Here is a 55,835-nt window from a genome sequence, read left to right as displayed (position 1 = left end):
CCGCAGTCCCCCGAGATCATGAACATCATCGTCCCGGACATGCTGCAGAATGCCCTGACCGGAGCGATGACCGTCGACCAGGCGGCGGACGACGCGGCCAAGAAGGTAAAGGACCTGATGGGCGGCGGACTCTAACCGGAGCCTGAGCTGCGATCACACCGGCCGCGCCGAGAGTGCGGCCGGTTCGTTCCGAAGAATAAGGGCAGGCGAAAGTGACGATCGTGACCGGCAAGGCCGAGGCTCGCCGAAGATTGCAACCCGGTAGGTCGGACGTGCTGCGGAAGATCTGGGAGCACCGCGCGGATTACGCGTATGTGCTCCCTGCGATCGCCGTGATGCTGATCGTCATCGCCTATCCGATATACTACACGATCGAGTTGTCGTTCTTCAACACGCCGCCTGGCCTGCAGCTCCGCGACAAGACCTTCATCGGCCTCGACAACTACAAGGCCATTCTCACCAGTCAGGTGTTCTGGAAGGTCACCTGGAACACTCTCGTCTGGACGCTGGGATCCACTTTCATCTCCTTTGTCCTGGGTTTTGCCGCAGCGCTGGCACTCCATCGCGAGTTCGTCGGCCGCGGTGTCCTGCGCGCTATCCTGATCATTCCCTGGGTCATCAGCGCGGTCGCCGCCTCCTACATCTGGAAGTGGATCTACCATTCGGACTTTGGGATCATCGGCGCGGTGCTGGTCGGCCTCGGACTGGCCGACCAGCCGCCGAATTTCATCGACAGCGTCAGCACGGTGCTGCCGTCCCTGATCGTCGTCAATATCTGGCGCGAGTTTCCGTTTGCCATGATCATGATGATGGCCGGCCTGCAGACGGTCCCCGACCAGTTGCTGCGCGCCGCGAAAGTCGACGGGGCCAATGCATGGCAGCGCTTCTGGCACGTCACTTTCCCACACCTGAGAAACGTCTCGACGGTCACGATCCTGCTGCTGGCGGTGGCCAACTTCAATTCCTTCATCATCCCCTGGATCATGACCGGCGGCGGGCCGTCGAACGCATCGCATATCTGGATCACCCACATTTATGAGCTCGCCTTCGGCCGGCAGCGCTGGGGAGTGGCAGCGGCCTATTCGGTGCTTCTGTTCCTCACCCTGATGACGCTCGGCTACTTCTACGTCCGTGCGCTGAGCGGCAACGAGCGGAAAGAAGGGAGCGCATGAGCACGATTGCCGAGACAGCCTCTCGAGGCCGGACCCGTCGCCGCATGCGCGTCGACGGATGGCGCTGGGGCGGGCGCATCTTCCTGGTGTTCATGCTGCTTTACACCGCGCTGCCGATGATCTGGATGCTGCTCACCTCGATCAAGTCCGGCTTCGCGGCGATGCAATTCCCGCCGCAATGGTGGCCTGACGAGCCTACCCTTGCCAGCTACCAGAAGCTGCTCGATCCGCAGAACAGCGTCGGCCAGGACTTCCTCCGCTTCTTCTGGAACAGTCTTTTCGTCTCCACCGCCACGACGATCCTTTCGGTGGTCGTGGCCGTCCCTGCGGCCTACGCGTTTTCGCGCTTCACCTTCCCGGGCCGGAACTTCCTGTTCTTCGCCGTGTTGCTGCGCAACATGTTCCCGGCGGTGATCTTTCTCGTGCCGCTCTTCATCCTGATGCGCGCGCTCGGGCTGGTGAACACGCATGGCTCGCTTATCCTCACCTACCTCACCTTCGGCCTGCCGCTGGCGATCTGGTTGCTCAAGGGTTTTTACGACAACATCCCGGTGCAGCTCGAGCAGGCGGCGCGCATCGACGGAGCGACGCGGTTCCAGGCCTTCATTCTGATCGTCATGCCGCTCTCGACGCCGGGGATCATCGCCACCGCGATCTATTCCTTCATCGGCGCCTGGAACGAGTACATCTATGCCTACACCTTCCTCTCCAAGAACGAACAATTGACTCTACCGGTCGGCATCCAGCGCTTCTTCTCGGAAAATACGACGGACTTTCCGGGCCTGATGGCGGCCAGCTTCATGATGAGCGTGCCCGTCGTGGTGCTGTTCCTCGTCCTGCAACGATATTTCGTACGCGCCCTTACAGAAGGCGCGGTCAAACACTAGGAGTTGCTGCCGATGGCCCACGTGGTCCTCAAAGATCTCGTCAAGACCTATGGCGGCTTCAAAGCCGTCAACGACGTTTCGCTGACGGTCAATGACGGCGAATTCGTTGCGCTGGTCGGCCCTTCAGGCTGCGGCAAGACAACCACGCTCAATCTCGTCGCCGGTCTGACCTCGATCACATCGGGCGACATCGTCATCGGCGACCGGGTGGTCAACGACCTCGACCCTAAGGACCGGGACATCGCAATGGTGTTCCAGAACTACGCGCTCTATCCGCAAAAGTCGGTCTATATGAATCTCGCGTTCCCGCTGCAGATGCGCAAACTGCCCAAGGACGAGATCGACAAGAAGGTCAGGGAAGCGGCGCGCGTGCTCGACATGACGCAGCTGCTCGAGCGCAAGCCGCGCGAACTTTCGGGCGGGCAACAGCAGCGCGTGGCCTTGGGCCGCGCCCTCGTTCGAGATCCGGCGGTATTCCTGATGGACGAGCCGCTCTCCAATCTCGACGCAAAGCTGCGCGTTCAGATGCGGTCCGAAATCAAACGGTTCCATCAGGACCTGAAGGCGACGATCATCTATGTGACGCACGACCAGCTCGAGGCCGTGACCATGGCGGACAGAATGGCTGTGATGAATGGCGGCTTCCTGCAGCAATACGATTCGCCGGCGCAAGTTTTCGCCCATCCCGTGAACATGTTCGTCGCAAGCTTCGTAGGCAGTCCGGCGATGAGCCTCATCCCGCTGGAGGCATCGACGGCAAACGGCGACACCGCTCTGACGAGCGCGGAAGGCTGGAGCCTCAAGCTGTCGCAACTCAACGCGCGCAAAGTCCAGGGAGCGACCACCAAGAAGGTCGTGCTCGGTGCGCGGCATTCGACGATCAAGCTGCACAAGAGCGCCGTCCCCGGCGCCATTCCGGCCAAAGCCTATACGGTGGAACCAACCGGAGACGTCACCTTCGTGCAAGCGTTCCTCTCAGGCGCCATCGTCAACATCAGCGTGTCCCCCAACATCGCCGTCACACCTGACGAGCAGATCTGGCTCGAGTTCGACCAGGAGCGCATGCACCTGTTCGACGGCGAAACGGAAATGGCCCTCAAGGCAAACTGACTGGGCAAACTGAGACTGGGCCAACTGAGACGAGGATTCGTATGGAACGTGGCGTGAATGACTACGAAACTTAAGATCACCGCGATCAAGCCCTACCCGGTGTGGGTGGGAACTCGTAACCAGATGCTCGTCAAGGCAGAGACCGACCAGGGCATCTTCGGCTGGGGCGAGAGCGGCTTGAGCGGCCGCGAGAGAGCCGTGGCCGGCGCGATCGAGCACTACCGCGAGTTTCTCATCGGCCGCGACCCGATGCAAATCGGCCGCATTTGGCAGGAGCTTTATCGCAGCCAGTACTTCGAAGGCGGGCGCGTTCTGCAGGCGGCGATTTCCGCCATCGACATCGCCCTCCACGATATCAAGGGCAAGGCGCTGGGGGTGCCGGTCTACGAGCTGCTGGGCGGCAAGCAGCGCGACCGCATCCCCACCTTCGCCTCGACCGGCGACGAGGCCGAGGGCGATGCGGCCATCGAACGGGCCCGTGAACTGCGCGCTCAGGGATGGCGGGCGATCCGCTTCTTCCCCTCAGGGCAAAACAGCAAGGACATATTCGAGCCGCGCGAGTCGATCGGCCCTACCGCGAGCATGCTGAACAAGGCGCGCGAGGCGCTGGGCGACGACGTCGTCCTCGGCATCGACTATCATCATCGGCTGTCGGTGGCCGAGGCGGCGAGCTTCTGCAACAAGCTCGGCCGCGGCGTGCTCGATTTCCTCGAGGAGCCGATACGCGACGAGACGCCGGAGGCCTACGAATCCCTGCGCAGGATGACCGACATCCCCTTTGCCATCGGCGAGGAATTTGCCAGCAAATGGCAGTTCCTGCCCTACATCGAGCGCGGCATTCACCAGTTCAACCGGCTCGACGTCTGCAATGTCGGCGGGCTCACCGAGGCGATGAAGGTCGCCGGCTGGAGCGAGGCGCATTATGTGGACCTGATGCCGCACAATCCGCTTGGTCCGGTGTGCACGGCCGCGACCGTGCATCTCGCCGCCGCGGTGGCCAACTTCGCGTGGCTTGAAACCAGGGCGCCCGAAAGAAAGCTGGGCTTCGACAATTCCGACTTCTTCCCCGTGCAGCCGCGGCTCGACGGGACCGATTATCCGGTCGGCGATTTGCCGGGGCTCGGCGTCGAGGTCAACGAAGAGGCGATCCAGGCGGAGAGTTTCCGTTTCTGGGAGGCGCCTCACCTCAGGCGCCGCGACGGTTCTGTTACCAACTGGTAGTTCCCATTCCAATCGGAGTCCATCATGACGCATACTCCAGACATCACGCGGCCGCCCAGAGACCTGATCGATGCGCTAAGGGAGATCGGCGCCGCGACGGTTGCCGGCACGCTTGGCCACATGGGCTTCCGCAATCCGCACATGGTCGGTCCGGTGGCGCAGAACCACGGGAAGTCGATCGTCGGCCCGGCGCTGACGCTGCAGTTCATGCCGCAGCGGCCGGATCTCTTCACCGAGGGAGAATATGCCGATCCGGAGACGCAACTGCACCGGCACGTGCTCTATCACGCGCAGGAGGGCGATGTGGTCGTGGTCGACGCTCGCGGCGACATGAGCTCCGGCGTCTTCGGCGATATGATGTCGACCTATTTCAAGGGCAGAGGCGGCGCGGGCATCGTCATCGACGGATGCATGCGCGACCGGCCCAATGTCGAAAAGCTCGACCTGCCCCTGTGGCTGCGCGGCTGGACGCCCAACTACCATGTGCAAACCAGCATCTATCCGAACGCCGTCAACGTGCCGATTGCCTGCGGCGGGGTCACGGTGATCCCCGGCGACATCATCGTTGCCGATGACGACGGTGTGGTGGTGCTTCCCGTCGCTATGGCCCCGAAGGTCATCGAAGAATCGCAGAAGCACCACGATTGGGAGGAGTTCTCGCGAGAGAAGCTCATGCAGGGCGCGCCGTTGCAGCGCTACTATCCGCTGCATGACGATGCCCGCGGGGAGTACGAGGAGTGGCGCAAGACGAACCGCTTGGAGAACCCGCGTTAGCGCGTGGATTACCCTGCCGCGGACGGCAGGCCTTCTGGCGGTATCGCCGGGGAGTCGGATTGCGCCGTTTGAGCTAACCTTTCGCAAAGCCCACGCATCCTGGTCATCTGTTCCATTCGACCTTCAGCCCGCCGCAAAGTCATTTGCCGCAACTAAAAAAAGCGGCAGCGCCCCCTAACGAAGGCCGCCAGCCATTTTCACGCTCTCCGGCAAGTTTCGCAACCATAGCATGGCGGCCGCTCCGAGAACTGGCCCCGGAACCAGCAGCAGAAAGGCCCAGCGCCAGCCGCCGATGAAGTCGGCAAAGCGAGGCGTCAGCCAGATCGCGAGCACCGTCAGCGCGAATCCCAGTCCAAGTTGCACCGACAGCGCGGTGCCGACGAATCGGCGGTCGCCGAGTTCCGTGACCGCGGCGGAGAACTGCGCCGAATCGCCGATCACCGAAATGCCCCAGATGATGGCGACCACGATGAAGAGCCAGAGCGGCCCGGTGAACAGGAAGCCCATCAGCAGCGCGCAGCTTCCCGAGACGATCATCATGCCGGCGGTGGTCGCCGTTCGGCCGATGCGGTCCGACAGATAGCCGCCCAACAGGCAGCCAAGGATGCCGGAGGCGACGACGAAGAAGGTCGAGAGCGAGGCAGCCGCGGCCGATCCGATCGCCTGCGCCTCGAACGCCGCGCGCGTATAGGCAAGCAGCCAGGCCCACATGGCATAGAGCTCCCACATGTGCCCGAGATAACCGAGATTGGCCAGCAGCAGCGGCCGCTCGCGAAACACCTGGCCGATGCGCGAAGGCTCGAACACCGCCTTGCCGAAGGGATAGGGCCCTTCCCTGGCGAACAAAAGAAACAGCAGCGCGCCGATGGCCGTCGCCACGCTGGCGGCGGCAACTACCGGCCGCCAGTCGAGCGCGGTCAAAACGGCGCGGAAGAGATGCGGCAGCGCCGAACCGACCGTCAGCGCACCGATGACCGCGCCGAGCGCCAGTCCCCTGTCGCGCGTGAACCAGGTGGCGACCAGCTTCAACGCCGGCGGATAGACACCGGCGAGCGCCACGCCGGTGACTATGCGCGCGACGATCACGCCGCCCGGCCCGGGATGCAACAGCAGGGTCGCATTGGCGAGCGCCGCGACCAGCGCCGCCGCCGCCATCAGACGGCTGAGCCGAACCAGGTCGGGAAGATTGACCAGGCTCGCCGCCAGCGCGCCTACCACGAACCCGACCTGAACGCCGTTGGTCAGCCAGGCCTCGGCGCCGGGACCGAGCGCGAGCTCCTGCTTCAGTTCAGGCAGAATCGCGGTCGCCGAGAACCATGTGGTCAGCGACAGGACGACCGCCAGGCAAAGCAGCGACAGCACGCGCCAGCGTTCGCCGCCGGCGGCCATGCCAGCCTGGTTGCCATCCACCGCGCTCATGCGCCCTGCAACGGCACGGTGAACACCGTCGCGGTGCCGGTGAGACAAAGCTCGCCCTGGCCATTGCGCAAGCTGGTCTCGATCTTGCAGATCGGCTTGTCGGGGCGCACTTCCTTGACCTCCACCCGCCCGGTGATCTCCTCATCAACGCCGACCGCCTTGACGAACTTCCAGGCGACTTCGAGAAACACCGTCCCTGGCCCAGGCAAATCCTCCGCGACCAGCGCATTGAGAATACCAGAAGTGACGCCGCCCTGGACGATCAGCTTGCCGAACACCGATTTCTCTGCCAGCGCGCGGTCATAGTGCAGTGGATTGCGGTCGCCGGTGATGTCGGTGAAGGCCTCGATGTCGCTCATCCTCGTGCGCCGTGTGCGCTCCGCGAAGGCGCCGACCTGCGGGCGGCCCTTCACCACCCCCACCCAACCGTCTTTCGTCTCGCTGCTCATGCGCAGCGCTACCAGATCACGCGTGAGGAACAGGACCGGTTCGCGCTCCGCTCGCAGGAGAAAGCTGACGCAGTTCGGGAAGGTTCGACGATGAGATCGTCCCTGTCTCTATCAAGACCAGGCAAGGCGATGTCGTGGTCGACCGCGACGAGCATCCAAATCCCTCCACCACCATGGAGGGACTTGGCCGGCTGCCCGGATCACTTCGTAATTTGCGGCCTTCATTGCCTCGCTCACTATGACTTTTGCCGTTTTTTGTACGGCGAAGGAACCAACTGCGGGCCTGCTGGTTCGGAAGGCATCCAGCGGTGCCTTGCCATGCCTGGAACGCGGAGGCAGCCGGCCAGGACGATGGAGGCCGGCTGATGAGACTGCCGCAGGCGCTTGCGGTCTCATCGCCTTGACCAGTTGAGGAAGCATATGCATGACCTGTCCCGCGAACGCCGTCGAATGGTCGATGTCCATCTCAGCCGCCGCGGCATCCATGACCGGGAGATCCTGGCAGCGATGGGGGAGGTTCCGCGCGAAGCTTTCGTAGACCCTGGTTTCGAAGAATTCGCCTATGAGGATGGGCCGCTGCCGATTGCCGAGGGCCAGACGATATCGCAGCCCTATATCGTCGCCTTCATGCTTGAGATGGCTAAGATCGGCCCCGGCGATCAGGTTCTCGAGGTCGGCACAGGCTCCGGCTACGCAGCCGCCGTGATCAGCCGCATCGTCGATCATGTCTATACGATCGAGCGACACTCGGGCCTCGCCGAGACCGCGAGACGCCGCTTCGAGAAGCTCGGCTATCGCAACATCGAGGTCAGGACGGGCGACGGCACCAAGGGCTGGCCCGAAGCGGCGCCCTTCGATGCCATCATCGTCGCGGCGAGCGGACCGGGCGCGCCGCTTGCACTGCAGCAGCAGTTGGACGTCGGCGGCAGGCTGATCATTCCGGTCGGGGAGGATCCTGAAGAGCAGCGCCTGCTCAGGGTCACCCGCACAGGCGCGTCGACTTATAGCGAAGAAGATTTCGGTGGGGTGCGCTTTGTCCCCTTGATCGGCGAAGAAGGCTGGCGGGAGGACAACCGGATTCCCACCGGCCGTGCCCCGTCGCATTTGCCGACGCGGAGCCTACCGCAGATGGTCGCCGCGGCGGCCGAACCGCTTCCGGATTTCGATGATCCGGCCTTTGCGGGAGCCTTCGACCGCTTTGCGGAGCGGCGGCTCGTGCTGCTCGGCGAGGCCAGCCACGGCACGTCCGAATTCTACCGGGCGCGAGCTGCGATCACCAGGAGGCTGATCGAGAAACATGGCTTCACGATCGTTGCGGTTGAAGCCGACTGGCCCGATACCGCGGCGATCGATCGCTATGTGCGTCACCGCAGACATTCGCCCACGGCCGTCCGGCCGTTCCAGCGGTTCCCGACCTGGATGTGGCGCAACACCGAAGTCGCGGCGTTCGTGGACTGGCTGCGCAACCATAACCAGAGGATCAGAACATCGAAGCGTCAGGTCGGCTTCTACGGCCTCGACATCTACAACATGAGCGGTTCCATTGCCGCGGTCCTCGACTATCTGGATCGCGTCGACCCTGAAGCGGCGGCGATAGCCCGACAGCGCTATGGCTGCCTGACCCCGTGGCAGAAAGAGCCTTCGACCTATGGTCGCGCGGCGCTCACCAGCGGCTACAGGGAATGCGAGGAAGCGGTCCTCAAGCAATGCCAGGACATGCTGGCGAGGCAGATCGAGCATGCCGGCGAGGACGGCGCCGAGCTTTTCGACGCCGCGCAGAACGCGCGGCTTATCGCTTCCGCCGAACACTACTACCGCATCATGTACTATGGTGGATCGCAATCCTGGAACCTGCGCGACACGCACATGTTCGAGACGCTGCAACATATTCTCGAAGCGCGCGGCCCAAGCGCGAGAGCTGTGGTGTGGGCGCACAATTCCCATGTCGGCGACGCGCGCTACACCGATATGGGAATCTCGCGCGACGAGGTGAATATCGGTCAGCTCTGCCGTCAGCGGTTCGGCGATGAGGTCGCCCTCATCGGCTTCGGGACGCACACTGGCACAGTGGCCGCCGCCAGGGATTGGGACGGCGACATGGAAGTCATGTCCGTGCTGCCTTCCCGCGAAGACAGCTATGAACGACTTTGCCACGACGCCGGCGTCGCTCGTTTCCTGCTCGATCCTGGAAGCGATACAGTCCTTCGCGACCGGCTGATCGAACGTCGCCTCGAGCGCTTCATCGGCGTGATCTATCGGCCGGAAACGGAACTGCACAGCCACTATGCCGATGCCTCCCTCGCCCGGCAGTTCGATGCCTTCGTCTGGTTCGACGAAACCACCGCCGTGACACCGCTCGGGCCGGAGCATGCGGTGGGCGGCGTCCCGGACACCTATCCGTTCGGCGTCTAGGCTTCGGCGTCTGGACTATGGGACCAGACGCATATTGGCCGGGTATTTTCTCGCAGGCGTTCATGACTTCCCGACACGCGCAATCAGCATAGGCGCCACCGTATGATGACACCCGCTTGCTCGGCGGAACTACCGGCCGCCTGAGCGGTTCCTCAAGGGAACACAAGCGTTGGAGAACGAGATGGACCCGCGCAACAAGCAACGATCGGCAAAACAGGGCGAAACCGAGGCTCCGGCCATTGAGCAGCAGGACTGGGACGCCCTTGAGGGCAACAAGGTGCTCCCGGACAGCGTGGTCGTGGAAAACGGCGTTCCGGATACCCAGGAGACGGAGGGAACTCTTCCCGAGGAAGATGATGACAACCCCTACGAGGAAAGCGACGAGGCTTTGCCCGATGATGAGGAGGAGCGCGCGCTTGCACGCAATCCCTCCAAGGAAGGAAGCCGGTTCGACGAAGTTTAGGGAACCGTGCGTAGCGTCGACAAGGCGCGCCTCAGACTTCGAGCAGCGCGTAGGGTCGGCCGGTTGGCTTCGCGACATGCATGGCAACGTTGTAGACCTTGGCGCCGCCCGGCGTACAGCCTTCATAGGTGCCGCGATGGGCATGCCCGTGCACCACCGCGCTCACCTTGAGGCGGTCGATCATTTCGCCCAGCCGCGAGGAAACGGGAAGATTTCCGGCGGCTCACCGAGGACCGTTTCCAGGATCGGTGCATAATGGAGAACCACCAAGGTGCGTTTAGCGCGGACTTGCCGCATTGCGTTCTCGAGCCGTGATCTCGGCACTGGTGGTGCTCGCCATTGCGCAGATGGGCGTGCATCTCGTCTTCTTCCTGCACCTGACAACCGGGCCCGACAGCACCAACAATGTGCTCGCGCTCGCCTTCGGCGTGCTGATCGTCGCGCTCGTCGTGATCGGCTCGGTCTGGATCATGACGCATCTCGGTCAGAACATGGCTCCGATGAGCGCCCACCAGGCCGAGATGATGAGCCCGACAGGTCCTGCCTACCGTTACGGGCAAAGCATGTCGTGAGATCGTTCGGAGCGAACATTTCGCTCGCAAGACCGTTTAGGGGTATGGCCAGCGCGCAAACCTCGTCATCAAACACTCGATCGCAGTCAGGATGCGTGACGGTGTTCGGCGGTTCCGGCTTTCTTGGGCGACGAATCGTCAAGCACCTCTTGAACCACGGGCTTGTCGTGCGCTCGGCCTCCCGCCATCCTGAACGCGCGGGACGGAAGCAGGCTCATCAAGAGCTCTTTAGCGCGGTCAAAGCCGACATCCTCGACCGAGGCCAAATTACTGCGGCCGTTTCAGATGCGAGCACGGTCGTCAACGCGGTCAGCCTCTATTCCGAACACGGAGGCGTTACTTTCGAACGCGTCCATGTCGAGGCTGCTTCCCAATTGGCGGACGCGGCGCGCCGAGCCGGCGCCGAACGATACATCCAGATATCCGGCATCGGTTCCGACTCACGCTCGCGGTCCAGTTACATCAAGGCGCGGGGGCAAGGCGAAGAGGCCGTCGACGTCGGATTTCCGGGCGCGACCATCGTCCGCCCGGCGGTGATGATCGGACGGGACGACGCCTTTTTGACGACGATCACGAGATTGTTGCGGGTCCTTCCTGCATACCCGCTGTTCGGCAATGGCGACACCCGTCTCCAGCCGGCATCCGTTGAAGACGTCGCGGAGGCCGTTGCGCGCATCGCGTCCGCAGGTGCCGACGCCCATGCCCGTCTGTTCGAGTTCGGTGGGCCGCGTGTCTACACCTATCGAGACCTGGTGCTGGAAGTTGCTCGGCTGCTTGGCATCAGGACGCGATTGGTGCCCGTTCCGTTTGTCTTTTGGCACATGCTCGCCACCGTCGGCGAGTTCGTCCCCGGTGTGCCGCTGACACGCAACCAGGTCGAGCTCATGCAGATCGACAATGTTGCGGACACTCACCTGCCGGGATTCCGCGATCTCGGGATAGAGCCTCATGACATCGACCAGGTGTTGCGATCGGCCTGAGAGAAGCCGTGATGAGAACTGATTTCCAAAGGAGAATGACCATGGCTAGATGCGACCAGTGCGGCAACGACTATGACAAGTCCTTTCAGCTACATCTGGGAGGAGAAACCTACACATTCGACAGCTTCGAATGCGCGATCCAGAAGCTCGCACCTATCTGTCCCCATTGCCAAGTCCGCATCATTGGGCATGGCGTCGAGCAAGGCGACATCATCTACTGTTGCGTTCACTGCGCGGAGCAGGAAGGCGCTGATGCGCTTACCGATCGTGCTCCTTGAGCGGTCGGCGACGCACTTTCCTGGAATTACTCTAGCAGTTCTGCAACGACATTGGGCAAGCGACGGCATTTTGCCTCGCGCCCAATAAATGAGCCATGACTGAGATGCATGGCCAGTCCAGATTTGTCACTGACAGCGCTAAAGGGCTCAGTCTGGAATTGCCGCCAGATCGACTTCGTGCCAGCGGCGGCACAGGGCTGATGCACGGCGCGTTGCTGGGCTGGGCAGCCTCAGGCGAGCCCAAACCGCTCGACGGCGCGCATGATGCCGCGCAGTTCGGCAAGGCCCTTCAGCCGGCCGATCAGCGAGTAGCCCGGATTGATCCTGGTCTTGCCGATGTCGTCGGCGAGCAGATGTCCGTGATCCGGCCGCATCGGAATGCGCCAGTCGGCGCGGCCTTCGGCGCGACGGCGCGCCTCCTCCCGCATCAGGGCGAGGATGACATGCGCCATGTCGGTGCCGCCCTCGAGATGCTCGGCCTCATGGAAGGAGCCGTCCTCCTCGATGGTGACGTTGCGCAGATGGACAAAATGAATGCGGCGGGCGAATTCCTTGACCATGGCGACGATGTCGTTGTCGGCGCGGGTGCCGTAGGAGCCGGTGCAGAAGGTCAGCCCGTTCGCCGGACTGTCGACGGCGTTAAGGATGAAGCGCGCATCCTCGGCTGTCGAAACGATGCGCGGCAGGCCGTAGAGCGAGAAGGGCGGATCGTCGGGATGGATGCACATGCGCACCCCTTCCTGTTCGGCCACCGGAATGATCTCGCGCAGGAACCAGGCGAGGTTGTCGCGCAATTCCTTTGGCCCGATCGAATCGTATTCGCTCAATGCCGCGCGAAAACTGTCGCGGTTGTAGCTGCGCTCGGTGGCGGGCAGGCCGGCGATGAGGTTGCGCTCGATCCTGTCGATCTTCTCCTCGCTGAGCTCCTTCAGCCGCGCTTGCGCTTCGGCGATGCGGGCAGGCGTGTAACCGGCCTCGGCATTCCGGCGCTTCAGCACGAACAGGTCGTAGGCCGCGAAATCGATCGCGTCGAAACGCAACGCGTAACCGGTGGTCGGAAGGCGATACGCCAGATCCGTGCGGGTCCAGTCGACCACAGGCATGAAATTGTAGCAGATCGTGGCGATGCCGGCCTTGGCCAGCGCGCGGATCGTGTCCTTGTAGAAGCCGACATAGCGGAGCCGTTCCGGCGAACCGATCTTGATCGAGTTATGGACGGGAATGCTCTCGACGACCGACCAGGTCAGCCCCGCCGCCTCGATGATCCGCTTGCGTTCCAGGATGTTTTCCAGCGGCCAGGCGCGTCCGTCATAGATGTCGTGCAGGGCCGAGACGACGCCGGTCGCGCCCGCCTGCTTGACGTGATCGAGTGTCACCGGATCGTCCGGACCATACCAGCGCCAGCACTGTTCCATTGCCGCCTTCCTTTGTGTGAGAGGTCGGCAACTTATTGTTGGACCACAACGAGAGTCAAATTAAAAATTTGAACATCGTAGCAGCCATCGCTCTCTCGGACGTCCGTGAATTTGCCATTGCAGACCCTAAAACCGGTTGTTTTCGTCAAATCTTACGATATTGTGGTCCAACAATTAGGAGAGCCCTCTTTGGAAAACGCACAGGTCGCGCGCGACAATGCCGTCGCCCGCCGCGCCGGCGGCAGCTCCGCGGTCGACGCCGCTGCCGGGCGGATCCTCGACCTCATCCGCGCGCGGCAGCTGAATGTCGGCGACGTGCTGCCGACGGAGCGCGAGCTCAGCGAGATCACCGGCGCCAGCCGCAACACCGTGCGCGAGGCATTGCGCACCATCCGCACCTATGGGCTGATCGAACCAAAGCCCCGCGTCGGCGCGGTGCTCGCCGACGGGCAGAGCATCGCCATCCAGAATTTCTTCGCCGCCCACATGGATGTCTCGCGCTCGTCCTTCGCCGACATCCAGGGTTTTAGGCGCATCATCGAAGTCGGCATCGGCGACCACATCGTGCTCAACGCCACGAACGAACAGATCGAAGCGCTCGACGAGATCAATGCCCGGATCGTCGACAGCCGCTCGATCGAGGAAGCCGCCGAGAACGATTTCAATTTTCACATGGCGCTGATCGGGCTGGCCGACAATCGCATGCTGACGGACATGTATTCCTTCCTTTCCCCCGTGATCCTGAGGATCATGACCATCGGCAAGGAAATGCGTCCGGTGCTGGCCGACACCCGCGCCGCACATGGCGAGATCATCGCCGCGCTGCGCGCACGCGACAGGCTGGCTTACGCCTACCTGATGAGCCGCCATCTCGATTTCGCCCTGCGATTCCTGCCGGAAGAGCCGGCTTCCGACAAATGACTGAAGGAGTTCCCGCAATGAAGGATTTTGACGGCAAGGTCGCCCTGGTGACGGGGACGACCGGAATCGGTCTTGCAACCGCCAGGCGCCTCGCGGCGGGAGGTGCTGCGATCATCGCCTGCGGCATCGACCGCTCGGCCAATGCGGCGATGAGGGCGGAACTGGAACGCGCCGAAGCCGGCGCGCTGGTCGTCGAAACCGACGTCTCCGTTTCCGACCAGGTCCGCGACGCCGTCGCGGCCGGCGTCGAGCGCTTCGGCGGTCTCGATGTGATCGTCAATTCGGCGGCCGTCCATCCCTACGGAACCGCAACGACAACCGACTGGGAGACCTGGAACAGGGCGATGACGGTCAATGTCGGCTCGATCTACCTGACGGCGCATTTCGGCATCCCCGAAATGATCCGCCGCGGCGGCGGCGCCATCGTCAACGTCGCCTCGGTACAGGGTTTCGCCTGCCAGCAGAACGTTGCCGCCTATGCCACGACCAAGGGCGCCATCCACACGCTGACGCGTTCGCTGGCGCTCGACTATGCGGCGGCCGGCATCCGGGTCAATTCCGTCAGCCCGGGCTCGATCCGCACACCGATCCTGGAGAAGGCCGCGCGCGGCGAAAACGGCAGCGATGCCGATGTCGAGGAAGCCTACAGGCGCTTCGGCGCGGCCCATCCGCTCGGTCGCATAGGCGAACCGGAGGAAGTGGCGGAACTCATCGCCTTTCTGTGCTCCTCCAAGGCGAGCTTTTGCACCGGCGCGGATTACAAAATAGACGGCGGCCTGACCGCCGGCATCGGCGTGAAGTAGCCATGAAGATCGGTCTTGGCCTCTATCGGGAGTCGCTGACACCCGATAATTTCCGCTTCGCCCGTCAGGCAGGCGCCACGCACATCGTTGCCCACCTCACCAATTATTTTCGCGGGCGCGATCCTTCGCTGTCCGCCGGCAGCGAGAAGGCTGGGGCGATTGCTCCACCGATGAGCTGTGGGACTATGAAGACTTCGCCGGCCTGGTGAAGACCGTGCGCGACAACGGGCTGAAAATCGCCGCGATCGAGAATTTCTCGCCGCGCTTCTGGTCCGATATTTTGCTCGACGGCCCCGACAAGGCGAAGCAGATCGAAGGATTGAAGCGGCTTATCCGCGATGCCGGGCGCGCCGGTATTCCGTGCATAGGCTACAACTTCTCCATTGCCGGCGTCTGGGGCTGGTCGCGCGGACCCTTCGCGCGCGGCGAGGCCATGTCGGTGGGGCTTGACCTTGCGGCGTTCGATCCCGACCTGCCACTGCCCGACGGCGTCGTCTGGAACATGCGTTACCGCGCCGGCCGGCCTGACGCCGAACCGGTGACGGTGAGCAGCGATGAGCTTTGGCAGCGGCTCGGCGCCTTCCTGCGGGAAGTCGTTCCGGTGGCCGAGGAAGCCGGCGTGGTGCTCGCCGCGCACCCCGACGATCCGCCGGCCGAAGCGCTGCGGGGTACCGCACGACTCGTCAACCGGCCGGAGAAATACGACCGGTTGATGGACATCGTCGATTCGCCGTCCAATGGGCTGGAGCTCTGCCTCGGCTCACTGCAGGAGATGCCGGACACCGACGAGATTTACGGGCATGTCCGGCGCTTCGCCCGACGAAAGCGGATCGGCTACATCCATTTCCGCAACGTGCGCGGCAACGTGCTGAACTATCACGAGACCTTTGTCGACGACGGCGACATCGACATGGCCGAGGTCGTCCGCATCCTGCGCGACGAAAACTATGATGGCGTCATCATCCCCGACCATACCCCGGAAATGTCCTGCGACGCGCCCTGGCATGCGGGCAAGGCCTTCGCGCTCGGCTATATGCGCGCGCTGGTACAGAACGCCGCGGCGCTGGGACCTTCCCGTACCGATCAATCCACCAACATCCGGATCGAAGCCCGATGACGAGATCGACACGTCTCTATGCCGACGATGCCGAAATGTACCGCCTGTTCGAGAAGGAGCTCTTCGTCGCGGTGGTCGGTGACGTGATGGACACGCTTGGGCTGCAGCATCAGTTCCTCCCGCCCGTGTTCAAGCCCGTCGATGAGAACACGCGCTTGCTTGGCCGAGCCATGCCGGAGCTCGAAACCGACATCTTTCCGTCTGATGAGACGACACGCAATCCGCTGATGACCAAGCCGTTCGGACTGATGTTCGAGGCGCTCGACGACCTGAAGCCCGGCGAAATCTACGTCGCCAGCGGCGCCTCGCCCCGCTCAAGGCGCTGGGCTTCCCCTGCTTCTGCACCGGCTACTACGCGCAGGATCAGGGCGTGCGCGGCAAGGTCATAGACTATCGCTGCGCGCTCGAGATCGGCGGCGTGCGCATAGAGCCGGGAACGCTGCTGTTCGGCGACAAGGAAGGTGTCCTCGTTATCCCCCGGCAAGCCGAGGAAGAGGTGGTGTGGCTCGCCCTTGAAAAGGTTCGCGGAGAAAAGCTCGTCGCCAAGGCGATCCGCGAGGGGATGAGCGCGGTGGACGCTTACAAGACCTTCGGCATCATGTGACGGGCGGCCTGAGGCGCGTCGCTGCACAGCCGCGATGGGCGCCATTGGCATGCCAACGTGCCCGCGACCAGATCGCAATTCGTCCGGACGAATTGCAACTTCGAACCGCCAAAAAACAAGCTGTGATTGCAGCCAGAATAATTAAATTAATTTATATTTCAGTTCAATTTTTACATATTAACTAACTATTAATATATCGCTTAACTTTTTGATTTTTTTACTTATGGTGCCCATGAAGGGGGTAGCTTGAAGATCGGAGAATGGGGCGATTTCTCCTATGCGAAAAGTTTTAGGGAATTCAAAAAAGGATTTTGAAGAAGACGGCGCTACGACCGGCGGATCGGATCCGCTCTATCCCAGCCAACATTTGACGCCCGCGAATCATGAGACCTCTCATTTCCCCCGGTTGCAGCATCAGACTTCCACCGGGCACACCAGCGTGAACGCCGTAACGAAGCTGGAGGCAGCGCCTTCCCGGCAGGACCTGCTCGCATTGCCGACGGTGCAGCTAGGCGGGCTGCCCGTCACCGTGATCGACCGGCAGGGCGCCGCCCGGCTGATGATCGCAGCGGCGCGGCAACACCGTCACGGCAGCCGCCCGTATTATTTCACCTCCGCCAACGGCGAGGTCATCGCCCAGGCGCGTGCGAAATCGGAAATAGCCGCCCTCTTCCGCCAAGCCGACCAGATCTTCGCCGACGGCCAGCCGCTTGTTCTTGCCTCGCGCCTTTTGTGCCGCACGCCGCTGCCGGAACGGGTGGCGACCACCGATCTGTTCCACGACGTCGCAAAGCTCGCCGAGAACGAGGCCGCGACCTTCTACCTGCTGGGCTCGACGGAGGCCGGGAACGCCAAGGCCGTGGCCGCGATCAAGGCCAATTACCCGCGCCTGCGCATCGTCGGCCACAGCCACGGCTATCTATCCGGCCAGGCGCTCGAGAAGAAGCTCGATGAAATCAACGCGCTGGCGCCGGACATATTGTGGCTGGGCCTCGGTGTTCCGCGCGAGCAGATTTTTGTCCGCGATTTTGCGTCGCGGCTGTCGAATGTCGGCGTGATCAAGACGTCCGGAGGCTTGTTCGATCATATCGCCGGCAAGGTCCGGCGCGCGCCGCTCTGGGTCCAAAAGGCCGGTTTCGAATGGCTTTGGCGCATGCTGATGGAGCCGCGCCGGCTTTTCTGGCGCTACTTCACCACCAATCCCCGCGCTCTCTATGCCCTCCTGAGGTATTCGCAATGACAGCCGAGCACTCGCTTCGTCCGCTGCCGGAGGGAACCGACACGGAGATTGCCATCGTCGGCGGCGGGCTCTCCGGGACGCTTGCCGCAACGCTCCTCGGGCGGTCGGGCTACCGTGTCACGCTGATCGACCGCCACCCCGTTTTTCCGCGCGAGTTCCGCGTCGAGAAGATTGCCGGCGACCAGATCGAGAAACTGCGCCGGATCGGTCTCCTGGACAGCCTTTCGGCGGCGGCGGCGGCCTTCGACGAGATCGTCAACGTGCGCAAGGGGCGCGTGCTCGACCGCACGCGTGCCCGCCACTACGGCATTTTCTACGACGACCTCGTCGCCGCGATGCGGGCCGAACTGCCCAAGACCGTACGCTTCGTCGCCGGCCGGGTGAGCGCCGTGGAGGCTGGGCCCGAGCGGCAGCGCGTGTCGATCATCGGCCAGCCGGACGTGACGGCTCGCCTGCTTGTGCTCGCCACGGGCATGGGCGACATCCTGCGACGCGACGTCGGCATCGAGCGCCGCTTCGTCCACCAGCGGCAATCGCTGACTTTCGGCTTCAATGTCCGGCCGGCGGGCGCAAGCGCCTTCAAGCATCCGGCGCTAACCTACTACGGCGAACGCATCTCCGACGGGATCGACTACCTGAACTTCTTCCCGGCCGGGGGCGTCACCCGCGCCAATCTCTTTGTTTTCCGGGAGCACACCGACCCGTGGGTCAAAGCGCTGCGCGACCGCCCTCGCGAGACGCTTGTCGAAACGCTTCCCGGTCTGCTCAACACATTCGGCGATTTCGAAGTCATCGACCGCGTCTCGAGCTGGCTCACCGACATCACCGTCGCCGAGAATTGCAAGCGCGACGGCGTCGTCCTGATCGGAGATGCCTATCAGACCTCCTGTCCGGCCGCCGGAACAGGGGTCAGCCGGCTGCTCACCGACGTCGAACGCCTGTGCATGGTGCACGTGCCGCAATGGATGGCATCGCCCGGCATGATGGCGGCAAAGATCGCCACTTTCTACGATGATCCCATGAAGCAGGCGATGGACGAGCGGGGGCTCGAGATGGCGAATTTCCGTCGCAGCCTGACCATCGACACCGACCTGCGCTGGCGCGCGCGCCGGCAGGTTCACTTCAGCCGCCGCCGCATCCTGCACGAGATCGACAAGGTGAGCCCGAGCTTTGCCGCCAGGCTGCGCGGTCTCAAACGGCCGCAAATCGAAGCCGTCACCTGATCGCGGACCGTCGGCTGATGCATGTCGCCAAAAACTGCGCAGCGGTTTTGGGAAAACGACATGCATCAAACCGAAGGCTTAAAGCGCGTCGCCTGAATCCGTTTCAACGCGACGCGCTTTAGCGCATTTCGTTCGATGCCAGACTCCGGCGTAAAGATGCGCGGCCCAGGACGTAAGGCGTTTCAAACCCGACGCATCGATCAGGACGACTCGGCGGCCTCGTCGGAGGCGGGCGGCACCATCACGGGAGACGGCTTGCCCTTCTTGACATGCGCGGCTTCCAGGATACGCCGCGCCAGCGCCTTGGCTGCCGGCAATTTCTCCACCGTCAGATGCGCCGCATAGCCGAGCGGACTGCCCGCACGGTAGATTTGCCACATCGGTGAAGGCCGGCCGCCGAAGATGCGCTTGTAGGGCTCGTCGCCAATGGTGAAATCGAGGTGGTGGTCGCCGCGCTCGATACAGTCGCGGGCGATCTGCTCGAACATCAGGCTGCCGATCGACTGCTTCCTGTAGCCGGCCTCGTCGAAGCCGCCGAGAATGACCAGGAGCGAGCCGCGGTGCTCGAGCCCGAGCGCGCCGGCGATCGGCCGGCCGTTCATCCAGAATGCGTAGGTGCGCGCGAAGCCGCCGGATCCTTCATTGGCGACGGCCAGATAGAAATCGAAATAGGAAGGCATCTGCAAAAGGTCGGCGGGACCGTTGCTGCCGTCGAATCGCTTGCCGCGATAGAGCTTGAGGGCATCGAATGTCGTGCGGATGGCGGCAGCGCCGCCGACGCATTCGAAGCGCGCCTCCCCCATGCGGTTGAGCTGCCGGGACTTCTTGTCGAGCTCCTTGCGGTAGGACTGGTCCAGCCGATGCTCGCGCCAGCCGGCGAATGTCGGCTCCAGCTTGCTGGTGTAGGCGCTCATGCCCATGCTGTCGCGCTTGTCGATGCCAAGCAGGCGTTCCATCGCCAGCGAGCGGTCCGCCAGCTTGCCGATGCGCAAGAGATCGTAGGGCCGCAGATACTTGCGGATCGCGGCGACCGCGCGGCTGTCGGCGAGGATGCGGGAGAAGGTCTCCTCGTCGGCGACCGGCGACACATAGTCGGAAACCCGCATATCCGCGAATTCCACGACCTTCAGCAGGGTGTAGCGGCGCCGCACCAGCGGCAGGACCATCGCAAGCTTTCCGCTTGCCCGCACGCGCACGACGACGATCAGCGGCGTGGCGGCGCCTTGCCGTACGAGCCTCTCATACAGTTGCGCGAGCCATATGGGATGCTGGAAAGCGGTCGCCGCCGAACTGGCGAAGAGCTCGGCGTATTCCGTCGAACGGAAATCGAACGCATCCTCGGCAGTGACTTCAAACATGTGATCCGAACCGGCGGGACAGCGGCCTATCGACGACGTCTTGCGTTTCAGGTCAAGATCGATCGCCGGGATTGTTGGAATCTTGGTATATGCATAAAATGCTAATGTTGCGTTGCACAGCGGCCGGGCGCATGGCGCCCCGGTCGGCTCGGGACCGCAAGTCGAGAATTTTCGCCGTGAAAGTCGAAGTCGAAGTTGGACTTCGCGCGTAACCCCGATGTAAGCATTTTGGGTTAGTCTTTCTTCCCTCATTATCGGAACTATGAAAACCCGAGTAGAAAATAGACGCGGGCGGCAAGACATGCTGGCGATCGAGGTTATCGTTCCACAATCGGCGCCCCGCCGCTGGCAGCAGGTCGCCATAGAGCGGCTGGAGGCGGACGGCCACGATGTCGCGGTGGCGCATCGGCCCGGACCGGCAAGCTGGCCGGCCGCGGCAAAAGCCGCCTTCCAGTTCGAGCAACGTCTTTTCCGCCGATCCGGACCCCTTCTCGGCTCGGCGGCGCAGGCAATCCAGGCCCGATCCGGCAATCGCCCCGCAGCGCTGAGGCTCGACCTTGCCGGCGATGCGGCCCCATCGGATGTCCCGACAATCGGCCTTCGGTTCGACGGATCCAGCGCCGATCTCTCGGCGGCAATTGCCGTCGCGGCCGGTCGGCTGCCGGTGATCGAGGCCGTCCTCGACAAGAAGACGGTGGTGGGCCAGGCGCTACCGATGGTGGACAAGCGCGAATCCACCGCACTCGGCACCGAGGACGTATTCGCCCGGGCTATCACCCTGGTTCAATCGGTCGCTCGCGCGTTTGCTGCGGATCGGTTACCGCTGGAGCCGATCGCTGAAACCCATGCTCGCGGTCGGCGAGGCCGGTTCACATCGGCATATCTCGGCGCCGCGCTGCCGCGGCTGGGCCGGGAAGCACTCCGGCGCGCACGCTTCCGTCATGCGCATTGGCGCGTCGGCTACCGTTTTGGCGATGCGCCGGGCGTCGCCGATACGGGCAAGCTCGGAACCGGTTGGTCTGTATTGTCGGACATGGGCGACCATTTCTATGCTGACCCCTTCCCCTTTTGGTGGCAGGATCAGCCATTCGTCTTCGTCGAGGATTATCCGCATGCCACCGGCAAGGCGGTCATCTCCGTTGTTGCGTTCGACGCGAACGGTGTCCCCGGTGCGCCTCGTGTCGTGTTGGAGGAAGAGCACCACCTCTCCTACCCGCAGGTGTTCGAGCGCGACGGCGTGATCTGGATGCTTCCGGAGGCGAGCGCCAGCGGCAAGCTCACGCTCTACCGCGCCGCGGGCTTCCCGGATGGTTGGGTTGCCGAGACCGCTTTGGTCGAAGGCGAGATTTCCGACGCTACCTTATTCGAGCATGAAGGCCTGCTTTGGCTGTTCGCCACGGATCGGGACGGCCACGGAAGCACTTCCGACACGCTGGTGGTTTTCTCCGCCCCCGCGCTTGCCGGTCCATGGCGGCCACATCCCGCGAACCCGATCCTGATCGACCATCGCATGGCTCGCCCCGGCGGCGCCTTCGTCCGCGACCGCGACGGCCGCGTCCTGCTTCCGGTCCAGGACGGAACGCTGGGCTATGGCGGCGGGCTTGGCCTGTCCGAATTGCTGGAACTCAACCAGCAGACGGTGCGGCTCTCGGCGCCGCGGCCGATCGATGCGGCCGGCGACTGGCCCTATCCGAAGATCCACACGCTCAACCGGGCGGGCCGCCTGGAGGTGATCGACGGGATCGCCGCCGTGCGGAAGCGATCAGGCAAGAAGTAGCGCCTCGTATCCGGCGCACATCCTGGCCGGCGAATATTTGTCGCGGAGTCGCCGCCCAGCTGCCGCGAGCCTGGCCTTGAATTCCGGCCGAGCGAAAAGATCGGCAAGTCCCGTAGCCATGCCGGCGGCGTCGGCCTCGACGAACAGCGCGGCGGGTTCGCCGTCCTCCGCGGTCAGCACCTCGCGCATGACTTCAAGATTGCTCGCAACGACCGGCAGGCCGGAAATGGCCGCTTCGACGCAGGCAAGGCCGAAGGTCTCCGTCATCGACGGAAACGCATAGGCATCGCCGGCCGCAAGGAATTCGAAGATGCGCGCCGGAGGAACCTCGCCGACGAGATGCAGGCGGTCCGCCACGCCTCGGCTTTCGGCGAAGGCGACGAGCGCCTCGCGCTCCGGCCCGGCGCCGGCGAGCGCGACATGGACGTCAGGCAGTCGGTCGAGCGCGCCGACAAGGGCGATCTGGTTCTTCATGGGCGTCAGCCGGCCGGATGAGACGGCCAGCCACACGTCCTGCGGCAGGCCGAAGGCGGCGCGCGCCGCTGCCTTGTCGAACTCCTCGCCCGGTACGGGAACGCCATGATCGATGCGGCGCATACGCCGCCGGTAGGATCGCGGGTAACGATCGAACTGCGCTTCAGTCCAGCCGGAATTGACGACATTCGCCTGGTAAAGGCCGACCATGCCCATCAGCTTGTCGATCTGGGAGAGAAGTCCCATGACGCCCTTGCTATGCGGGGCGCCGCTCTGGTTTGCGACGATATGCCTGACACCGGCCAGCCGGGCGCCGATCGTGCCGAAGATATTGCCGTAGTGCTGGTAGGTGATGACGGCGTCGGGGCGCGCCTTACGCAGGTATCGCGCTAGGCCGATGGTCGCCCGGATCTGTCCCGGCAATCCGCGCGGGCGTTCCGTCAGGACAAAATCCGCATTGGGGTCGCGGTCATAGGCATCGGTCTTGCGATACATGAAGACGGTGCGCACGTCATGGCCGCGGGCCCGCAATCCCTCGCCCACCATGTCGGAGATGCGTTGCGCTCCCGCCGCCTCCGCCTGGGTCTGCACCTGGACGATTTTCACGTGCGTCCTCTCATGAGCAGGTGAGGCACGAGACCAATCCTGTCCAGGGACAAGCCGAGGATCGACGGGTTGATACCGATCCTGCGCCGGGCGATCGACACCCCGAACGCCGTCCAGGCGATCACGGTTCCGGCGATGCTGAGTGCGGCGCCTATGGGCCCGAGGTAGTAGGTCGCTACCGCCGTCACGCAAAGCCCGGCGACGTTGACGACGACGAGCACCTTGAACAGCGCATGCTGGAGACCGGTCAACTGCATGAGGACTTCGATCGGGCCGCAGGCGGTGCCGAACGTCGCCCCTATGCCGAAGATGACGAGCGTCGCCCTCATGGTCGGCGTCGCATAGGCCGGATTGAAGATAGACAGGATGAAGCTGCCGAATATCCAGAACGTCGCCAGAACGCATAGCGCAATAGCCGAACCGCCAAGCGCGGCGAGACTGGTGATGCGCTGAACATGAGCCCTGTCGCCGCTGTAGAAGGCGGCCGATATCTGCGGCGCCAGCGCCTGGTTCAGGCCGTTGAGCGCAAGCGTCACGAAACGCGTGGTCCGGTCCGCAACGAAGATCGCGCCGGCCGCCTCCGGCCCCAGGATCATCGCCACGAGGAGCGTGCTGACCTGGCCGAGAGCGGGCGGCAGCGAGGTGACGCCCCACAGGCCGAGCGTGACGGTCTGGAATTCCTGCTTTTGCCCTTCCGTGAGAGGGCCGCGGTCGGCCCGCATCGTGTCGCGCGCAAGGATGATTGTTTGCGGGACGACCGAGAGGATGAGCAGCAGCGCCGTCAGGTACGTCGCGGTGACCGCGTCCATCTTCACATGCATGAAATGCAGCGCCACAACGGCGGCGATCGTCGCCGCGCGCCAGATGATGTCCCGCGGCAACAGGCCCGATATCAGCGCGTTCTTGGCCCGGAAAGCGCCGGAGGTGAACTCCGACCAGCCGAGTGAGAAGGACAGCACCGCAGCCGCCACGCACAGCGGCAGCCATTCGGGCGTTCCCCTGCCGATGAAGGGCAGGAAGCCCACCACGATGATGAGCAGGCTGGTGCCGATAAGCCCGGCCAGCGCAACCAGAATGGCGCGTGCCATCAGCCCGTGAGCCGAGGCGAGGTCGCCCAATCCGGCATATTGGGGCCAGAACCGGAGCACGGTGCTCTGCTGGCCCACCGAAGCAAAGAAGGAAACCAGGCTCGCGCCGGCATAGGTCGCGCTGTAAAGGCCGAACTCCCGTTCGTCCGTCACCATCGCCACGGCCACGAACATGAGGAAGGACAGGCCTGCGCTTGTGAGCTTGATGATGCCGGCCACGGCGCCGCTCTTGGCGAGCGCGGTAATCGACATGCGCATGTCGGTCGCCGGGCTGGCCGCTGCCCCCTGGGCGGCCTCGCGCTCCCCTGTCTTGTCCTTCAACGTCGCCTCCTGAGACGATCGGCGATGGGCCTACCCCGCACCTACGACGACGCTCAAAACCCAGTCTTGCATAAGCAAAATGCCGCAATCGCGCCAGCACGAACGCTTCGCATGGTTACCGGCATCGCCCACACCAAAAGCATCCTCACGCCGCCACCCTTAACGGATGGCTAACGATAATCCTTAATAATGTGGCGACGCGTGAGGTCGTGAGATCGCGGCTCTGCATGAGGACAATATGAAGCCAGCCAGCATCGACGAGCGCACTCTCCCGCCGCTGTTCGACATAGGTGCCGTCTGGGCCATCCTTTGGGCGCGTCGCCTGATGGTGCTTGCCATCGCCGGCGCGACATTGCTGCTGGCACTCTCCTATCTTGCAGTGACGAAGCCGAGCTATACGGCGACCGCCTCGATACTGATCGACCCCCGCGATACGCGCGCGACCAATTTCAACAACGTGCTTCCCGGGATCGGCTCCGACAGCGCGGCCATCGCCAGTCAGGTCTTCGTCATCCAGTCGCCCGACCTGCTAGGTTCCGTCTTCAAAAGCCAGAAGCTCGACAGCGATCCGGAGTTTGCCGGCGTCGGCCTGATGTCGCGTCTGTTGTCGGTATTCGGAGCCGGCGCGACCTCCCGGCAGGATGCTGCTTTCAAGCGCTTTCAGAGCAAGGTATCGGTGGAGCGCGAAGGGCTTACCTACGTCATCAATGTCAGCTTCACCTCGCCGTCGCCGGACAAGGCCGCGCGCATCGCCAATGCCATCGTCGACCAGTACCGGGCGGGTCTCGTGGGGGAACGCGAGACCGCCAACAGCGACGTGAACACGCTCCTTACGGACAGGATCTCCGGCCTGCAGAAGGACGTCAGCGACGCCGAGCGTGCGGTCGAGGATTTCAAGACGAAGCACAATATCGTGAACTCGACGGATGGCGGCACGTTGCAGTCGCAGCTCGATCAGCTCACGGCGCAGCTGATAGCCGCCCAGGGCGATGCCGATCAGGCCAAGGACCGCTACAACCAGGCGCTGGCGGCGGGCAACTCGCCGGCCGGGCTCGCCAAGCTCGCGGACATTCTGACCTCCACCTCCGCCATAAAATTGCGCGACGATTACAACCAGCGCGCCGCCGAGCTTGCCAGCCTGCAGACCATGTACGGACCGCGTCACCCGGCCATTGGGCGCCTGCAGTCCGAACTGGAGCGGATGACGCGGCTGATGGCCGCCGAAGCCGATCGGATCAGGCAGCAGCTCAAGGCCAGCTACGATCTTGCCGTGCAGAATGTCGGGAAGCTGCAGGACAAGCTTGAAGCGCTGCGCCAACAGTCCACCAACTCGAACATCGCGCAGGTGCAGCTACGGCAACTGGAATCCAAGGCCCAGGCCGCGCGCGCCGTGCTCGACGACTACCTCAAGCGCGCGCAGGAAACCTCCCAGATGCAGGGCGTGCAGACCTCCGAGGCGCGCAAGATCGGCGTGGCCTCGCCGCCGGTGCAGCCGACATGGCCGAAGCCGGTCCTGCTTCTCTTGGTGAGCGCCGTTCTGGGGCTTCTCGCCGGATGCGGCCTCGCGCTCGCGCTTGGTCCGATCCCGCAGCCGGAAGAGGATCCGCAGGCGCCGAAGGATGCCGCGCCGAAGCCGGTCGCGCACCGCAAGGACAGCGCGCCTGTCAGCCCTAAGCCATTGCCGATGCCAGCCAATTTCGGCGAATACCGTCTGCCTGGCGTTGCCGGCGGGTCCGCCTATGCCAACATCAAGGCGATCAGGAAGCAGCTGTTCCAGACCGGAAACGAAACGCTTTCGCTCGACGTCCTGAAGATCATGCGGCAGATGGTCCTGCACTTGAACGACCACGGCAAACCCTTTGTCATCCTCGTGTCGTCGATCCGCAGCAGCTTCGAGGCAAGGATTGCGGGCGCGATGCTGGGCATCGGCATTCAACGGGCCGATCAAAATGTGCTGATGGTGGAAATCGGCGATCATCTGTCCAGCTCGACGACGGACGGAGCCGGAGTGTTCATCGATGGCGCGACCGGCCTGCGGACGGTCGTTTGCAGCTCCGTGACGGAGAAAAGTCCTGGCGTTGCGGATCGCAACACCTTCCGCGGCATTCTGGCCGAGGCCGGAAGCGCATTCGATTTCGTGCTCGTGACCGTGCCTTCGTTCAACGAGGACGGCTGGAACCCTGCACTCTTCGCCAAAGCCGATCTTGCACTTCTGGCGCTCAGCCCGTCCGAGCAGCCTTCCGAGGCCGCCAAGCTCATCGCGCAAAAATTCGGCGCCGGCCAGATCGGCCGCAGCGCCACTCTTGTCGTTGCGCCGGACGGCGCGCGGCCGGCCGGAGCGATCGACGGTCCACACGCGGCCGGCGAACGGCGCTCCGCCGCCCGGGGATAAGCGTGGAGGCGGTGCATCGATGACATCACCGCCCAAGATGTCACGGCGACATGCGCTGGCGCTCGCCGCCGGAGCCCTTTTCGCCACCTCCCCCCTGCCGAGGTCCGCCGCGCTGGCGACGAGCGGCGCCCGCGTTCCGTCGCGCGGCTTCAACCTTCCCGGATGGCTCGATCGTGACGATGGGCCTGCTCCCGGCGCGGCCACGCTTGAGAAGCTGCGCCAGGCGGGGTTCGAAACGATCCGGCTGCCGGTGAACGCCGACCTCGTCTCCAGCGGCGACCCGGCAACGCTTCGCCGCATTCAGAACGGGATCAGGGACCTTGTCGGTTTGGGCTTTTCGGTCCTGCTCGACATGCACCCCTCGGGCAAGCTGGTGGCGGCGTTCCGGAGCGATCCCGGTGCTGCGGGCGGGCAGGTGCTCCGGGCCTGGACGGCGCTGCGTGTCGTCGTCGCCGATTTGCCGGCGGATTGGGTCTATCCGGAGCTCCTGAACGAGCCGCCCATGGCACGGACCAACTGGCTGGCGCTGCGCGAACAGATCGCCGCGACGCTGCGAGCGAGTTGTCCGCTCCACACGCTGGTCTGGGGACCGGCGCGGTTTCAGGGCATCTGGGAAATCGCCGACACGCCGCCGCTCGCCGACGACAACCAGATTGCCGCGGTTCACTATTACGCGCCCATGGCGTTCACCCATCAATGCGAGAACTGGGATGCCTCGCCGCTCGCCCGCATCGCAAACCTGCCCTTTCCCGCGGTCAAGGAAACGGCGCAGGTGAACCAGCTGCTCTCCAAACTGCGTGCGGCCGGCGACGAAGAGGCCGCCAACCTCGTCGAGGACGAACTGTCGACGCCCTGGACGGAGGCGCGGATCGCTGCGGATTTTGCCGATGTGGCGCGCTGGTCCGCTACCCACGGCTGCCCGGTCATGCTGAACGAATTCGGCGTGCTCAATTTCTGCGTGGACGCCGAAAGCCGCGCGTCCTGGGTGCGCGCCGTGCGCAAGGCGGCGGAAGCCAATCAGGTTGCATGGACCTATTGGGAACTCGATCAGGGTTTCGGCTTCATCAGGAGCAGGCAGAGTGTCGAAGGCTTCGACCGCTCGATGATTGCCGCGCTCCTTGGCAGTTGAGCGGGAAACGGATGTGGACGACATGCGCCATAAACGCTGGCTGGAGCAAGCAATGACCGCAACGGGCCAGAAATGAGCACGACGCAGGCCTATTCGCCCGTCGGACCGGACATGCCTAGCAGGGCCACGTCGGAAGCCCTTCTGCATGTCGGCACGGCTCTGCTTGTCGTTGCGCTCGCCGTCTCCTCCTTTGCCGTCTGGACTCCGTTCGGGATCGCCGCGACCTTCGTGCTGACGCTGATCATCGCGAACGCGATGCCTTCGGGCGTTCCCGTGCTGATCATCTGCGCCTTCCTCTACCAGAACCTAGTGGTCGCCTGGTTCACCCCTTACATTCCCGACAACGACACATTCGACACGCTGCGCGGCACGAACTTCATCATCCTGATGACCGCGTTCGGCATTTTCCTTGCCGCCTCGTTTCAGCACCGCGTGCGCGCGCTGATCGAATTGCGGCCATGGCTGCTGCTGAGCATGGTTCTGTGCGGCACGGTTTGTTTCTATTTCGCCCTCGGTGTCGTGCATGGCGGCCCCAAGGACGCGGTCGTCTATTTCCGCAACACGATCACGCCGCTCGCCTGCTTTCACATCGCAGTCCTCTCCGCCAGCCTTTATCCCGTCGATCTGCGCAAAAGCATGCTCTGGCTCGGCGCCGGCGCGATCGTCTATGGCTATGCGGAGCTGACCTTCACGATGGATTTCCTCGGCCTCTTCCATGGCGACCAATATGTCGAGCGCAGCATATCGCGGCAGGTCGAGACCGGCGTGTGGGAGAAGGCGCTCCAGGAAACGGGTTTCGTTTATCGCGGCATCGAGGACGTGATGACCACGACCTTCTTCAACACGCCGCTGTTCAACGACATCTTGCCGAGCGTCTTCCGCATCGGCGGCCCGAACTTCCATCCGATCAGCTATGCTTACGCCTTGAGCATCATATCGGCCTGGCTTCTCTTCAGAGGGCGATGGTTGCTGCCTCTCGCGGCCTTGCCGCTGCTGCTCGTCATCGGCTCCAAGGGCGCCACCTTCATGCTCTTCGTGGCGATCGCCGTGCGGCTGATCTACAGCCCCTCCCGCGCCGGTCTGGCGCTCATGGCCGCGATCGCCTTGGCCGTGGTCTGGACGACGGCGGCGATCGCCTACGGCGCCACGCATGGCGACTACCATGTCCTCGGCCTGATTGCCGGCATGCGCGACTTTCTGGCCGACCCGCTCGGGCAAGGACTGGGTCTCGGCGGCAATCTGTCGAGCACCAGCATCAATCTCAACTGGCAAAGCGCTCAGGCCGAGGGTGCCGCCTCCGTCCCGGTCGAAAGCGCGGTCGGCGTCATGCTTTACCAGATGGGCGTGGGCAGCCTCGTCTTCTTCGGCTTCCTGGCGGCGCTGGCGGTGGCATTGCGGCGGCAGCTCATCGAAACCGGCGACCCGGATTTCCTGTTCGGCTTTGTCGGCATCGTCACCATCTCGGCCAACGCCGTGCTGCAGGAGGAAGCGTTCTACTCCCCGCTCGCCCTCGCCTTCTGCCTGCTGCTCGTCGGGATCTCGCTCGGAACACGCTGGCGCATGGCCGCAGCGGCACGAGCTGGTTCGCCCAGCTGATTCAGCCGGCTGCGCGATGTCGTTCAGGAGCCGAACAGCACCATCTCGGTAAACGTCAGGTCTCCCGGCGAAGGTTGTTTCGGACCCTTGAAATACTTGATCCCCTTCTTCGGAAAATACCTGCCCGACAGACCGGGAACAGGCCCCATGGCGTCGACGAGGCAAAGCAGCTTCCCACGCCGCAGGAGAAAGCGCCCCAGGGCCCCGGCGCAGCGGACAAGGTCCGCGTGCGAACGGCAGTAGACAATTTGGCAGCACGGCATGAGGCCATGCAAGATCCGGCGCGGCTTGAGCACAACGGGCAGCGCTGCGCCATCGCAAATGCAGATCAGCGAGAGGCAGCCAAGCGCGGCATGCTCGAGCAGTATGTATCTTTCATTGTCGGTGAGCTCAGCCATTTCGGCGAGGTCCGCATGGGCTTCCAGCACGCGGTCCGACGGCGGCACGGAATTGAAAGCCGGAAGGAAGGCGACCTGTCCGCCGGAAAACAGCCGAAAACCGAATGCTTTGTTGAGCTTCACCGTCCCGGGTGACGGGGAAATATTGGTGTAGACCACGTCCTTGCGCATGATGACCGTCGCGATCATCCTGCTGGCATAGGGCCGGAACTCCGCGTCCACGGACCAGCTCGACAGATTGCAGCGGATTTCGTCGCCCTCCAGGCTCCTGTGCCTGGCATAGAGCGTGAGCACGGCACCGACGATCCGGCCTGACTTCTCGAGGACAAAACCATAGCGCGGGAAATCTGCGACCGCGGGCCGCTGCGACAGACGCGTCAGCGCCTCTATCCAATAGCCTCGGCTGCGTTCCGGAAAGCCCCTGTGCAGGCAATCCGCCACGCCTTCCCAATCTCCCTCGTCGAAGGGTCGGCAGCCGACACCGGGAGGAAATGCACCGAGAACCGCCATGGTCGACTCAAGAAAAAGGGCACCAAAAATGGTCGAGGTCGGTATTATCCTGACGATCGATTACTAACGAATTACGCTGCCGGCGAAGCCAATTTTATTGGCCATATCTCACGACGCCGTGCCGCGCTCCTCCGCCACAACTGAGCCTCCAAATTCTACAACTCCAAAGATAGTTAATGGTTGTAGGATCGACTAATAATCATTTGTTTTCGCGTGAATCCGGTGGAGAGCCAATGCAGGCCTTTCCCTGATTGCCCCTTGCCCCCAGCCTTTGCGATCAGCCCTTGAGCCACTGCAGGATGCTGCCGCAATTCCCGACCAACACGGCGCTATCGACGGCGCAACCGCGCAGCCAAAATTTCTACCCGACCCCGCTTGTACCGAAATCTCATATGTGAATATAATCTTCACAAGAGAAGATTCAGGGAGGATCGATCGCGTCCGGCTCCGGCCTTGCTCGGACGGCGCGGCCTATTCTCCGACAGCGGACGAACAGGATGATGACCAGCTTCCCGCCAACCGTCGGCGTCGCTTCGACACGCCCTTCCGACATGCCGGCCGATCACGCCGAGCTGCCGGTGTGGAACGCCGAAAACTGGTTCTATGAGGACTGGCCGGTCGGCCAGAAGATCCGCTCGCTCCGGCGCACCATGGCCGAAGGCGACAGCCATCTCTTCAACACCCTGGTGCTCGACATCCACCCTTACGTGCAGGACCAGATGTTCGCCGAGCGCGAAGGCATTTTCGGCAAGCGGCTGGTGGCGGGCGCGTTCGTCTTCTCCGCCGGGCTCGGCCTCGTCGCGACCAACTGCGTCAACGCCTTTTCCTACGGCTACGACAAGCTCCGCTTCATCAAGCCGGTCTTCATCGGCGACACCATCTATTCGATCCGCTCCAACATGGAGAAGAAGCCTCGTTACAAGGACATGGGGCTGATCCGCGCCAGCTACGAAGTGTTCAAGGGGGAAGGCGAGCTGGTGCTCTACTGCGAGCACCTGCAGACGGTGAAGTACAAGAACCCGGCCGACTTCGCCGGCAAGACGGAGAAGTGATCATGGCCGCCGACCTGCCGCTCTCCGGCCTTGTCGTCATCGACATGAGCCAGTTCCTGTCGGGACCTTACTGCTCGCTCCGGCTCCTCGACCTCGGCGCCCGCGTCATCAAGATCGAACGGCCCGATGGCGGCGACCTTTCGCGCCGGCTCTATCTCAGCGACACCGAGATCGGCGGCGATTCCACCATCTTCCACGCCATCAACCGGGCCAAGGAAAGTTTTGCCGTCGATCTGAAGAACGAGGACGACCTGAAAGCGCTGCGCGGGCTGCTCGCGAAAGCCGACGTGCTGATCCAGAATTTCCGGCCCGGCGTCATCGAACGGCTCGGCCTCGACTATGAGCATGTGCGCACGCTCAACCCGCGTTTGGTCTATGCCTCGATCAGCGGCTATGGCGAGGAAGGCCCATGGGTAAAGCGTCCGGGCCAGGACCTGCTTGCCCAGGCGCGCTCCGGCGTGATGTGGCTGAACGGCGACGAGGATCAGGGTCCGGTCCCATTCGGCCTGGCGATTGCCGACATGCTGGCTGGTGCTGCCTGCGCGCAAGGCATCCTCGCCACCCTGGTGCGGCGCGGCATCACCGGCGAAGGCGGCCATGTCGAGACCAGCCTGCTCGAGGCGCTGATCGACTTCCAGTTCGAGGTCCTGACGACACATCTCAACGACGGACGGCGCCTGCCGCGCCGCTCGTCCTTCCGCAGCGCTCACGCCTATCTGGCGGCGCCCTACGGCGTCTATCCGGCGAAGGACGGTTTCCTGGCGATCGCCATGACGCCGATCCCGAAACTGGCCGACCTGTTGGAGATCGAGGCGCTGGCGCCCTATCGCGACCAGCCGTCGACCTGGTTCACCGCCCGCGACGAGATCAAGGCGATCATCGCGCAACGCATCGCGCAGAAGTCGGTCGACGAATGGCTGGCGATCCTCGAGCCGGCCGACATCTGGTGCGCCAAGGTCCTGAACTGGAAGGAGATGCTGGAGAGCGACGGCTTCAAGGCGCTCGACCTCTTGCAGACCGTGACGCGCGAGGACGGTGTTGCGATCCACACCACCCGGTCGCCGCTGAGGGTCGACGGCGTGCGCGCCAAGGTCGAGCGGGCGGCGCCGCGCGTCGGCGAGCACAGCGCAAAGATCCGTAAGGAGTTCGGACTGTGACGTCGCTCAAAGGCATGACCTGGAGCCATCCGCGCGGCTATGATCCGATGGTCGCCTGCTCCCGGCTCTGGAAGGAAAAGACCGGCGTTTCGATCGAATGGGAGAAGCGCTCGCTGCAGGATTTCGAATCCTTTCCGGTCGAAGAGCTCGCCCGCGCCTATGACCTGATCGTCATCGATCATCCGCATGTCGGCCAGATCACCGCCGAGAAGTGTCTCGCGCCGCTCGACGTGCCGGGCCGCGAGGCGGACCGCGCGGCGCTGGCGAAGGGAAGTGTCGGCCGATCCTACCCAAGCTATACTTGGCAAGGACGGCAATGGGCCTTCCCTATCGATGCCGCGACCCAGGTGCAGGCCTGGCGTCCGGATTTGATCGAGGCCGCGCCGACATTCTGGACCGAAGTGCTGGAACTCGCCCAGCCGGGTCGCGTGCTTCTACCGCTCAGGCCGCCCCATTCGCTGATGTGTTTCTACACGCTTGCCGCCGATCTCGGCCGGCCATGCGTTGTCGACGGATCAGGCGACCTGGCCGATCCTGAGACCGGCGAGACCGCCTTCGAAATGCTGCGCGAGATCACGGCACTCGTCGATCCCGAATGCCTGACCATGGATCCGATCGCGGTGTTCGAGAAAATGGCCGAGGCCGGCTCGCGCATCGCCTGCGTGCCGCTGATCTATGGCTACGTTCCCTATGCGAAGGCCGAGTTCCGTCCGCACCGGCTTGCCTTTTGCGACATGCCTGTCGTGGGCGGCAACGGCCCGATCGGCTCCGCCCTCGGCGGCACCGGCATCGCCGTCTCAGCCTTCTCAAAGGCGAGCAAGGAAGCGATCGACTTCGCCTACTGGATCGCCAGCGGCGACGTGCAGCGCGGACCCTATGCCGCCGCCGGCGGCCAGCCCGGCCATGCAGCCGCCTGGGAGGACGAGGCCGTCAACGCCGCGACCGGCGACTTCTATCGCGCCACGCGGGCAACGCTGGAAGGCGCCTGGATGCGTCCGCGCCATGACGGCTACATGGCGTTCCAGCAGGCCGCGTCGGACCGCCTCAGCGAGGGCCTTGCCGGCAGGCAGGACGCACGCCGCGTCGTCGCCGACATCAATCGCCTGTTCCGAGAGAGTTTCGCGCCGGCCACCGCCGGCTAGTTTGACATTACAGCCGCCACAGCTTCTTCGCGTTACCGGACAAAAGCTTCGTGCGCTCGGTCTCGCTCGCGCCGGCAAGGAGCGCGTGCGTCGCCGCCACCCAGCCGAGCAGCCCGCCGCCCAGAGTGCAGACCGGCCAGTCGCTCCCCCACACGATGCGATCCCAACCAAAACTTCCGATCGTGTGCTCGACATAGGGCCGCAACATCTCGGCGGTCCAGGTCGCGGCATCGGCATAGGCGACGACGCCGGAAATCTTGCCGGCGACGTTGGGGCGCCGCGCGATCTCGGCGATCTGCTCACGCCAGGGGTGCTCGGCCTTGCCCTTGATGTCGGGCACGCCGCAATGGTCGAGCACGAATTGCACGTCCGGCGCTAGGTCGACGAGCGCGATCGCTTGGCTCATCTGCCTCGGCAGGACACAGAGGTCGAAGGTCAGCCCGCTGCCGGCGATGCGCCGGATGTTCTCGCGGAACAGGGCGCCCTCGGAGACGTCGTCGGGCACGACATGCAGCACGCGGCGGAAACCTTTGACGAAAGGATCCGCCTTCACCTTGTCCAGCCAGGATGCGAAGCCAGCCTCTTCAGGCCGGCACGAGACGATCGCGCCCCTCACCAGGCTGCTCGGCTCCTTCGACAATCCCTCGACGTGAGCCGTCTCGGCCTCGATATCAGCCGGGTCGACATCGACCTCCATGTGCAGCGCCAGCTCTATGCCCGCGCGGCGCGCCTCGGTGGCGTATTCATCCTGGGAAAAGTCGCGATCGAGCGCCGGCACCCCGGACAGCCATGGATAGCGCAGCGCCGCCTTGTCGATGAGATGCAGGTGCGTGTCGACGATCATGGCTTCCTCCCTTGTCGCGCTTATGCATGTCTCCCAAAACTGTGCAGCGGTTTTGCGGAAGCGACATGCATCAAAACATGGATTCGATCATTTCACGGGAGAATTCATCATTCAAATAAGAATTATATCCGCATCTGCATATCCGACCCGGCAAGCTGCGACAGCTTCGTCGCGGCCGCTTGAAGCAGGGCGATCGTCCTGGTGATGTCGGGCGCGGTCGGCGCATTGACCAGCGTGATATAGGGGATGGTGAGCGCAGCGATGCCTCGGCCATCGGAGCCGATCACCGGTGCCGACAGATTGTAGACACCGGCCGTCTGCAGCGAGGCCATCATCTCGTAGCCGCGCTCGCGCACCTGGTCGAGGCGGGCGAAGAAATCCGGCGACTGCTTCATCTCCTCATTGGTGCGCAGGTGCTCGGCGATCATCATCTCGCGTTCTTCCGGCGAGCGGAACGCCAAGAGCACATGGCCCGAGCCGGTGTCGAACAGGCTGATATGCGAGCCGACGCGGATCGAGATGCCCCAATAGTGCGGCGCCTCCTGCTGGGCGATAACCACGGCGTTGCCGCGGTCGAACACGACAAGCTGGTTCGCCTGCCACGACGTCTCGGCCAGTTCGCGCATGATCGAGGTTGCGTAGGAGACCAGCCTGCGCACCGGCGCATGCAGCTGGCCGAGCCCGAAGAGCTTCAGCGTCAGCGAATAGCGGTCACCGTCGGGCCGGGTCACGTAGCCGCGTTTCACCAGCCGGTCGAGCATCCGGTAGAACTCATTCGGGCTGCGGTCCAGCCGCTTGGCGATCTCGGCCTGCGTCAGGCCGCCATCGACGCTGGCCAGCAGCTCCAGAATGTCCAGCCCCTTGTCCAGAGCCGGCGCGCGATAGCGGTCTTCCTCGTCTTCCTGCACCGGATGCCTCTCTGGTGAATTTGTATCTTCATATACGCAAGAGCGCCTTCATTGGGAAGAAGTTTCGGCTTGACGACTTATGAATAATTTGTTTGCATATGAATGAAGCGGCAAGCTTCAGGTCATGACGGTCCATGGGCCGTCCAGGGAGGAATTCATGAACAGACTGCTTTCCGGCGTCGCCGCCGGCGCATTGCTCATGGCATCGGGCGCGGCATTCGCGGCCGATTTGCCGGGCAAGTTTCCCGGCGTCACCATCGACGCCAAGCTGATCGGCGGCCAGCAATACGAAAAGCTCTACGAGCGCATCGGCGAGTGGGAGAAGGCGACCGGCGCCAAGGTCAACGTCATCTCCAAGAAGAACCACTTCGATCTCGACAAGGAGATCAAGTCGGACATCGCCTCCAACTCGATCACCTGGTGCGTCGGCTCCAACCACACCTCGTTCGCGCCGCAATATCCGGGCATCTACACCGATCTCGCCAAGCTCTTGCCGAAGGAGGAGATCGACGCCTTCGTTCCGGCCAACATTGCCGCCGGAACGCTCGACGGCAAGCTGGTGATGCTGCCGCGCGCGCAGTTCGACGTCTCGGCGCTCTACTACCAGAAGAGCCTCTACCAGGACGAAGCCAAGAAGAAGGCCTACAAGGAGAAGTACGGCGAGGACCTCGCCCCGCCGGACACGTTCGACGAGATGGCGCAGCAGGCGGAATTCTTCGCCAGTCCGCCCGATTTCTACGGCACGCAATATGCCGGCAAGGAAGAAGCGATCAACGGCCGCTTCTACGAGATGCTGATCGCCGACGGCGGCGAATATCTCGACAAGGACGGCAAGCCGGCCTTCAACTCCGAAGCCGGCGTCAAGGCGCTCGACTGGTTCGTCAAGCTCTACAAGGCCAAGGCAGTGCCCGCCGGCACGACCAACTATCTGTGGGACGACCTCGGCCAGGGTTTTGCATCCGGCACCGTGGCGATCAACCTCGACTGGCCGGGCTGGGCCGGCTTCTTCAACGACCCGAAGTCGTCCAAGGTCGCCGGCAATGTCGGCGTCAAGGTGCAGCCCAAGGGCTCGTCCGGCAAGCGCTCCGGCTGGTCCGGCGCGCATGGCTTCTCGGTGACCGAGAACTGCGCCAGCAAGGAAGCCGCCGCATCGCTAGTCTGGTGGCTGACCAATGAGGACAGCCAGAAGCTGGAAGCCGCCGCCGGTCCGCTGCCCACCCGCACCAAGGTGTGGGAATGGGACCTCGAGCAGGCCAAGTCCGATCCTTACAAGACCGAAGTGCTGCAGGCCTTCCAGGAGGCCGCCAAGAACGCCTTCCCGGTGCCGCAGACGCCGGAATGGATCGAGATTTCCAACGCTGTCTATCCGGAATTGCAGGCGGCGATCCTCGGCGACAAGACTTCCAAGCAGGCGCTCGACGACGCGGCCGCCAAGGCGACGCAGATCCTCGAGGACGCGGGCAAGCTCTAATGCATGTCGCCCAAAAGTGCGCAGCGGTTTTGGGTGAACGACATGCATCGGAACAAAGGCTTAAAGCGCGTCGCTTGGAGTTCGTTTCGAAGCGACGCGCTTTAAGGACTATCCTCCCTGCGGCGCCGGTCACAAGGACCGGCGCCGCTTTGACTGATGCGGCCGCCATGCGATTCTATCGCGGGCCGCGCAACCATCTTTGGAACATTGCATGACGGCCAAGCGGCTATCCGCGCCAACCCTTCTCCTGCTGCCGGCCGTGCTCGTGCTGGCGGCGGTCGTGGTCGTGCCGCTCTGCCTGTCCTTCTATTCCAGCTTCACGCCGTTCAGGCTGACGCGCCCGGAGACCTTCTTCACCTTCATCGGCCTGCGCAATTATCGCAACATTCTGTCAGATGCGAATTTCTGGTGGGCCTTCGGCCGCACCGTGCTTCTGCTCACCATTGCGCTCAATCTCGAGATGCTGCTGGGGCTCGGTCTCGCATTGCTGGTCGAGAAAGCCAGTCGCGGCCAGCGGCTGCTGCGCACCATCATGATGTTCCCGATGATGTTCTCGCCGATCCTGGTCGGCTTCCAGTTCAAGTTCATGTTCAACGACAATATCGGCCTGGTGAACAACGCGCTGCAGTCGCTTGGGCTGACGCGGGATGCCATTCCGTGGCTGATCGAAGGCCATCTCGCCTTCATCGCCATCTCCATCGCCGAGATCTGGTCCTCGACCTCGATCTTCGCGATCCTGATCCTCGCCGGCCTGCTCGCCATGCCGAAGGAGCCGGTCGAGGCGGCGCGTGTCGATGGCTGCACGCCGTGGCAGACCTTCCGCTATGTGACCTGGCCCTTCATCATGCCCTTCGCCTACATCGCCATGACCATCCGCTCGCTCGACGTCGCGCGCGCCTACGACATCGTCAAGATCATGACCGACGGCGGCCCGGCCGGCCGCACGGAACTCTTATGGACGCTGGTCGCTCGCACCGCCTACAGCGATGCCCGCATGGGCGTGGCCAATGCGATGGCCTATTTCTCGATCCTGCTATCGATCGTCTTCACCGTCTATTTCTTCCGGAAGCTCGCCGCGGCGCGCACCCAGATCGGCGCGGAGTGGTGATGATGGACGCCAACGCATCCGCCCGCCTGAAGCGCCGCGCTGGCGTCGTCGCGCACCGCGTCGGCCTGTTCCTCGCCATGCTTTTGATCTGCCTGCCCGGCATCTGGATCGTGCTGTCCTCGTTGCGGCCGACGGTCGAGATCCTGGCCAAGCCGCCGGTCTGGATTCCGCAACAGGTCTCGCTCGACGCCTACGTCGCCATGTTCAGCGGCGTCGGCAAGGGCGGCATTCCCGTCCTCGATTACTTCCGCAACTCGCTGATCATCTCGGTCACCTCGACCGTCATCGCCATCGCCATCGGCATGGCCGGCGGCTACGCCTTCGCGCGCTACCGGTTCCGCGGCAAGTCGGCGATGTTCCTCGGCCTGATGCTGACCCGCACCGTGCCCGGCATCGCGCTGTCCCTGCCGCTGTTCTTCGTCTATGCCCGGCTCGACATCATCGACACGCATTTCGGCCTGATCCTGGCCTATGTCGCGCTCAACGTGCCCTTCACCATCTGGCTGATCGACGGCTTCTTCCGCCAGGTGCCGAAGGATCTCGCCGAGGCCGCGCAGATCGACGGCTGCACGCGCTGGCAGGCCTTCTGGCAGGTCGAGTTTCCGCTCGCCGGACCGGGCATCGCGTCCGCCGGCATCTTCGCCTTCCTCACCTCCTGGAACGAGTTCGCGCTGGCCTCGCAGCTGACGCGCTCGATCAATTCGAAGACGCTGCCCGTCGGGCTGCTCGACTACACCGCCGAATTCACCATCGACTGGCGCGGCATGTGCGCGCTGGCCGTGGTGATGATCATTCCGGCGCTAATCCTCACTTTCATCGTCCAGAAACACCTCGTCGGCGGGCTGACCTCCGGCGCGGTGAAAGGTTGATCCGATGGCGATTGTCTCACTCAAGAAACTCACCAAACGTTACGGCAACATGGAGATCGTGCACGGCATCGATCTCGACGTCGCCGACCGCGAGTTCATCGCGCTGGTCGGGCCGTCGGGCTGCGGCAAGTCGACCACGCTGCGCATGATCGCCGGGCTGGAAGACATCTCCGGCGGCACGATCGAGATCGGCGACCGCGTCGTTAACGACCTGCCGCCGCGCTCGCGCAACATCTCGATGGTGTTCCAGTCCTACGCGCTTTATCCGCACATGACGGTACGCGAGAATCTCGGCTTCTCGCTGAAGATCGCCGGCGCGCCGAAGGAAGAAATGGACCGCCGCGTCGCCGAGGCGTCGGCCATTCTCGGCCTCGACGCGCTGCTCGAGCGCCGTCCTTCCCAGCTTTCCGGCGGCCAGCGCCAGCGCGTCGCCATGGGCCGCGCCATCGTGCGCGATCCCGACGTCTTCCTGTTCGACGAGCCGCTGTCGAACCTCGATGCCAAGCTGCGCACCCAGATGCGCACCGAGATCAAGAAGCTGCATGCCAAGGTGAAGTCCACCGTCATCTACGTGACCCACGACCAGGTCGAGGCGATGACGCTGGCCGACCGCATCGTCATCATGCGCGACGGCTATATCGAGCAGGTCGGCACGCCGGACGAAGTCTTCCAGCGCCCGGCGACGCGCTTCGTCGCGGGCTTCATCGGCTCGCCGCCGATGAACCTGCAGGAGGCGACCGTTGACGACGGTAAGGTTGTTTTCGCCAGCGGCCAGAGCCTGCCGTTGCCCGGCCGTTTCAAGGCCAGGGTGAGCGCCGGCGACAAGGTGGTGTTCGGCCTGCGCCCCGACGATCTCTATCCGGCCGGCCACGGCCTGCATTCGGGCGACGCGGCGGACGTCCACGAGATCGAGCTGCCGGTGACCGTGACCGAGCCGCTCGGCAACGAAACGCTGGTGTTCGCCGAATTCGACCGCCGCGACTGGGTCTCGCGTATGCTGAACCCCAAACCGTTGAAGGCTGGCGACCGAGTCGTAATGCACTTCGACCTGTCGCAGGCGCATCTCTTTTCCGCGGAAACCGGCAAATCGCTGAGGAGCTGACGATGGCCAAGATCGAGAAAGTCGAGCTTTCAATGGTCGATCTGGTGCCGAAGGTGAAGCGCACCGACGCCATCCAGAGTTTTGTCAGCCAGGAGACGCCGATCGTCACCATCACCGATGCCGACGGCGCGGTCGGCATGGGCTACTCCTACACGATCGGCACCGGCGGCTCTTCGGTGATGCGGCTTCTGGCCGACCACCTCGCGCCGCGCCTCATTGGCCAGGACGCCGACCGGATCGAGGCGATCTGGCACGATCTCGAATTCGCCACCCATGCCACGACCATCGGCGCGATTACGGCAATCGCGCTCGCGGCAATCGACACCGCGCTCTGGGACCTTCGGGCGAAAAAGCAGAAGCTGCCGCTCTGGAAACTTGCCGGCGGCGCCAAGGACCGCTGTCCGCTCTACACCACCGAAGGCGGCTGGCTGCACATCGAGACGGCAGCACTTGTCGCCGACGCGCTGGCCGCCAAGGCGAAAGGCTTCACCGGATCCAAGGTCAAGATCGGCAAGCCGCACGGCTCGGAGGACTTCGCCCGTCTTTCGGCGGTGCGCAAGGCGGTCGGCGACGGCTACGAGATCATGACCGACTGCAACCAGGGTTTCACCGTCGATGAAGCCATCCGGCGCGCCGAGCGGCTGCGCGATCTCGATCTCGCCTGGATCGAGGAGCCGTTGCCCGCCGACGACATCGACGGCCATGTGCGGCTGTCGAATTCGACTGCGACGCCGATTGCCGTTGGCGAGTCGCTTTATTCGATCCGCCATTTTCGCGAATATATGCAGAAGGGTGGCTGCAACATCGTCCAGGTCGATGTCGGCCGCATCGGCGGCATCACGCCCTGGCTGAAGGTGGCGCATATGGCGGAAGCCTTCGACATGCCGATCTGCCCGCATTTCCTGATGGAGCTGCATGTCAGCCTGGCCTGCGCGGTGCCGAACGGCAAATATGTCGAGTACATTCCGCAGCTGGACGAATTGACGGGCAACAAGATGGTGATCGAGAACGGCCATGCGCTGGCGCCGAGCGAACCGGGCCTCGGCATCGATTGGGATTTCGATGCGCTCAAGGCGCGCAGCATCGCCGAATTCAGCGTCACCGTCACCGAACGGAGGGATTGAGATGCAGCGCATGGGCATGGTGCTCGGCCTGAAGCCGGAGAAGGTCGAGGAATATGTGCGCCTGCACGCCGCCGTCTGGCCGGACGTGCTGAAGATGATCTCGGCCTGCAACATCAGGAACTACTCGATCTATCTCAAGCGGCCGGAGAACCTGCTGTTTTCCTATTTCGAATATCATGGCACCGACTATGCTGCCGACATGGCCAGGATGGCCGCCGATCCGAAGACCCAGGAATGGTGGGCGGTGTGCATGCCTTGCCAGGAGCCTTTGCCGACAAGGCAGGAGGGCGAATGGTGGGCGATGATGGATGAAGTCTTCCACCATGACTGATGCCTTCGACCCTCGATCGCTGGCGCAGTCCTGGCCAGCGCCTGCAAAGCCTCGCCCGATCGTCATCTTCGGCGCCGGCTCGATCGTGGGCGATGCGCACTTTCCGGCCTATCGCAAGGCCGGCTTTCCGGTTGCGGGCCTCTACGATCCGGACCATGCCAAGGCCGAAAAACTGGCCGAGCAATGGGGCGTGACGGCGTTCCGCTCGGTGGATGAGGCGGCGGCGAAGGACGCGATTTTCGATCTGGCAACGCCGCCGGGCCGGCACGCCGAGGTGCTGAAGGCCCTGCCCGACGGCGCGGTTGCATTGATCCAGAAGCCGATGGGCAACTACCTCGGCGAGGCGACCGAGATCCTTGAAATCTGCCGCACCAAGAAACTCAAGGCTGCAGTCAATTTCCAGCTTCGCTTCGCGCCGATGATGCTGGCGCTGAAGGACGCCATCGCCAAGGGCTGGCTGGGCGAGGTCGTCGACTTCGACGCCTGGCTGGCGCTCGCCACGCCGTGGCAGCTCTGGGAATTCCTGCTCACGGCGCCGCGCGTCGAGATCGCCATGCATTCGATCCATTATCTCGACCTGATCCGGCAGCTCCTCGGCGACCCCAAGGGCGTGCACGCGAAAACCCTCGGCCATCCCAAACACAAGGTCGCGCAGACCCGCACCAGCGCCATCCTCGACTATGGCGACACGGTGCGCTGCGCGCTCTCGATCAACCACGACCACAAGTTCGGTCGCCGGCACCAAGCTTGCGAGTTCCGCATCTGCGGGACGGAAGGCGCGGCCTGGCTGCAGCTCGGCGTCAATCTCGACTATCCGCGTGGTGAGCCCGACATGCTGGAGATATTCCCGAAGGGCGGCTCCGACTGGATTAAGGTGCCGCTGTCGGGCGCCTGGTTCCCGGACGCTTTTGTCGGGCGCATGGCCAATGTCCAGCGCTTCGCGTCGGGCGAGGACAGCGAATTGGTCAGTTCCGTCGAAGATGCCTGGAACACAATGGCGCTGGTGGAAGCCGCCTATCGATCGAGCGCCGCGCCGGCGACGCCGCTGGCCGAGAAACCGTAAGGAACGGCATGGAACAGGTCACTTATTTCGAGGACTATGAGATCGGTTCGTCGCGGCTCACCAGCGGCCGCACGATCACCGAGACCGATTTCGTCGTCCATGCCGGCCACACCGGCGATTTCTTTCCGCACCACATGGACGCCGAGTTCATGAAGACGACGTCCTTCGGCCAGCGCATCGCGCATGGCACGCTGGTGTTTTCGGTGGGCGTCGGCCTGACGGCGAACGTGATCAACCCTGTCGCCTTCTCCTACGGCTATGACAGGCTGCGTTTCATCAAGCCGGTGTTCATCGGCGACACGATCCGCACGCGCACGACGATCGCCGCCAAGGAAGACGATCCGAAACGGCCGGACTCCGGCCGCGTCATCGAACGCGTGGAAGTTTTGAACCAGCGCGACGAGGTCGTGCTGGCCGCGGACCACATCTATATCGTCGAGCGGCGCCCCCGGCTCGGCTGAAAGACGGAGAAAAACATGGCTGATCTGACAGGCAAGGTGGTGGTCGTCACGGCTGCCGCACAAGGAATCGGTCGGGCGAGCGTGCTGGCTTTTGCGAGGGCCGGCGCTACCGTCCACGCCACCGACATCAACGAGGCGGTTCTGGCCGAACTCGCCAAGACGCCCGGCATCAATACCCGCACGCTCGATGTGCTGAACGACGAGGCTGTGAAAACTGCCTTCACCGAAATCGGCCGCGTCGACGCGCTGTTCAACTGCGCCGGCTTCGTCCATTCGGGTTCCATCCTGGAGATGAAGGACGAGGACCTCGACTTCGCCTTCAATCTCAACGTGCGCGCCATGATCCGCACCATCCGCGCCGTGCTGCCCGGCATGCTGGAGCGCGGCGATGGCGCCATCATCAACATGTCGTCGGTCGCGGGCGCGCCGAAGGGGGTGCCGAACCGCTTCGCCTATGGCGTGACCAAGGCGGCCGTGATCGGCCTCACCAAGTCGATCGCCGCCGACTATGTCGCCAGGGGAATCCGCTGCAACGCGATCTGCCCGGGCACGGTGGAAAGCCCGTCGCTCGAAAGCCGCATGCGCGCGCAGGGCGATTACGAGGCCGCCCGTTCTGCCTTCATCGCCCGCCAGCCGATGGGAAGGCTGGGCACGGCGGAAGAGATCGCCGATCTCGCCGTCTATCTCGTCGGCGCTACCTACACCACCGGACAGGCCTATAATATCGACGGCGGCTGGTCGATCTGATGAGGCAACGAGCATGACCCGCATTACCGATCTTCGCGTCTTCGACCTTCGCTTTCCGACGTCTCAAAGCCTCGACGGCTCGGATGCGATGAACCCCGACCCGGACTATTCCGCGGCTTACGTCATCCTCGACAGCGACGTCCCGTCACTGAAAGGCCACGGTCTCACCTTCACCATCGGCCGCGGCAACGAGATCTGCTGCGCGGCGATCGAAGCGTTGCGCCACCTGGTTGTCGGGCTCGACCTCGACTGGGTCAAGGAGGACCCCGGCCGTTTCTGGCACCACGTCACCGGCGACAGCCAGTTGCGCTGGATCGGCCCGGACAAGGGCGCCATGCACCTTGCCGTCGGCGCGGTGGTCAATGCGGTCTGGGACCTCTGGGCGAAGGAAGCCGGCAAGCCGGTCTGGCGGCTGGTCGCCGAGATGAGCCCGGAGGAGATCGTGCGGATCGTCGACTTCCGCTATATCACCGACGCGATCACGCCGGCCGAAGCGCTGGAGATTCTGAAGAAGGCCGAGACCGGCAAGGCCGAGCGCATCGCCACGCTCGAACGCGAAGGCTATGCCTGCTACACCACCTCGGCCGGCTGGCTCGGCTATCCCGACGACAAGCTGAGGCGGCTCTGCCAGGAAGCGGTCGACCAGGGTTTTAATCACATCAAGCTGAAAGTGGGCCGCGACCGCGCCGACGACATCCGCCGCCTCAGGATCGCTCGCGAGGTGATCGGTCCGGACCGTTACCTGATGATCGACGCCAACCAGGTCTGGGAGGTCGACCAGGCGATCGACTGGCTGGGCGATCTCGCCTTCGCCAAGCCGTTTTTCATCGAGGAGCCGACCAGCCCGGATGACGTCGCCGGCCATGCCAAGATCCGCAAGGCCGTGGCGCCGATCAAGGTCGCGACCGGCGAGATGTGCCAGAACAGGATCATGTTCAAGCAGTTCATCGCCGGCGGCGCCATCGACGTCGTGCAGATCGATTCCTGCCGCATGGGCGGGCTCAACGAGGTGCTGGCCGTGTTGCTGATCGCGGCCAAGTTCGGCCTGCCGGTCTGGCCGCATGCTGGCGGAGTCGGCCTCTGCGAATATGTCCAGCATCTCTCGATGATCGACTATGTCGCCGTCTCAGGCACCAAGGAGGGGCGGGTGATCGAATATGTCGATCACCTGCACGAGCATTTCCTCGAGCCCTGCGTCATCGAGAATGCGGCCTACATGCCGCCGGCGGCGCCGGGCTTCTCGATCGAGATGAAGCCGGATTCCATCGCCGCTTACCAATTCCGCGGTTGAATGCGATGCCGTACGCAGGCGATCAGGCCTGCGTTAGGGCATCGCATCTTCAACCGTTCAGGCGAAGCTCGGCGTGATCAGCGTCAATCGACCTCGACGGCAAACACCGAGACGCAATCGCCGGCCTTGACCAGGCCTGGGAAATGACGCGCGGCCAGCAGGCCCGACATCCTGGCCTTGATTTCCTGCGGCGCCATGCCGGTGCGGCCGGTCGAATGGATGCACGCCACGACTTGGCCCTCATTCACTTTCTCGCCGAGATCGATCATGGTCTCGATCATGCCGTCGTCCTCGGCGAAAGCGAAGCAATCGCCGGAGGGCATATCCAGCCACTGGGTTCTGCCCTTCTCGACCGCACCGGAAGCAATGCCGGCATGGCGAAGCACGTTGAGCACGCCGCGCCGGGCGATCCGCACCGTCTCGGCCCGCGATGTCCCGCCGCCGCCGAGCTCGGTGGTGACGAAGACCTTGCCCATCTCCTCGGCCGCCGTGTCGTACATGCCGACCGCATCGATCTCGGTCATGCGCATCGAGAACGGCGCCGAGAAAGCCTCGACAGCGGCGAAGGCCTTCTTTTCCTGCGCCTTGTCCGACAGCGTGTGCGCTGCGCAGAACGGCACGAAGTCCAGCGTCTTTCCGCCGGAGTGGAAGTCAAACACGATGTCCGCCCGCGGCAGCAGTTCGCGCTGGAAATAATCGGCGATCTTTTCGGTCACCGTGCCGTCGGGACGACCGGGGAAAGAGCGGTTCATGTTGCCCTTGTCGATCGGCGAGGTGCGGGTGCCAGAACGAAACGCCGGATAGTTCATCGCCGGCACGATGATGACCGTGCCGGAGACATCCTTCGGGTCGAGGGTGCGGGCGAGCTCATAGAGCGCCAACGGCCCCTCATATTCGTCGCCGTGATTGCCGCCTGTAAGCAGCGCCGCCGGCCCCTTGCCGTTGCGGATCACGCAGATCGGGATCATCACCGAACCCCAGGCGGAATCGTCGCGGCTGTAAGGCAGGCGCAGGAAGCCGTGCTGGACGCCGTCTCGCTCGAAATCGACGGTCGGCGTGATCGGCGATGGACGCAATGCTGACATCGGCTCAGTCCTTCACGAACAGCTTGCGCGGCACATTGGCCAGGCATTCGACGCCGGTCTCGGTGATCAGGATCGACTCGGTGATCTCCAACCCCATCGTCTCCAGCCACAGGCCGGTCATGAAATGGAACGTCATGCCGGGCTTGAGCTCGGTGCGGTCGCCGGGGCGCAGGCTCATCGTGCGCTCGCCCCAGTCCGGCGGATAGGAAATGCCGATCGGGTAGCCGGTGCGGTTGTCCTTGACGATGCCGTATTTCTTCAGCACCGCGAAGAAGGCATTGGCGATGTCTTCGCAGGTGTTGCCGGGCTTCGCGGCGGCGAGACCGGCCTCCATGCCCTCCAGCGTCGCCTTCTCGGCATCGAGGAAGGCCTGCGTCGGCTTGCCGAGGAAAACCGTGCGCGACAGCGGGCAGTGGTAGCGGTTATAGCAGCCGGCGATCTCGAAAAACGTGCCCTCCCCCGCCTTCATCGGCTGGTCGTCCCAGGTGAGATGCGGCGCCGAAGCATCGGCGCCTGACGGCAGCAGCGGCACGATCGCCGGATAGTCGCCGCCAATACCCTCGACGCCGCGCGTGCCGGCATCGTAGATCTCGGCGACCAGATCGCATTTGCGCATGCCGACTTCTATCTTGTCGACGATGCGCTGGTGCATGGCCTCGACGATGCGGGCGGCGTTGCGCATGTAGTCGATCTCGGTCGGGCTCTTCACGGCGCGCTGCCAATTGACCAGCGCGGTGGCGTCGACGAAACGGGCGTTGGGCAGATGCTTCTGCAGCGAGGCGAAGGCGGCGGCGGAGAACCAGTAATTGTCCATCTCGACGCCGATGGTGAGCTTGTCCCAGCGGCGCTCGGCAAGCACGCTGGCGAGATAGTCCATCGGATGCCGCTCGGTCGACTGCACATAATGGTCGGCATAGCCGATGATGTTGTCGTGGGCGAGATAGGCGGTGCGCTTGGCGCCGTTGGCGTCCTGGCCGCGGCCGTACCAGACCGGCTCGCCCGAAGGCGGCACGATGACCGCTTGATGCACATAGAACGACCAGCCGTCATAACCGGTCAGCCAGGCCATGTTGGAGGGATCGCTGACGATCAGCAGATCGACCCCCTTGGCCTCCATGGCTTTCCGCGTCTTGGCGAGGCGATCGGCAAATTCGCTTCGCGAGAATTTGAGATTAGGCTGCATTGTTCTTGGTCCTCGTTTGTTGGGCCTATTTCTGTTTGAGCGTGATCTTTTCGGAAAACCGGTTCCCACTTTTCCGGATCACGCTCTGGCCAGGTATCAGCTTTCAAAAATCGTTCCGGCCTTGGCCGCCCGCGCGCGGTCGCGGGCTAAGGTGGCGATCGCAGTGTCCTGCACGCCGGTCCCGGTGAGGTCGGCGATGGTGATGTCGTCGGCCGAGCGTCGTCCGTGCTTTTTCCCGGCTATGATCTGGCCAAGTTCGGTGACGTCGGCATCGGCGGCCATCACGCCTGCTTCGATGGCATGGTGGAGTTCGCCGAGACGCCGCGTCTGCTTCGCGCTGTCGGCGACGTAGAGATCGGCCATGCGCAGGATCGCCGGCGCGATCTCGTTCTTGTGCTCGGCGTCCGAGCCCATGGCGGTGATATGCTGGCCTGCAGAAACAAAGCCGGCCTTGATCAGCGGCTCGGTCGAAGGCGTGGTGGTGACGATGATGTCGGCCTCGGCTGCCGCATTCGCCGCATCCGGCTCAGCCCGTACCATGATGCCCAGCTTCTCGCGCAAGCGGGCGGCGGTTGCCTCGGCCTTGGCGGCGTCGCGCGCCCAGATGCGCGCTTCCGCGATCGGCCTGACCAGGCGCAAGGCTTCCAATTGCAGGCTAGCCTGCAAACCTGCGCCGAAGATCGCCGCTACGGTGGAGTCTTCGCGCGACAAATGCTTGGCCGCGACCGCGCCGGCGGCGGCTGTCCGGACATCCGTGAGATAGCCATTGTCGAGCAGCAGCGCCTCGACCACACCGGTCTTTGCCGAAAGCAGCACCATCATGCCGCCGCCGCTCGGCAGGCCGAGCTTCGGATTGTCGAAGAAGCCGGAGCTTATCTTGACGGCGAAGCCGTCTATGCCGGGCACGTAGGCGGACTTCACGTCGACCTCGCCGCGATGCTCGGGAATGTCGAGCCGCAGAATCGGTGGCATCGCCACCGGCATCGTGGCCAAAGCCCTGAAGGCATTCTCGACACAGGCAACCGCATCGAGATCGAGCGTCACGATCTTGCGCAGTTCCGTTTCGGTGAGGATGGTCATCCGGCTCATGCAGTATGCTCCATCAATGCAGCGTCGCCGCAAACAATCCGGCGATGCAGGCTCATGTCGATGTTGCGGCCGGAGAGGACGAGCACGGTGGGGCCGTTCGCTTTCACTTTTCCGGAAAGCAGCGCGCCAATGCCGACAGCGCCGGCGCCTTCGACGATCTCGCGTTCCTGCTCATAGGCGTGGCGGATGCCGGCCGCGATCTCGTCCTCGGCAAGCAGGATGACATCGTCGAGCAGTCTGCGGCACATGGCAAAAGTCAGTTGGTTGTCGAGACCGATGCCGCCGCCGAGCGAGTCCGCAAGCGTCGGCAGTTCCTCGACCTGCACGGGCCGGCCGGCATCTAGGCTTGCCTTCATCGCGGCGCCGCGCGCCATCGAGATGCCGATGACTTTCGTGGCCGGGCTCACGCCCTTGACGGCCGCGGCAACACCGGCTGCCAATCCGCCGCCGGAGAGTGGCACCAGTACGGCTACGGCGTCCGGAACCTGCTCCATGATCTCGAGCCCCAGCGTGCCTTGCCCGGCGATGATGTCCGGGTGGTCGAAGGGCGGCAGCATGACCAGCCCCTCCTCCGCCACCAGCCTGTCGACCTCCTGCTGGGCATCGTCCTGGCTGTTGCCGACGATGCGGATCTCCGCGCCGAGGCGGTGGATGGCGTCGAGCTTGTTTTCGGGCACCAGCCTCGACATGCAGATTACCGCGCGCATACCTTCGAGCTTTGCCGCGTGAGCGAGCGCGCGGCCGTGATTGCCGGTCGACGCCGCGACCACGCCACGCGATCTTTCCTGCGGGCTCAACGCGGCGATGGCGTTGGACGCGCCGCGCAGCTTGAACGCGCCTGTGGTCTGGTGGTGCTCCAGCTTGAGGTGGACGGGATGGCCGGCACGGTCCGAGAGGCTTTGCGACAGCACGGCGGGCGTCCGCTCGACGTTGCCGGCAATGCGTTCGCGGGCGACACGAATGTCCGAAAGGGAGATGGCGCGCGTCACGGAGCGACCCCCTCTGGCCTGTCGGCCATCTCCCCCTCGAAGGGGGAGATCAGCAGCTTCGGCGCCGTCGCTCTTCCTGCGACTTCAGTGATTGGCGAAAGCCGAGCAACAGCGAATCTCCCCCCTTGAGGGGGAGATGGCCGGCAGGCCAGAGGGGGTCGCTCGTGCACGCAGGACATGATCTTACTGTCCAAGCCGCTTCGTCATCAGCCGGCCGAACTCCGGCCGCGGTGTGTCGTCGCCGCAGAGCCGCAGGCAGTTCCAGGCGCTGGCCTGGTTGCTGGTGACGACCGGGTGGCCGATCGCCTCCTCCATGCCTGGAACGGCAAGCGCGGCGCGCAGCGCCGTGCACGAAACGAACAACGCGTCGGCCTGAGCATGCGTTGCCTTGCGCGCCAGTTCGACAAGCGAAGCCGGCTTGATCCGCGCCATCTCGCGATCGTCCTCGAAGCCGAGGCAGGTGAAGCTCTCGATATCGAAACCGTGCGCGGCGAAATAGGTTGCCATCGGCCGGCTGGTCTCGACGGTGTAAGGGGTCAGAATGCTGATCCGCTTCACGCCGAAAGCGTTCAGGCCGCGAACGCCCGCCATGGGTGGCGTGACCACTGGAACGTTTGGCTTGGCGGCCTGGATCGCGGCTTCGATCTCGGCATCGCCGATCACCACGGAAGCCGAGGTGCAGGAGTAGCAGATGGCGTCAAGCGGCTCGTCCGGCAGGATGAGCGCAGCACCTGCCGAAAGCGATGGCTGCATCTTGCGCAGGTTTTCCGGCGTCGTCGGGTTGGCATAGGGAATGCGCGCGACATAGACGCCGATCCGCTCGCTCGCCACCATGCGGCGGAAGTCGACCTCGCTGGTATGGTCGGTGGCCAAAGCGATCAGGCCGACGCGTTTTTCCAGCGGGCGCGCATCGAGAGCGGGCCGGCTCGGCGCGAGCCGGATTTCGGGCAATGCTTTCATGACTTTCATCTTTCGATCCTGCCGTAGCGGTGCTCCAGCCAGCGCAAGAGCACGACGGAGCAGAGGCTGATGACGAGGAAGAAGGCGCCGACCAGCGTCATCGGCTCGATGTAGCGGTAGTAGGTGTTGGCGACGCTCTTGGCCTGGTTCATCAGCTCTAGCACGGTGATCGCCGAAAGCAGCGGCGTCTCCTTGAACATGGCGATGAAGTAGTTGGCCAAGGCCGGGATCATCGGCGGGATCGCTTGCGGCAGGATGATGTGCGTCCAGGTGTGGGGGCCGCTGAGATTGCAGGCCTTGGCGGCCTCCCACTGGCCGCGCGGCACATTGTCGATGCCGGCGCGATAGACTTCGGCCGTGTAGGTGCCGTAGTGCAGGCCGAGCCCGATGACGCCCGCTACCAGCGGCGGCAACAGGATGCCGATATCGGGCAGCACGTAGAAGATGAAATAGAGCTGCACCAGGAGCGGCGTGCCGCGGATGAATTCGGCGAACCAGCCGACGCTGCGCGCCACGGCCCGGTTCGGCGAACGCCGCGCCAGCGCGATGGCCAGGCCGACGATCGCCGCCAGGACCGAGCCGAGCACCGTCGCCAGGATGGTGATCTTCACGCCCTGGATCAGGGTCGGCATGATCTCGCGGACGAAATTCCAATCCCAGTCCATCAGTTGGCCCATTCCATCAGACACGCACTCCGTCGACGCCGCGCGCCATGCGGCGCTCCAGCGAGCGCACGCCCCAGGAGAGGATGAGGGCGAGCACGAAATAGATGACGAGCACCGAGACGAAGGGCATCAGCGTGCTGCCGGTCTGCGAGCGCACCACCTGCGCCTGGAAGGTGAGATCGGCGAGCGAGATCAACGACACGACCGACGTCGCCTTGAGCAGCTCGATGGCGTTGTTGCCGAAGGTCGGCAGCATGACCAGCAGCGCCTGCGGCAGGATGACGTGGCGCATGCCTTGCCAGCGGCCGAGGTTGAGCGCCGTGCAGGCCTCGTATTGCTCGCGGCCGATCGACAGGATGGCGCCGCGCACGACTTCCGCCGCATAGGCGCCGACATTGAGGCCCAGCGCCAGCACGCCGGCCTGCAGCGGCGTCAGCGACAGGCCGGCGAAGGGCAGCACGAAATAGGCCCAGAACAGCTGCACGAAGATCGAGGTGCCGCGGAAGAACTCGATGTAGGTCGTGGCGAGCGCCCGCACGATGAAGAAGCGCGACACGCGGCCCATGCCGGCGAGGAAAGCCATGACGAGCGCGAGCACCGATCCCATCAGCGTCAGCTCGATGGTGACAAGCGCTCCCTGCAATATCAGGCCGAGATAGCCGGACCACTGGGTCATGAATTAGAGGTTTCCAACGTTTGGTCTTGGCCCTTCTCCCTGTTCAGAGGGACGAAGATTGCCGGTTTACCCCCCGTAGCTGCAGCGCAGCTGCTGCGGAGTACGAGCAGGCAGATGAGGGGCAGCACTAACCTTGAATCGCTTGGCGCTGCCCCTCATCCGTCACTTCGTGACACCTTCTCCCCGTTGAACGGGGAGAAGGCAGAAGTTGCGTTCTACTTCGCCGCGCAGAGCTTCTCGCGCGTCGTCGACATCGCCGCCTTGGCGGAGAAGCCATAGGGCTCGATGATCTTGGCGAACTCGCCGGACTTCTTCATCTTGGCGAGCTCGACGTCATAGGCATCGCGCAGCGCCTCGTCGCCCTTCTTGAAGGCGGCGCCGTCGCAATAGACCGGCGCGCCCTGCACTGGCGCGATCACTTCGAGGTTCGGATCGTTGGCCTTCTTGATCAGGTCGTTGATCGACAGAACGGGCAGCGAATAGGCGTCGATGCGACCGTCCTGCACCATCTTCAGGCCGCTCTGGCCGTCCGGCACAACGATGACGCGATCGCGCGGCACGCCGGCGTTGAGCGCCAGCTTCTCCTCGGTGCCGCCGCCCGGCGCACCGACGGTGGCGGAAGTATCCTTGGCGATATCCTCATAGCTCTTGAAGCCCTTCGGATTGCCCTTCTTCACCAGCATCGCCTCCGCATCGCAAAGCACCGGCTCGGAATAGGCGACCGCCGCGCAGCGCTCCGGCTTCATGAACAGGCCGGCGGTGACGACGTCGAAGCGACCGGCCTGCAGGCCGGGGATCATGGCGCCATACTCGGAGATGGAGGCGACGATGTCGTTGACGCCGAGGCGCTTGAAGATCTCGCGCGCCACGTCCGGCGCCGCGCCCGAAACCTTGCCGTCGGCGGCCACCGCCGTGTAGGGCGGCTCATTGGCGATGGCGACGCGGGCGAAGCCTTGCCCCTTGAGCTGCTCGAGCTTGGCGTCGTCGGCCGAACGGGCACCGGAGGCGAGCAGCATTGCGCTTACTGCGAGACCGGCGACGCCAGCCAGAATGACAAGTTTCTTCATCGTTCCCAACTCCTTGTTCTCTTCTTGGTTTGCTCGGTTCGGTGCGGCCTTCCCGCCGCCCGTTTCTGGTTTTCGGGACGGCTTCGCCGCCCTTGGGCATAGCGGTCAGACGCGATGTCCAGCCGCGATGATCTTCTTCAGGAAGCTCTGCGTTCGCTCTTGCTTTGGATGGCGGAAAATCTCGTCGGGCTTGCCTTCCTCGACGATCCTGCCGCGGTCGAAGAACAGCACCCGGTCGGCGAAGTCATGGGCAAAGCCCATCTCGTGGGTGACGAGCAGCATCGTCATGTCGGTCTCGGCGGCGAGCTTGCGCATGACGTTGAGCACCTCCTCGACGAGCTCCGGATCGAGCGCCGAGGTGACTTCGTCGAACAGCATGATCTTGGGCGAGAGCGCCAGCGCCCGGGCGATCGCCACGCGCTGCTTCTGGCCGCCCGAAAGCTGCGCCGGCATGCTCTTCGCCTTGTCAGCCAGCCCGACCATGTCGAGCAGCTCCATCGCCCGCTTCTCGGCGGCGGCGCGCGAAACGCCCTTGGTCAGCATCGGCGCCAGCGTCACGTTGTCCATGACGCATTTGTGCGGAAACAGGTTGAACAGCTGAAAGACCATGCCGATCTTCTGGCGCATCTTGGCGAGATGCCGCTCGTCGGCCGGCAGCAGTTGGCCATTGCGTTCCATGTGATAGAGCTGCTCGCCGTCGATCTGAATGTGGCCGCCGTCGATCTTCTCCAGCGTCATCAGGATGCGCAGGATCGTCGTCTTGCCGGAGCCGGACGGACCGATTAGCGCCAGCTTCTCGCCGGGCATGACCTGCATCGACAGACCGTCCAGCACCTTGAAGGCACCGAAGCTCTTCGAAATTGCGTCAACCTTGATGATGGGTGCGGGCAATCCATTTCCCCGTTCTGGAGAAGTCTATGCCCTTAACGATGCGAAACGCGCCAAATCATGTCAATTAGGAAAATAATATCATGACAATATTTTCCAGTACGGCACCATTTCAGGGCAATCTGCGCTCCGATTGGGCATCAGATGGCGAGCAGGAGATGTTCCGGATCGCCGAGCAACAGCTTGGCCACAACGCTCAAGCCCGCGCGCAGTTCCCCCTCGGTGGTCGATCCCAGCGAGATACGCACGGCGGGATGCCAGGGCGTCTCGGCGATACGGAACGAAGTGCCCGGCGCGATCGCCACGCCGCGCAGGCGCGCCTGTGCGACAAAGCTCTCCTCCGCGCGATCGCCCGGCAGCTCGAGCCAAAGATGCAGCCCGTCGCGATGGACGCGGTAGTCGACGCCCGTCAGCACTTCTGCGGCGATCTCCTGCCGTCGTCTCAGCGCCCCGCGCTGCCAGGTGACCAGCTCCATCGCCGTGCCGTCATTCACCCAGCGCGTCGCGATCTCCGCCACCATCGGCGTCGCCATCCAGTTCGAGACGAGATGGCGGTTGGCGACGGCCGCGACGTAGCGGTCCGGCACCGCGAGATAGCCGATGCGCAGTCCGGGCACGGTGATCTTGGTGAATGAGGTGACGTAGAGCGTTCGCTCGGGCGCAAAGGCGGCGACAGCCGGCGGCCGGCCTTCGACCAGCGGCCCAAGCACGTCGTTCTCGATGATGGCGATGTCATGCTTGCGCGCGACCGCCGCGATCTGCTCGCGCCGCGTGGCGTCCATCAGGGTCGCCGTCGGGTTGATCACCGAGGGCTGGACAAAGACGGCGCGGATGTCTGAGAGACGGCATGCCTCGTCGAGCGCTTCGGTGATGAGGCCGTTGTCGTCGATCGGCAGGCCTTCGAGATTGAAGCCGAGATAACGGGCAAGCGGCACCAGCGTGTGGTGGCCGATCGCTTCGGTGGCGACCGTCGAGCCGGGCGGCGCCACACTCATTAGCGCCACGGTCATGCCGGCGGTGGCGCCGTTGGTGAGGCTGACGTTCTGCGGCGAGGCTTCGAGACCGCAAAGCTTCAGCCACTCGACCGCGACCGCGCGATGGCGCGGAAACACCATGTTCGGCCGGAACGACAGCGCCGAACTCGACGGCAGATTCTCGGCCAGCCAGCCCAACGCCTGCTTCAGCTTCTCCAGATGCATCGGCTCGCAGACCGGTTTCAGGATGGAGAGGTCGATGACCTCGCCCAGCCGTTCCGGAAGATAGGGCGGCTCCGGCTCGCGCCGCTGTGTCTGGACGAAGCTGCCGCGCCCGACCTCGCCGGAAATCAGCCCCCGGCGGATCAGCTCCTCATAGGCACGGCTGACGGTCTGCACCGACAGTTTCAGATCGTCCGCAAGCCGGCGGTGCGTCGGCAGCCGCGCGCCATTGGCGAGCCGCCCGTCATGGATCGCGCGCGCGAACTGGTCGGCCAGCGAGAGATAGGCGGGTCGTCGGATGAGAGCAGGATCTGGCTGCCATAATGTCATGACTTATTAGAGATCGAAATCAGTGCAATTGACAATCGAAATAATGCATCGTCATGGTGTCCTGAACAAAAAGCGGATCAGGCATGGCGGCAGCGAAACTCGACCCGATCGACCTCAGGATACTCGACGCCATCCAGCGCGACGGGCGCATCACCAAGCTGGCGCTGGCCGAGAAGGTCGGCCTGTCGCCGACGCCCTGCTGGATGCGGCTGCGCAAGCTGGAGAAAGCCGGCATCGTTTCGGGCTACCACGCCGCGATCGCCATGCGCATGATCGCGCCAGTGGCGACCGTGCTGATGGAGGTGACCTTGGCCAGCCACCGCCAGAC

Annotated in this window: 56 protein-coding genes and 2 pseudogenes (2 of these 58 cut by a window edge); 38 read left to right on the top strand and 20 right to left on the bottom strand. The window is 63.8% G+C overall.

Annotated features, from left to right (window positions below):
• The 6 genes from AC4FWB_RS11695 to AC4FWB_RS11670 form a co-directional block, all read left to right on the top strand.
• Positions 1-135, top strand: the end of a protein-coding gene (locus tag AC4FWB_RS11695) for an ABC transporter substrate-binding protein (protein WP_491026144.1). It extends 1,347 nt beyond the left edge of the window; only the last 135 of its 1,482 coding nucleotides appear in the window; the start codon falls outside the window, past its left edge; it ends in the stop codon at positions 133-135.
• 77 nt (positions 136-212) lie between these two features.
• A complete protein-coding gene (locus AC4FWB_RS11690; RefSeq protein WP_491026143.1) occupies positions 213-1,172 on the top strand; it encodes a carbohydrate ABC transporter permease in 960 nt (319 codons plus the stop codon).
• The gene (locus tag AC4FWB_RS11685) at positions 1,169-2,059 is read left to right on the top strand and encodes a carbohydrate ABC transporter permease (RefSeq protein WP_491026142.1); all 891 of its coding nucleotides are present in this window, start codon (positions 1,169-1,171) and stop codon (positions 2,057-2,059) included. Before AC4FWB_RS11690 ends, AC4FWB_RS11685 begins: the two co-directional genes overlap by 4 nt.
• Positions 2,060-2,071: 12 nt before the next feature.
• Positions 2,072-3,169 (top strand): ABC transporter ATP-binding protein, encoded by a 1,098-nt coding sequence (locus AC4FWB_RS11680; RefSeq protein WP_491026141.1) that lies wholly within the window; start codon positions 2,072-2,074, stop codon positions 3,167-3,169.
• 57 nt (positions 3,170-3,226) lie between these two features.
• Positions 3,227-4,390: a mandelate racemase/muconate lactonizing enzyme family protein gene (locus AC4FWB_RS11675; RefSeq protein WP_491026140.1), complete on the top strand. Its 1,164-nt coding sequence runs from the start codon at positions 3,227-3,229 to the stop codon at positions 4,388-4,390.
• Between the two features lie 24 nt (positions 4,391-4,414).
• Positions 4,415-5,164 (top strand): ribonuclease activity regulator RraA, encoded by a 750-nt coding sequence (locus AC4FWB_RS11670; protein ID WP_491026139.1) that lies wholly within the window; start codon positions 4,415-4,417, stop codon positions 5,162-5,164.
• A gap of 174 nt (positions 5,165-5,338) precedes the next feature.
• Here AC4FWB_RS11670 and AC4FWB_RS11665 read toward each other — a convergent pair whose 3' ends face one another.
• Complete coding sequence (locus tag AC4FWB_RS11665; protein WP_491026138.1) at positions 5,339-6,583, bottom strand: MFS transporter; 1,245 nt, start codon at positions 6,581-6,583, stop codon at positions 5,339-5,341.
• Positions 6,580-7,032: a MaoC family dehydratase gene (locus AC4FWB_RS11660; RefSeq protein WP_491026137.1), complete on the bottom strand. Its 453-nt coding sequence runs from the start codon at positions 7,030-7,032 to the stop codon at positions 6,580-6,582. Before AC4FWB_RS11660 ends, AC4FWB_RS11665 begins: the two co-directional genes overlap by 4 nt.
• Positions 7,033-7,127: 95 nt before the next feature.
• On the opposite strand from AC4FWB_RS11660, the gene AC4FWB_RS11655 reads away from it, so the two are divergent.
• The 3 genes from AC4FWB_RS11655 (at position 7,128) to AC4FWB_RS11645 (ending at position 9,907) form a co-directional block, all read left to right on the top strand.
• Positions 7,128-7,274: a hypothetical protein gene (locus AC4FWB_RS11655; protein ID WP_491026182.1), complete on the top strand. Its 147-nt coding sequence runs from the start codon at positions 7,128-7,130 to the stop codon at positions 7,272-7,274.
• 178 nt (positions 7,275-7,452) lie between these two features.
• Complete coding sequence (locus AC4FWB_RS11650; protein ID WP_491026136.1) at positions 7,453-9,444, top strand: protein-L-isoaspartate(D-aspartate) O-methyltransferase; 1,992 nt, start codon at positions 7,453-7,455, stop codon at positions 9,442-9,444.
• Positions 9,445-9,625: 181 nt separating this feature from the next.
• Positions 9,626-9,907, top strand: coding sequence for a hypothetical protein (locus AC4FWB_RS11645; protein WP_491026135.1), 282 nt, complete (start codon positions 9,626-9,628; stop codon positions 9,905-9,907).
• A 31-nt stretch (positions 9,908-9,938) separates the two neighbouring features.
• Here AC4FWB_RS11645 and AC4FWB_RS11640 read toward each other — a convergent pair.
• Positions 9,939-10,219 (bottom strand): annotated as a pseudogene (locus tag AC4FWB_RS11640) (metallophosphoesterase family protein); the annotation flags it as partial.
• A gap of 8 nt (positions 10,220-10,227) precedes the next feature.
• On the opposite strand from AC4FWB_RS11640, the pseudogene AC4FWB_RS11635 reads away from it, so the two are divergent.
• The 3 genes and pseudogenes from AC4FWB_RS11635 to AC4FWB_RS11625 form a co-directional block, all read left to right on the top strand.
• Positions 10,228-10,479 (top strand): annotated as a pseudogene (locus tag AC4FWB_RS11635) (cytochrome o ubiquinol oxidase subunit IV); the annotation flags it as partial.
• Between the two features lie 95 nt (positions 10,480-10,574).
• Entirely contained in the window at positions 10,575-11,459 is an 885-nt protein-coding gene (locus AC4FWB_RS11630; RefSeq protein WP_491026134.1) for a complex I NDUFA9 subunit family protein, read from the top strand.
• Positions 11,460-11,500: 41 nt separating this feature from the next.
• Positions 11,501-11,737, top strand: a complete 237-nt coding sequence (locus AC4FWB_RS11625) for a metallothionein (RefSeq protein WP_292304000.1) — start codon at positions 11,501-11,503, stop codon at positions 11,735-11,737.
• 230 nt (positions 11,738-11,967) lie between these two features.
• Here AC4FWB_RS11625 and uxuA read toward each other — a convergent pair whose 3' ends face one another.
• On the bottom strand, positions 11,968-13,152 hold the full coding sequence (gene uxuA / locus AC4FWB_RS11620; protein WP_491026133.1) for a mannonate dehydratase: 1,185 nt from the start codon (positions 13,150-13,152) through the stop codon (positions 11,968-11,970).
• Between the two features lie 189 nt (positions 13,153-13,341).
• Between uxuA and AC4FWB_RS11615 the strand changes: the two genes are divergently transcribed.
• The 8 genes from AC4FWB_RS11615 (at position 13,342) to AC4FWB_RS11580 (ending at position 19,060) form a co-directional block, all read left to right on the top strand.
• On the top strand, positions 13,342-14,073 hold the full coding sequence (locus AC4FWB_RS11615) for a FadR/GntR family transcriptional regulator (RefSeq protein ID WP_491026132.1): 732 nt from the start codon (positions 13,342-13,344) through the stop codon (positions 14,071-14,073).
• 17 nt (positions 14,074-14,090) lie between these two features.
• Positions 14,091-14,876, top strand: a complete 786-nt coding sequence (locus AC4FWB_RS11610; RefSeq protein ID WP_491026131.1) for an SDR family NAD(P)-dependent oxidoreductase — start codon at positions 14,091-14,093, stop codon at positions 14,874-14,876.
• Between the two features lie 2 nt (positions 14,877-14,878).
• Positions 14,879-15,085, top strand: a complete 207-nt coding sequence (locus AC4FWB_RS11605) for a hypothetical protein (protein ID WP_491026130.1) — start codon at positions 14,879-14,881, stop codon at positions 15,083-15,085.
• A complete protein-coding gene (locus tag AC4FWB_RS11600) occupies positions 15,082-15,993 on the top strand; it encodes a mannonate dehydratase (RefSeq protein WP_491026129.1) in 912 nt (303 codons plus the stop codon). The genes AC4FWB_RS11605 and AC4FWB_RS11600 overlap by 4 nt, the downstream gene beginning before the upstream one ends.
• Positions 15,990-16,382, top strand: coding sequence for a hypothetical protein (locus AC4FWB_RS11595; protein WP_491026128.1), 393 nt, complete (start codon positions 15,990-15,992; stop codon positions 16,380-16,382). The genes AC4FWB_RS11600 and AC4FWB_RS11595 overlap by 4 nt, the downstream gene beginning before the upstream one ends.
• Entirely contained in the window at positions 16,316-16,597 is a 282-nt protein-coding gene (locus tag AC4FWB_RS11590) for an RraA family protein (protein WP_491026180.1), read from the top strand. Before AC4FWB_RS11595 ends, AC4FWB_RS11590 begins: the two co-directional genes overlap by 67 nt.
• Positions 16,598-17,036: 439 nt before the next feature.
• Positions 17,037-17,837, top strand: a complete 801-nt coding sequence (locus AC4FWB_RS11585; protein WP_491026127.1) for a WecB/TagA/CpsF family glycosyltransferase — start codon at positions 17,037-17,039, stop codon at positions 17,835-17,837.
• Positions 17,834-19,060, top strand: a complete 1,227-nt coding sequence (locus AC4FWB_RS11580; protein WP_491026126.1) for an FAD-dependent oxidoreductase — start codon at positions 17,834-17,836, stop codon at positions 19,058-19,060. The genes AC4FWB_RS11585 and AC4FWB_RS11580 overlap by 4 nt, the downstream gene beginning before the upstream one ends.
• A gap of 200 nt (positions 19,061-19,260) precedes the next feature.
• Here the strand turns inward: AC4FWB_RS11580 and AC4FWB_RS11575 are convergent, their stop codons facing one another.
• Positions 19,261-20,418, bottom strand: a complete 1,158-nt coding sequence (locus AC4FWB_RS11575; RefSeq protein WP_491026125.1) for a GNAT family N-acetyltransferase — start codon at positions 20,416-20,418, stop codon at positions 19,261-19,263.
• A 301-nt stretch (positions 20,419-20,719) separates the two neighbouring features.
• Here AC4FWB_RS11575 and AC4FWB_RS11570 point away from each other — a divergent pair, with 301 nt between their 5' ends.
• Entirely contained in the window at positions 20,720-22,195 is a 1,476-nt protein-coding gene (locus AC4FWB_RS11570) for a glucosamine inositolphosphorylceramide transferase family protein (RefSeq protein ID WP_491026124.1), read from the top strand.
• On the opposite strand, the gene AC4FWB_RS11565 is transcribed toward AC4FWB_RS11570, so the two are convergent.
• Together AC4FWB_RS11565 and AC4FWB_RS11560 are read right to left on the bottom strand one after the other, a co-directional pair.
• Positions 22,181-23,275 (bottom strand): glycosyltransferase family 4 protein, encoded by a 1,095-nt coding sequence (locus AC4FWB_RS11565; RefSeq protein WP_491026123.1) that lies wholly within the window; start codon positions 23,273-23,275, stop codon positions 22,181-22,183. The genes AC4FWB_RS11570 and AC4FWB_RS11565 overlap by 15 nt on opposite strands.
• The gene (locus tag AC4FWB_RS11560; RefSeq protein ID WP_491026122.1) at positions 23,272-24,684 is read right to left on the bottom strand and encodes a lipopolysaccharide biosynthesis protein; all 1,413 of its coding nucleotides are present in this window, start codon (positions 24,682-24,684) and stop codon (positions 23,272-23,274) included. The genes AC4FWB_RS11565 and AC4FWB_RS11560 overlap by 4 nt, the downstream gene beginning before the upstream one ends.
• 238 nt (positions 24,685-24,922) lie before the next feature.
• Between AC4FWB_RS11560 and AC4FWB_RS11555 the strand changes: the two genes are divergently transcribed.
• The 3 genes from AC4FWB_RS11555 to AC4FWB_RS11545 all read left to right on the top strand — a co-directional run bounded on the left by AC4FWB_RS11555 (position 24,923) and on the right by AC4FWB_RS11545 (position 29,801).
• Complete coding sequence (locus tag AC4FWB_RS11555) at positions 24,923-27,076, top strand: GumC family protein (protein WP_491026121.1); 2,154 nt, start codon at positions 24,923-24,925, stop codon at positions 27,074-27,076.
• Between the two features lie 19 nt (positions 27,077-27,095).
• On the top strand, positions 27,096-28,205 hold the full coding sequence (locus AC4FWB_RS11550; RefSeq protein ID WP_491026120.1) for a glycoside hydrolase family 5 protein: 1,110 nt from the start codon (positions 27,096-27,098) through the stop codon (positions 28,203-28,205).
• A 72-nt stretch (positions 28,206-28,277) separates the two neighbouring features.
• The gene (locus AC4FWB_RS11545; RefSeq protein WP_491026119.1) at positions 28,278-29,801 is read left to right on the top strand and encodes a hypothetical protein; all 1,524 of its coding nucleotides are present in this window, start codon (positions 28,278-28,280) and stop codon (positions 29,799-29,801) included.
• 23 nt (positions 29,802-29,824) lie between these two features.
• Here AC4FWB_RS11545 and AC4FWB_RS11540 read toward each other — a convergent pair whose 3' ends face one another.
• Complete coding sequence (locus AC4FWB_RS11540; RefSeq protein WP_491026118.1) at positions 29,825-30,709, bottom strand: hypothetical protein; 885 nt, start codon at positions 30,707-30,709, stop codon at positions 29,825-29,827.
• Between the two features lie 500 nt (positions 30,710-31,209).
• Here AC4FWB_RS11540 and AC4FWB_RS11535 point away from each other — a divergent pair, with 500 nt between their 5' ends.
• The 3 genes from AC4FWB_RS11535 to AC4FWB_RS11525 are packed head-to-tail and all read left to right on the top strand — an operon-like array spanning position 31,210 to position 34,060.
• The gene (locus AC4FWB_RS11535) at positions 31,210-31,761 is read left to right on the top strand and encodes a MaoC family dehydratase (protein ID WP_491026179.1); all 552 of its coding nucleotides are present in this window, start codon (positions 31,210-31,212) and stop codon (positions 31,759-31,761) included.
• A gap of 2 nt (positions 31,762-31,763) precedes the next feature.
• Positions 31,764-32,918, top strand: coding sequence for a CaiB/BaiF CoA transferase family protein (locus AC4FWB_RS11530; protein ID WP_491026117.1), 1,155 nt, complete (start codon positions 31,764-31,766; stop codon positions 32,916-32,918).
• Positions 32,919-32,932: 14 nt separating this feature from the next.
• Complete coding sequence (locus tag AC4FWB_RS11525) at positions 32,933-34,060, top strand: extracellular solute-binding protein (RefSeq protein ID WP_491026178.1); 1,128 nt, start codon at positions 32,933-32,935, stop codon at positions 34,058-34,060.
• Between the two features lie 7 nt (positions 34,061-34,067).
• Here the strand turns inward: AC4FWB_RS11525 and AC4FWB_RS11520 are convergent, their stop codons facing one another.
• Together AC4FWB_RS11520 and AC4FWB_RS11515 are read right to left on the bottom strand one after the other, a co-directional pair.
• Complete coding sequence (locus AC4FWB_RS11520; protein ID WP_491026116.1) at positions 34,068-34,904, bottom strand: amidohydrolase family protein; 837 nt, start codon at positions 34,902-34,904, stop codon at positions 34,068-34,070.
• Positions 34,905-35,026: 122 nt separating this feature from the next.
• Positions 35,027-35,812 (bottom strand): IclR family transcriptional regulator, encoded by a 786-nt coding sequence (locus AC4FWB_RS11515; RefSeq protein ID WP_491026115.1) that lies wholly within the window; start codon positions 35,810-35,812, stop codon positions 35,027-35,029.
• A gap of 157 nt (positions 35,813-35,969) precedes the next feature.
• On the opposite strand from AC4FWB_RS11515, the gene AC4FWB_RS11510 reads away from it, so the two are divergent.
• From AC4FWB_RS11510 to AC4FWB_RS11465, 10 genes are all read left to right on the top strand, one after another.
• Positions 35,970-37,283: an ABC transporter substrate-binding protein gene (locus AC4FWB_RS11510; protein ID WP_491026114.1), complete on the top strand. Its 1,314-nt coding sequence runs from the start codon at positions 35,970-35,972 to the stop codon at positions 37,281-37,283.
• A gap of 211 nt (positions 37,284-37,494) precedes the next feature.
• Positions 37,495-38,391 carry a carbohydrate ABC transporter permease gene (locus AC4FWB_RS11505; RefSeq protein ID WP_491026113.1) on the top strand — a complete coding sequence of 299 codons (897 nt, stop codon included), beginning with the start codon at positions 37,495-37,497 and terminating at the stop codon, positions 38,389-38,391.
• A gap of 2 nt (positions 38,392-38,393) precedes the next feature.
• Positions 38,394-39,260 carry a carbohydrate ABC transporter permease gene (locus AC4FWB_RS11500; protein ID WP_491026177.1) on the top strand — a complete coding sequence of 289 codons (867 nt, stop codon included), beginning with the start codon at positions 38,394-38,396 and terminating at the stop codon, positions 39,258-39,260.
• A 4-nt stretch (positions 39,261-39,264) separates the two neighbouring features.
• Positions 39,265-40,362, top strand: coding sequence for an ABC transporter ATP-binding protein (locus AC4FWB_RS11495; protein ID WP_491026112.1), 1,098 nt, complete (start codon positions 39,265-39,267; stop codon positions 40,360-40,362).
• Positions 40,363-40,364: 2 nt separating this feature from the next.
• Positions 40,365-41,486, top strand: coding sequence for a mandelate racemase/muconate lactonizing enzyme family protein (locus AC4FWB_RS11490; protein ID WP_491026111.1), 1,122 nt, complete (start codon positions 40,365-40,367; stop codon positions 41,484-41,486).
• Position 41,487: 1 nt separating this feature from the next.
• Complete coding sequence (locus AC4FWB_RS11485) at positions 41,488-41,817, top strand: L-rhamnose mutarotase (RefSeq protein WP_491026110.1); 330 nt, start codon at positions 41,488-41,490, stop codon at positions 41,815-41,817.
• Positions 41,810-42,880: a Gfo/Idh/MocA family protein gene (locus AC4FWB_RS11480; RefSeq protein WP_491026175.1), complete on the top strand. Its 1,071-nt coding sequence runs from the start codon at positions 41,810-41,812 to the stop codon at positions 42,878-42,880. Before AC4FWB_RS11485 ends, AC4FWB_RS11480 begins: the two co-directional genes overlap by 8 nt.
• An 8-nt stretch (positions 42,881-42,888) precedes the next feature.
• Positions 42,889-43,341 carry a MaoC/PaaZ C-terminal domain-containing protein gene (locus AC4FWB_RS11475; protein ID WP_491026109.1) on the top strand — a complete coding sequence of 151 codons (453 nt, stop codon included), beginning with the start codon at positions 42,889-42,891 and terminating at the stop codon, positions 43,339-43,341.
• 15 nt (positions 43,342-43,356) lie between these two features.
• The gene (locus AC4FWB_RS11470; protein WP_491026108.1) at positions 43,357-44,088 is read left to right on the top strand and encodes an SDR family oxidoreductase; all 732 of its coding nucleotides are present in this window, start codon (positions 43,357-43,359) and stop codon (positions 44,086-44,088) included.
• 13 nt (positions 44,089-44,101) lie between these two features.
• Positions 44,102-45,379: an L-fuconate dehydratase gene (locus AC4FWB_RS11465; protein ID WP_491026107.1), complete on the top strand. Its 1,278-nt coding sequence runs from the start codon at positions 44,102-44,104 to the stop codon at positions 45,377-45,379.
• An 83-nt stretch (positions 45,380-45,462) separates the two neighbouring features.
• Here AC4FWB_RS11465 and doeB read toward each other — a convergent pair whose 3' ends face one another.
• The 10 genes from doeB to ehuR form a co-directional block, all read right to left on the bottom strand.
• Positions 45,463-46,464, bottom strand: coding sequence for a N(2)-acetyl-L-2,4-diaminobutanoate deacetylase DoeB (doeB, locus tag AC4FWB_RS11460; RefSeq protein WP_491026106.1), 1,002 nt, complete (start codon positions 46,462-46,464; stop codon positions 45,463-45,465).
• Between the two features lie 4 nt (positions 46,465-46,468).
• Complete coding sequence (gene doeA, locus AC4FWB_RS11455) at positions 46,469-47,647, bottom strand: ectoine hydrolase DoeA (protein ID WP_491026105.1); 1,179 nt, start codon at positions 47,645-47,647, stop codon at positions 46,469-46,471.
• Between the two features lie 96 nt (positions 47,648-47,743).
• Positions 47,744-48,736: a cyclodeaminase gene (locus tag AC4FWB_RS11450; protein WP_491026104.1), complete on the bottom strand. Its 993-nt coding sequence runs from the start codon at positions 48,734-48,736 to the stop codon at positions 47,744-47,746.
• A complete protein-coding gene (gene eutB / locus AC4FWB_RS11445; protein ID WP_491026103.1) occupies positions 48,733-49,725 on the bottom strand; it encodes a hydroxyectoine utilization dehydratase EutB in 993 nt (330 codons plus the stop codon). The genes AC4FWB_RS11450 and eutB overlap by 4 nt, the downstream gene beginning before the upstream one ends.
• Before the next feature lie 183 nt (positions 49,726-49,908).
• Positions 49,909-50,685 carry an ectoine utilization protein EutA gene (gene eutA, locus AC4FWB_RS11440; RefSeq protein ID WP_491026174.1) on the bottom strand — a complete coding sequence of 259 codons (777 nt, stop codon included), beginning with the start codon at positions 50,683-50,685 and terminating at the stop codon, positions 49,909-49,911.
• A gap of 5 nt (positions 50,686-50,690) precedes the next feature.
• Positions 50,691-51,350, bottom strand: coding sequence for an ectoine/hydroxyectoine ABC transporter permease subunit EhuD (gene ehuD / locus AC4FWB_RS11435; RefSeq protein ID WP_491026102.1), 660 nt, complete (start codon positions 51,348-51,350; stop codon positions 50,691-50,693).
• A gap of 16 nt (positions 51,351-51,366) precedes the next feature.
• Positions 51,367-52,026 (bottom strand): ectoine/hydroxyectoine ABC transporter permease subunit EhuC, encoded by a 660-nt coding sequence (gene ehuC, locus AC4FWB_RS11430; RefSeq protein WP_059184375.1) that lies wholly within the window; start codon positions 52,024-52,026, stop codon positions 51,367-51,369.
• Positions 52,027-52,241: 215 nt separating this feature from the next.
• A complete protein-coding gene (gene ehuB, locus AC4FWB_RS11425) occupies positions 52,242-53,093 on the bottom strand; it encodes an ectoine/hydroxyectoine ABC transporter substrate-binding protein EhuB (protein WP_491026101.1) in 852 nt (283 codons plus the stop codon).
• Positions 53,094-53,198: 105 nt separating this feature from the next.
• On the bottom strand, positions 53,199-53,984 hold the full coding sequence (ehuA, locus tag AC4FWB_RS11420; protein ID WP_491026100.1) for an ectoine/hydroxyectoine ABC transporter ATP-binding protein EhuA: 786 nt from the start codon (positions 53,982-53,984) through the stop codon (positions 53,199-53,201).
• A 137-nt stretch (positions 53,985-54,121) separates the two neighbouring features.
• Positions 54,122-55,507 (bottom strand): MocR-like ectoine utilization transcription factor EhuR, encoded by a 1,386-nt coding sequence (gene ehuR, locus AC4FWB_RS11415; RefSeq protein ID WP_491026099.1) that lies wholly within the window; start codon positions 55,505-55,507, stop codon positions 54,122-54,124.
• Positions 55,508-55,590: 83 nt separating this feature from the next.
• Here ehuR and AC4FWB_RS11410 point away from each other — a divergent pair, with 83 nt between their 5' ends.
• Positions 55,591-55,835, top strand: partial view of an Lrp/AsnC family transcriptional regulator gene (locus tag AC4FWB_RS11410; RefSeq protein ID WP_491026098.1) — the 5' end (the start) only. The gene runs 247 nt beyond the window's last position; 245 of the gene's 492 nt are visible here — the first part of the coding sequence; it begins with the start codon at positions 55,591-55,593; its stop codon lies beyond the right edge, outside the window.

This window comes from Mesorhizobium sp. LEGMi-168a, assembly GCF_058312955.1.
Note: the sequence above shows the minus strand (reverse complement) of the source record. Positions and strands in the feature narration are given on the sequence as shown.

What these genes read in the sequence shown, in the direction of transcription:
- AC4FWB_RS11510 (WP_491026114.1), top strand. Translation starts at nt 35,970, where the DNA reads ATGAACAGACTGCTTTCCGGCGTCGCCGCCGGCGCATTGCTCATGGCA.
- AC4FWB_RS11670 (WP_491026139.1), top strand. Translation starts at nt 4,415, where the DNA reads ATGACGCATACTCCAGACATCACGCGGCCGCCCAGAGACCTGATCGAT.
- AC4FWB_RS11530 (WP_491026117.1), top strand. Translation starts at nt 31,764, where the DNA reads ATGGCCGCCGACCTGCCGCTCTCCGGCCTTGTCGTCATCGACATGAGC.
- AC4FWB_RS11580 (WP_491026126.1), top strand. Translation starts at nt 17,834, where the DNA reads ATGACAGCCGAGCACTCGCTTCGTCCGCTGCCGGAGGGAACCGACACG.
- AC4FWB_RS11650 (WP_491026136.1), top strand. Translation starts at nt 7,453, where the DNA reads ATGCATGACCTGTCCCGCGAACGCCGTCGAATGGTCGATGTCCATCTC.
- ehuC (WP_059184375.1), bottom strand. Translation starts at nt 52,026, where the DNA reads ATGACCCAGTGGTCCGGCTATCTCGGCCTGATATTGCAGGGAGCGCTT.
- eutA (WP_491026174.1), bottom strand. Translation starts at nt 50,685, where the DNA reads ATGAAAGCATTGCCCGAAATCCGGCTCGCGCCGAGCCGGCCCGCTCTC.
- AC4FWB_RS11660 (WP_491026137.1), bottom strand. Translation starts at nt 7,032, where the DNA reads ATGAGCAGCGAGACGAAAGACGGTTGGGTGGGGGTGGTGAAGGGCCGC.
- AC4FWB_RS11505 (WP_491026113.1), top strand. Translation starts at nt 37,495, where the DNA reads ATGACGGCCAAGCGGCTATCCGCGCCAACCCTTCTCCTGCTGCCGGCC.
- AC4FWB_RS11575 (WP_491026125.1), bottom strand. Translation starts at nt 20,418, where the DNA reads ATGTTTGAAGTCACTGCCGAGGATGCGTTCGATTTCCGTTCGACGGAA.
- AC4FWB_RS11610 (WP_491026131.1), top strand. Translation starts at nt 14,091, where the DNA reads ATGAAGGATTTTGACGGCAAGGTCGCCCTGGTGACGGGGACGACCGGA.
- AC4FWB_RS11465 (WP_491026107.1), top strand. Translation starts at nt 44,102, where the DNA reads ATGACCCGCATTACCGATCTTCGCGTCTTCGACCTTCGCTTTCCGACG.
- ehuD (WP_491026102.1), bottom strand. Translation starts at nt 51,350, where the DNA reads ATGGACTGGGATTGGAATTTCGTCCGCGAGATCATGCCGACCCTGATC.
- AC4FWB_RS11450 (WP_491026104.1), bottom strand. Translation starts at nt 48,736, where the DNA reads ATGAGCCGGATGACCATCCTCACCGAAACGGAACTGCGCAAGATCGTG.
- AC4FWB_RS11545 (WP_491026119.1), top strand. Translation starts at nt 28,278, where the DNA reads ATGAGCACGACGCAGGCCTATTCGCCCGTCGGACCGGACATGCCTAGC.
- doeA (WP_491026105.1), bottom strand. Translation starts at nt 47,647, where the DNA reads ATGCAGCCTAATCTCAAATTCTCGCGAAGCGAATTTGCCGATCGCCTC.
- ehuR (WP_491026099.1), bottom strand. Translation starts at nt 55,507, where the DNA reads ATGACATTATGGCAGCCAGATCCTGCTCTCATCCGACGACCCGCCTAT.
- AC4FWB_RS11625 (WP_292304000.1), top strand. Translation starts at nt 11,501, where the DNA reads ATGGCTAGATGCGACCAGTGCGGCAACGACTATGACAAGTCCTTTCAG.
- AC4FWB_RS11605 (WP_491026130.1), top strand. Translation starts at nt 14,879, where the DNA reads ATGAAGATCGGTCTTGGCCTCTATCGGGAGTCGCTGACACCCGATAAT.
- AC4FWB_RS11685 (WP_491026142.1), top strand. Translation starts at nt 1,169, where the DNA reads ATGAGCACGATTGCCGAGACAGCCTCTCGAGGCCGGACCCGTCGCCGC.
- AC4FWB_RS11485 (WP_491026110.1), top strand. Translation starts at nt 41,488, where the DNA reads ATGCAGCGCATGGGCATGGTGCTCGGCCTGAAGCCGGAGAAGGTCGAG.
- AC4FWB_RS11490 (WP_491026111.1), top strand. Translation starts at nt 40,365, where the DNA reads ATGGCCAAGATCGAGAAAGTCGAGCTTTCAATGGTCGATCTGGTGCCG.
- AC4FWB_RS11555 (WP_491026121.1), top strand. Translation starts at nt 24,923, where the DNA reads ATGAAGCCAGCCAGCATCGACGAGCGCACTCTCCCGCCGCTGTTCGAC.
- AC4FWB_RS11570 (WP_491026124.1), top strand. Translation starts at nt 20,720, where the DNA reads ATGCTGGCGATCGAGGTTATCGTTCCACAATCGGCGCCCCGCCGCTGG.
- AC4FWB_RS11525 (WP_491026178.1), top strand. Translation starts at nt 32,933, where the DNA reads ATGACCTGGAGCCATCCGCGCGGCTATGATCCGATGGTCGCCTGCTCC.
- AC4FWB_RS11535 (WP_491026179.1), top strand. Translation starts at nt 31,210, where the DNA reads ATGACCAGCTTCCCGCCAACCGTCGGCGTCGCTTCGACACGCCCTTCC.
- doeB (WP_491026106.1), bottom strand. Translation starts at nt 46,464, where the DNA reads ATGTCAGCATTGCGTCCATCGCCGATCACGCCGACCGTCGATTTCGAG.
- AC4FWB_RS11470 (WP_491026108.1), top strand. Translation starts at nt 43,357, where the DNA reads ATGGCTGATCTGACAGGCAAGGTGGTGGTCGTCACGGCTGCCGCACAA.
- AC4FWB_RS11495 (WP_491026112.1), top strand. Translation starts at nt 39,265, where the DNA reads ATGGCGATTGTCTCACTCAAGAAACTCACCAAACGTTACGGCAACATG.
- AC4FWB_RS11475 (WP_491026109.1), top strand. Translation starts at nt 42,889, where the DNA reads ATGGAACAGGTCACTTATTTCGAGGACTATGAGATCGGTTCGTCGCGG.
- AC4FWB_RS11680 (WP_491026141.1), top strand. Translation starts at nt 2,072, where the DNA reads ATGGCCCACGTGGTCCTCAAAGATCTCGTCAAGACCTATGGCGGCTTC.
- AC4FWB_RS11520 (WP_491026116.1), bottom strand. Translation starts at nt 34,904, where the DNA reads ATGATCGTCGACACGCACCTGCATCTCATCGACAAGGCGGCGCTGCGC.
- AC4FWB_RS11665 (WP_491026138.1), bottom strand. Translation starts at nt 6,583, where the DNA reads ATGAGCGCGGTGGATGGCAACCAGGCTGGCATGGCCGCCGGCGGCGAA.
- AC4FWB_RS11500 (WP_491026177.1), top strand. Translation starts at nt 38,394, where the DNA reads ATGGACGCCAACGCATCCGCCCGCCTGAAGCGCCGCGCTGGCGTCGTC.
- AC4FWB_RS11550 (WP_491026120.1), top strand. Translation starts at nt 27,096, where the DNA reads ATGACATCACCGCCCAAGATGTCACGGCGACATGCGCTGGCGCTCGCC.
- AC4FWB_RS11645 (WP_491026135.1), top strand. Translation starts at nt 9,626, where the DNA reads ATGGACCCGCGCAACAAGCAACGATCGGCAAAACAGGGCGAAACCGAG.
- ehuB (WP_491026101.1), bottom strand. Translation starts at nt 53,093, where the DNA reads ATGAAGAAACTTGTCATTCTGGCTGGCGTCGCCGGTCTCGCAGTAAGC.
- AC4FWB_RS11540 (WP_491026118.1), bottom strand. Translation starts at nt 30,709, where the DNA reads ATGGCGGTTCTCGGTGCATTTCCTCCCGGTGTCGGCTGCCGACCCTTC.
- AC4FWB_RS11675 (WP_491026140.1), top strand. Translation starts at nt 3,227, where the DNA reads ATGACTACGAAACTTAAGATCACCGCGATCAAGCCCTACCCGGTGTGG.
- AC4FWB_RS11595 (WP_491026128.1), top strand. Translation starts at nt 15,990, where the DNA reads ATGACGAGATCGACACGTCTCTATGCCGACGATGCCGAAATGTACCGC.
- uxuA (WP_491026133.1), bottom strand. Translation starts at nt 13,152, where the DNA reads ATGGAACAGTGCTGGCGCTGGTATGGTCCGGACGATCCGGTGACACTC.
- AC4FWB_RS11480 (WP_491026175.1), top strand. Translation starts at nt 41,810, where the DNA reads ATGACTGATGCCTTCGACCCTCGATCGCTGGCGCAGTCCTGGCCAGCG.